At 50.7% G+C, this 56,758-nt stretch carries 59 protein-coding genes and 1 riboswitch (2 of these 60 running past the window's edge); of the genes, 22 read left to right on the forward strand and 37 right to left on the reverse strand.

The annotated features are described in order from the left end of the window. From H4F65_RS02090 to H4F65_RS02110, 5 genes are all read right to left on the reverse strand, one after another. Positions 1–238 carry the start of a fructosamine kinase family protein gene (locus tag H4F65_RS02090; RefSeq protein WP_010275577.1) on the reverse strand. It extends 623 nt beyond the left edge of the window, so only the first 238 of its 861 coding nucleotides appear in the window; its start codon is at positions 236–238; its stop codon lies beyond the left edge, outside the window. 271 nt (positions 239–509) lie between these two features. Further along, positions 510–1,367, reverse strand: coding sequence for a metal ABC transporter permease (locus H4F65_RS02095; protein ID WP_010275574.1), 858 nt, complete (start codon positions 1,365–1,367; stop codon positions 510–512). After that, entirely contained in the window at positions 1,364–2,227 is an 864-nt protein-coding gene (locus H4F65_RS02100; RefSeq protein ID WP_010275570.1) for a metal ABC transporter permease, read from the reverse strand. Before H4F65_RS02100 ends, H4F65_RS02095 begins: the two co-directional genes overlap by 4 nt. Next, positions 2,227–3,117, reverse strand: a complete 891-nt coding sequence (locus H4F65_RS02105; RefSeq protein ID WP_010275566.1) for a manganese/iron ABC transporter ATP-binding protein — start codon at positions 3,115–3,117, stop codon at positions 2,227–2,229. Before H4F65_RS02105 ends, H4F65_RS02100 begins: the two co-directional genes overlap by 1 nt. Beyond that, a complete protein-coding gene (locus H4F65_RS02110) occupies positions 3,114–4,028 on the reverse strand; it encodes a metal ABC transporter substrate-binding protein (RefSeq protein ID WP_010275562.1) in 915 nt (304 codons plus the stop codon). Before H4F65_RS02110 ends, H4F65_RS02105 begins: the two co-directional genes overlap by 4 nt. Positions 4,029–4,976: 948 nt before the next feature. Here H4F65_RS02110 and H4F65_RS02115 point away from each other — a divergent pair. From H4F65_RS02115 to rlmA, 3 genes are all read left to right on the forward strand, one after another. After that, positions 4,977–5,093 carry a DUF2627 domain-containing protein gene (locus H4F65_RS02115; RefSeq protein WP_085996916.1) on the forward strand — a complete coding sequence of 39 codons (117 nt, stop codon included), beginning with the start codon at positions 4,977–4,979 and terminating at the stop codon, positions 5,091–5,093. A gap of 41 nt (positions 5,094–5,134) precedes the next feature. Continuing rightward, complete coding sequence (cspE, locus tag H4F65_RS02120) at positions 5,135–5,344, forward strand: transcription antiterminator/RNA stability regulator CspE (RefSeq protein ID WP_005968829.1); 210 nt, start codon at positions 5,135–5,137, stop codon at positions 5,342–5,344. Positions 5,345–5,472: 128 nt separating this feature from the next. Then, a complete protein-coding gene (rlmA, locus tag H4F65_RS02125) occupies positions 5,473–6,303 on the forward strand; it encodes a 23S rRNA (guanine(745)-N(1))-methyltransferase (protein WP_010275551.1) in 831 nt (276 codons plus the stop codon). Between the two features lie 63 nt (positions 6,304–6,366). Here the strand turns inward: rlmA and mntP are convergent, their stop codons facing one another. From mntP to manX, 5 genes are all read right to left on the reverse strand, one after another. Beyond that, entirely contained in the window at positions 6,367–6,939 is a 573-nt protein-coding gene (mntP, locus tag H4F65_RS02130; protein WP_010275549.1) for a manganese efflux pump MntP, read from the reverse strand. 8 nt (positions 6,940–6,947) lie between these two features. Then, positions 6,948–7,163, reverse strand: a riboswitch (yybP-ykoY riboswitch). A gap of 197 nt (positions 7,164–7,360) precedes the next feature. Then, on the reverse strand, positions 7,361–7,819 hold the full coding sequence (locus H4F65_RS02135; protein WP_010275545.1) for a DUF986 family protein: 459 nt from the start codon (positions 7,817–7,819) through the stop codon (positions 7,361–7,363). A gap of 61 nt (positions 7,820–7,880) precedes the next feature. After that, positions 7,881–8,723 (reverse strand): PTS mannose transporter subunit IID, encoded by an 843-nt coding sequence (locus H4F65_RS02140; RefSeq protein ID WP_010275543.1) that lies wholly within the window; start codon positions 8,721–8,723, stop codon positions 7,881–7,883. 14 nt (positions 8,724–8,737) lie between these two features. Continuing rightward, the gene (locus tag H4F65_RS02145) at positions 8,738–9,535 is read right to left on the reverse strand and encodes a PTS mannose/fructose/sorbose transporter subunit IIC (RefSeq protein WP_010275540.1); all 798 of its coding nucleotides are present in this window, start codon (positions 9,533–9,535) and stop codon (positions 8,738–8,740) included. A gap of 177 nt (positions 9,536–9,712) precedes the next feature. Beyond that, the gene (gene manX / locus H4F65_RS02150; protein WP_010275537.1) at positions 9,713–10,681 is read right to left on the reverse strand and encodes a PTS mannose transporter subunit IIAB; all 969 of its coding nucleotides are present in this window, start codon (positions 10,679–10,681) and stop codon (positions 9,713–9,715) included. A gap of 568 nt (positions 10,682–11,249) precedes the next feature. On the opposite strand from manX, the gene H4F65_RS02155 reads away from it, so the two are divergent. Beyond that, entirely contained in the window at positions 11,250–12,806 is a 1,557-nt protein-coding gene (locus H4F65_RS02155) for a TerC family protein (RefSeq protein ID WP_010275534.1), read from the forward strand. A 107-nt stretch (positions 12,807–12,913) separates the two neighbouring features. On the opposite strand, the gene sdaA is transcribed toward H4F65_RS02155, so the two are convergent. From sdaA to pabB, 3 genes are all read right to left on the reverse strand, one after another. Next, complete coding sequence (sdaA, locus tag H4F65_RS02160; protein WP_010275532.1) at positions 12,914–14,278, reverse strand: L-serine ammonia-lyase; 1,365 nt, start codon at positions 14,276–14,278, stop codon at positions 12,914–12,916. Positions 14,279–14,673: 395 nt separating this feature from the next. Next, on the reverse strand, positions 14,674–15,267 hold the full coding sequence (locus H4F65_RS02165; RefSeq protein WP_010275529.1) for a CoA pyrophosphatase: 594 nt from the start codon (positions 15,265–15,267) through the stop codon (positions 14,674–14,676). Then, positions 15,264–16,706 carry an aminodeoxychorismate synthase component 1 gene (gene pabB, locus H4F65_RS02170; RefSeq protein ID WP_010275525.1) on the reverse strand — a complete coding sequence of 481 codons (1,443 nt, stop codon included), beginning with the start codon at positions 16,704–16,706 and terminating at the stop codon, positions 15,264–15,266. The genes H4F65_RS02165 and pabB overlap by 4 nt, the downstream gene beginning before the upstream one ends. Positions 16,707–16,848: 142 nt before the next feature. Here pabB and H4F65_RS02175 point away from each other — a divergent pair, with 142 nt between their 5' ends. Then, entirely contained in the window at positions 16,849–17,097 is a 249-nt protein-coding gene (locus H4F65_RS02175) for a YoaH family protein (protein ID WP_039319703.1), read from the forward strand. Between the two features lie 35 nt (positions 17,098–17,132). Here H4F65_RS02175 and H4F65_RS02180 read toward each other — a convergent pair whose 3' ends face one another. Next, positions 17,133–17,477, reverse strand: a complete 345-nt coding sequence (locus H4F65_RS02180; protein ID WP_010275518.1) for a RidA family protein — start codon at positions 17,475–17,477, stop codon at positions 17,133–17,135. 229 nt (positions 17,478–17,706) lie between these two features. On the opposite strand from H4F65_RS02180, the gene yoaA reads away from it, so the two are divergent. The 5 genes from yoaA to rnd all read left to right on the forward strand — a co-directional run bounded on the left by yoaA (position 17,707) and on the right by rnd (position 24,389). Continuing rightward, positions 17,707–19,626: a DNA repair helicase YoaA gene (gene yoaA, locus H4F65_RS02185; RefSeq protein ID WP_010275514.1), complete on the forward strand. Its 1,920-nt coding sequence runs from the start codon at positions 17,707–17,709 to the stop codon at positions 19,624–19,626. A 116-nt stretch (positions 19,627–19,742) separates the two neighbouring features. Continuing rightward, positions 19,743–20,444: a tRNA (adenosine(37)-N6)-threonylcarbamoyltransferase complex dimerization subunit type 1 TsaB gene (gene tsaB, locus H4F65_RS02190; protein ID WP_010275509.1), complete on the forward strand. Its 702-nt coding sequence runs from the start codon at positions 19,743–19,745 to the stop codon at positions 20,442–20,444. A gap of 97 nt (positions 20,445–20,541) precedes the next feature. After that, positions 20,542–21,165, forward strand: a complete 624-nt coding sequence (locus H4F65_RS02195; protein ID WP_010275504.1) for a Slp family lipoprotein — start codon at positions 20,542–20,544, stop codon at positions 21,163–21,165. A 201-nt stretch (positions 21,166–21,366) separates the two neighbouring features. Next, a complete protein-coding gene (gene fadD / locus H4F65_RS02200; protein ID WP_010275500.1) occupies positions 21,367–23,052 on the forward strand; it encodes a long-chain-fatty-acid--CoA ligase FadD in 1,686 nt (561 codons plus the stop codon). A 212-nt stretch (positions 23,053–23,264) separates the two neighbouring features. Next, positions 23,265–24,389: a ribonuclease D gene (gene rnd / locus H4F65_RS02205; RefSeq protein ID WP_010275496.1), complete on the forward strand. Its 1,125-nt coding sequence runs from the start codon at positions 23,265–23,267 to the stop codon at positions 24,387–24,389. A gap of 270 nt (positions 24,390–24,659) precedes the next feature. Here the strand turns inward: rnd and minE are convergent, their stop codons facing one another. The 3 genes from minE to minC are packed head-to-tail and all read right to left on the reverse strand — an operon-like array spanning position 24,660 to position 26,452. Beyond that, positions 24,660–24,929 carry a cell division topological specificity factor MinE gene (gene minE, locus H4F65_RS02210; protein WP_005968801.1) on the reverse strand — a complete coding sequence of 90 codons (270 nt, stop codon included), beginning with the start codon at positions 24,927–24,929 and terminating at the stop codon, positions 24,660–24,662. 3 nt (positions 24,930–24,932) lie between these two features. After that, positions 24,933–25,745: a septum site-determining protein MinD gene (minD, locus tag H4F65_RS02215; protein WP_010275490.1), complete on the reverse strand. Its 813-nt coding sequence runs from the start codon at positions 25,743–25,745 to the stop codon at positions 24,933–24,935. A 20-nt stretch (positions 25,746–25,765) separates the two neighbouring features. Next, complete coding sequence (minC, locus tag H4F65_RS02220) at positions 25,766–26,452, reverse strand: septum site-determining protein MinC (protein WP_010275486.1); 687 nt, start codon at positions 26,450–26,452, stop codon at positions 25,766–25,768. 136 nt (positions 26,453–26,588) lie between these two features. Here minC and H4F65_RS02225 point away from each other — a divergent pair, with 136 nt between their 5' ends. The 3 genes from H4F65_RS02225 (at position 26,589) to H4F65_RS02235 (ending at position 28,409) form a co-directional block, all read left to right on the forward strand. Next, a complete protein-coding gene (locus H4F65_RS02225) occupies positions 26,589–26,846 on the forward strand; it encodes a YcgL domain-containing protein (RefSeq protein WP_010275482.1) in 258 nt (85 codons plus the stop codon). Positions 26,847–27,187: 341 nt separating this feature from the next. Next, positions 27,188–27,844, forward strand: coding sequence for a fumarylacetoacetate hydrolase family protein (locus H4F65_RS02230; RefSeq protein ID WP_010275479.1), 657 nt, complete (start codon positions 27,188–27,190; stop codon positions 27,842–27,844). A 118-nt stretch (positions 27,845–27,962) separates the two neighbouring features. After that, on the forward strand, positions 27,963–28,409 hold the full coding sequence (locus tag H4F65_RS02235) for a YcgN family cysteine cluster protein (protein WP_010275477.1): 447 nt from the start codon (positions 27,963–27,965) through the stop codon (positions 28,407–28,409). A 116-nt stretch (positions 28,410–28,525) separates the two neighbouring features. Here H4F65_RS02235 and mgtS read toward each other — a convergent pair whose 3' ends face one another. Further along, the gene (mgtS, locus tag H4F65_RS02240) at positions 28,526–28,621 is read right to left on the reverse strand and encodes a protein MgtS (RefSeq protein ID WP_005968788.1); all 96 of its coding nucleotides are present in this window, start codon (positions 28,619–28,621) and stop codon (positions 28,526–28,528) included. Between the two features lie 313 nt (positions 28,622–28,934). Between mgtS and H4F65_RS02245 the strand changes: the two genes are divergently transcribed. Then, complete coding sequence (locus H4F65_RS02245; protein ID WP_010275471.1) at positions 28,935–29,132, forward strand: DNA polymerase III subunit theta; 198 nt, start codon at positions 28,935–28,937, stop codon at positions 29,130–29,132. 278 nt (positions 29,133–29,410) lie between these two features. Here H4F65_RS02245 and dsbB read toward each other — a convergent pair whose 3' ends face one another. After that, on the reverse strand, positions 29,411–29,941 hold the full coding sequence (gene dsbB, locus H4F65_RS02250; protein WP_010275458.1) for a disulfide bond formation protein DsbB: 531 nt from the start codon (positions 29,939–29,941) through the stop codon (positions 29,411–29,413). Between the two features lie 194 nt (positions 29,942–30,135). Next, complete coding sequence (gene nhaB, locus H4F65_RS02255) at positions 30,136–31,716, reverse strand: sodium/proton antiporter NhaB (protein ID WP_010275455.1); 1,581 nt, start codon at positions 31,714–31,716, stop codon at positions 30,136–30,138. A 230-nt stretch (positions 31,717–31,946) separates the two neighbouring features. On the opposite strand from nhaB, the gene fadR reads away from it, so the two are divergent. Further along, on the forward strand, positions 31,947–32,666 hold the full coding sequence (gene fadR, locus H4F65_RS02260; protein ID WP_010275449.1) for a fatty acid metabolism transcriptional regulator FadR: 720 nt from the start codon (positions 31,947–31,949) through the stop codon (positions 32,664–32,666). Positions 32,667–32,771: 105 nt separating this feature from the next. Here fadR and H4F65_RS02265 read toward each other — a convergent pair whose 3' ends face one another. The 8 genes from H4F65_RS02265 to H4F65_RS02300 form a co-directional block, all read right to left on the reverse strand. Beyond that, complete coding sequence (locus H4F65_RS02265; protein WP_039319701.1) at positions 32,772–34,313, reverse strand: SpoVR family protein; 1,542 nt, start codon at positions 34,311–34,313, stop codon at positions 32,772–32,774. A 242-nt stretch (positions 34,314–34,555) separates the two neighbouring features. Then, positions 34,556–35,455 carry a tagatose-bisphosphate aldolase gene (locus H4F65_RS02270; protein ID WP_039315163.1) on the reverse strand — a complete coding sequence of 300 codons (900 nt, stop codon included), beginning with the start codon at positions 35,453–35,455 and terminating at the stop codon, positions 34,556–34,558. 37 nt (positions 35,456–35,492) lie between these two features. Beyond that, complete coding sequence (locus H4F65_RS02275; RefSeq protein ID WP_010275436.1) at positions 35,493–36,026, reverse strand: P-loop nucleotide/nucleoside kinase family protein; 534 nt, start codon at positions 36,024–36,026, stop codon at positions 35,493–35,495. Next, on the reverse strand, positions 36,023–36,460 hold the full coding sequence (locus tag H4F65_RS02280; protein ID WP_010275432.1) for a PTS sugar transporter subunit IIA: 438 nt from the start codon (positions 36,458–36,460) through the stop codon (positions 36,023–36,025). The genes H4F65_RS02275 and H4F65_RS02280 overlap by 4 nt, the downstream gene beginning before the upstream one ends. Before the next feature lie 6 nt (positions 36,461–36,466). Continuing rightward, on the reverse strand, positions 36,467–36,745 hold the full coding sequence (locus H4F65_RS02285) for a hypothetical protein (RefSeq protein ID WP_010275428.1): 279 nt from the start codon (positions 36,743–36,745) through the stop codon (positions 36,467–36,469). Positions 36,746–36,789: 44 nt separating this feature from the next. Continuing rightward, positions 36,790–38,127 (reverse strand): PTS sugar transporter subunit IIC, encoded by a 1,338-nt coding sequence (locus H4F65_RS02290; RefSeq protein ID WP_010275425.1) that lies wholly within the window; start codon positions 38,125–38,127, stop codon positions 36,790–36,792. A 13-nt stretch (positions 38,128–38,140) separates the two neighbouring features. Then, positions 38,141–38,434: a PTS sugar transporter subunit IIB gene (locus tag H4F65_RS02295; RefSeq protein WP_039288047.1), complete on the reverse strand. Its 294-nt coding sequence runs from the start codon at positions 38,432–38,434 to the stop codon at positions 38,141–38,143. Positions 38,435–38,444: 10 nt separating this feature from the next. Then, positions 38,445–39,425 (reverse strand): 6-phosphofructokinase, encoded by a 981-nt coding sequence (locus H4F65_RS02300; RefSeq protein ID WP_039319573.1) that lies wholly within the window; start codon positions 39,423–39,425, stop codon positions 38,445–38,447. Positions 39,426–39,909: 484 nt separating this feature from the next. Between H4F65_RS02300 and H4F65_RS02305 the strand changes: the two genes are divergently transcribed. Beyond that, positions 39,910–41,163 carry a D-amino acid dehydrogenase gene (locus H4F65_RS02305; protein ID WP_010275415.1) on the forward strand — a complete coding sequence of 418 codons (1,254 nt, stop codon included), beginning with the start codon at positions 39,910–39,912 and terminating at the stop codon, positions 41,161–41,163. Positions 41,164–41,200: 37 nt separating this feature from the next. Here H4F65_RS02305 and H4F65_RS02310 read toward each other — a convergent pair whose 3' ends face one another. From H4F65_RS02310 to yeaG, 4 genes are all read right to left on the reverse strand, one after another. Next, on the reverse strand, positions 41,201–42,400 hold the full coding sequence (locus H4F65_RS02310) for a multidrug effflux MFS transporter (protein ID WP_010275412.1): 1,200 nt from the start codon (positions 42,398–42,400) through the stop codon (positions 41,201–41,203). Positions 42,401–42,589: 189 nt separating this feature from the next. Next, positions 42,590–43,000 carry a hemerythrin domain-containing protein gene (locus tag H4F65_RS02315; RefSeq protein WP_010275408.1) on the reverse strand — a complete coding sequence of 137 codons (411 nt, stop codon included), beginning with the start codon at positions 42,998–43,000 and terminating at the stop codon, positions 42,590–42,592. A gap of 139 nt (positions 43,001–43,139) precedes the next feature. Next, complete coding sequence (locus H4F65_RS02320) at positions 43,140–44,414, reverse strand: YeaH/YhbH family protein (RefSeq protein WP_010275403.1); 1,275 nt, start codon at positions 44,412–44,414, stop codon at positions 43,140–43,142. Between the two features lie 36 nt (positions 44,415–44,450). Beyond that, positions 44,451–46,385: a protein kinase YeaG gene (gene yeaG / locus H4F65_RS02325; RefSeq protein ID WP_010275400.1), complete on the reverse strand. Its 1,935-nt coding sequence runs from the start codon at positions 46,383–46,385 to the stop codon at positions 44,451–44,453. 455 nt (positions 46,386–46,840) lie between these two features. Here yeaG and H4F65_RS02330 point away from each other — a divergent pair, with 455 nt between their 5' ends. Both H4F65_RS02330 and H4F65_RS02335 read left to right on the forward strand, forming a co-directional pair. Continuing rightward, the gene (locus H4F65_RS02330) at positions 46,841–47,590 is read left to right on the forward strand and encodes a MipA/OmpV family protein (protein ID WP_039277523.1); all 750 of its coding nucleotides are present in this window, start codon (positions 46,841–46,843) and stop codon (positions 47,588–47,590) included. A gap of 135 nt (positions 47,591–47,725) precedes the next feature. Beyond that, a complete protein-coding gene (locus H4F65_RS02335) occupies positions 47,726–48,577 on the forward strand; it encodes an aldo/keto reductase (RefSeq protein ID WP_010275394.1) in 852 nt (283 codons plus the stop codon). Positions 48,578–48,639: 62 nt separating this feature from the next. Here the strand turns inward: H4F65_RS02335 and H4F65_RS02340 are convergent, their stop codons facing one another. Both H4F65_RS02340 and gapA read right to left on the reverse strand, forming a co-directional pair. Next, on the reverse strand, positions 48,640–49,509 hold the full coding sequence (locus H4F65_RS02340) for a D-hexose-6-phosphate mutarotase (protein WP_010275391.1): 870 nt from the start codon (positions 49,507–49,509) through the stop codon (positions 48,640–48,642). Between the two features lie 107 nt (positions 49,510–49,616). Further along, positions 49,617–50,612, reverse strand: a complete 996-nt coding sequence (gene gapA, locus H4F65_RS02345; RefSeq protein WP_010275387.1) for a glyceraldehyde-3-phosphate dehydrogenase — start codon at positions 50,610–50,612, stop codon at positions 49,617–49,619. Positions 50,613–50,956: 344 nt separating this feature from the next. On the opposite strand from gapA, the gene msrB reads away from it, so the two are divergent. After that, on the forward strand, positions 50,957–51,376 hold the full coding sequence (gene msrB / locus H4F65_RS02350; RefSeq protein WP_029367374.1) for a peptide-methionine (R)-S-oxide reductase MsrB: 420 nt from the start codon (positions 50,957–50,959) through the stop codon (positions 51,374–51,376). Between the two features lie 131 nt (positions 51,377–51,507). Then, positions 51,508–51,786, forward strand: coding sequence for a YeaC family protein (locus H4F65_RS02355; RefSeq protein WP_010275380.1), 279 nt, complete (start codon positions 51,508–51,510; stop codon positions 51,784–51,786). A 51-nt stretch (positions 51,787–51,837) separates the two neighbouring features. On the opposite strand, the gene pncA is transcribed toward H4F65_RS02355, so the two are convergent. The 3 genes from pncA to sppA form a co-directional block, all read right to left on the reverse strand. Beyond that, positions 51,838–52,485 (reverse strand): bifunctional nicotinamidase/pyrazinamidase, encoded by a 648-nt coding sequence (gene pncA / locus H4F65_RS02360; protein WP_010275376.1) that lies wholly within the window; start codon positions 52,483–52,485, stop codon positions 51,838–51,840. Between the two features lie 18 nt (positions 52,486–52,503). Continuing rightward, positions 52,504–53,523, reverse strand: coding sequence for an asparaginase (gene ansA, locus H4F65_RS02365; RefSeq protein ID WP_010275372.1), 1,020 nt, complete (start codon positions 53,521–53,523; stop codon positions 52,504–52,506). A gap of 233 nt (positions 53,524–53,756) precedes the next feature. Next, positions 53,757–55,607 carry a signal peptide peptidase SppA gene (gene sppA, locus H4F65_RS02370; protein WP_010275368.1) on the reverse strand — a complete coding sequence of 617 codons (1,851 nt, stop codon included), beginning with the start codon at positions 55,605–55,607 and terminating at the stop codon, positions 53,757–53,759. A 268-nt stretch (positions 55,608–55,875) separates the two neighbouring features. Here sppA and H4F65_RS02375 point away from each other — a divergent pair, with 268 nt between their 5' ends. Together H4F65_RS02375 and H4F65_RS02380 are read left to right on the forward strand one after the other, a co-directional pair. Continuing rightward, positions 55,876–56,427, forward strand: a complete 552-nt coding sequence (locus H4F65_RS02375; protein WP_010275364.1) for an NAD(P)H nitroreductase — start codon at positions 55,876–55,878, stop codon at positions 56,425–56,427. 96 nt (positions 56,428–56,523) lie between these two features. Further along, positions 56,524–56,758: the beginning of a DNA topoisomerase III gene (locus tag H4F65_RS02380; RefSeq protein WP_010275359.1), read on the forward strand. 1,691 nt of this gene lie beyond the right edge of the window; only the first 235 of its 1,926 coding nucleotides appear in the window; the start codon lies at positions 56,524–56,526; the stop codon falls past the right edge of the window.

Genomic DNA, 56,758 nt, shown 5'->3' on the forward strand with positions numbered 1-56,758 from the left:
CGACACCATAGACGGTGGGTACACGCACCGTATTACTGCGGCTCAGCAAATGAAGTTGATCGGATTCAGCCGTGAATTTGGTCAGCATTTCACGACTATCACATTTTACGAAGACGTCATGCTCGCCGTAGCGGACGTACCAGGCGGGATGTATTTCACCGCCGGATAATTCGCGACGCTCCTGAATATCCGCAGCACCGTGATGTTCTTCCAAAAGTCGGCTGATAGCTTGCCACATAAGGTCATCCTCCCGTTGATGTTGCCTGATACCCTGCTGTTCACTGGGGTGATTCGTTTACGGTAACCCATTGAGCGCAATAAAAATGGAATCTATAGCACAGTGATAACCATCGGTGGAGATAGCGCGAAACAAGTATAGTCGGAATTAAACATCACGGAGTTAGGATGGCGCTCAATCCGTTGGATGAAGAAATAAAATAGGGATAAGTGACGTAACCGGCGGTTGTTTGCCGGTTACGTCATGCTAAGGGACTTGTAGAAAGAAAGGATTACAGTGCGTCGGTGATAGCCTGAGAGGTTGCCTGACGACGCAGTTTAAGCTGGTGGTAGGTCAGTGCTAGCGTAAAGAACAGGGCCTGAACGATGACGATACAAGGGCCTGTGGCGCCATCGATGTAGAAACTGATCAGGGTGCCGGCAATACAGGAAATGACGGAAACCAGCGTGGCGACGAGAACCATCCGCTCGAAGCGCTTACAGACCATGAAGGCAATAATGCCCGGCGCAATCAGCATCGCAATCACCAGAATAACGCCGACGGCCTGTAATGATGCGACAATCGTCATCGCCAGCAGGCTCAGCAATCCGTAGTGCAGCAGCTTAACGGGCAGGCCAATGACGCGGGCATGATTGGGATCGAAGCAGTACAGCATAAAATCTCGGCGCTTTAACAAGATGATGGCCAGCGTCACCCCGGCAATCAGTAAGATTTGCGTCAGCTCTTGCTGAGTGATACCCAGCACGTTACCAAACAGAATATGGTTCAGGTGCTGATCGGTATCGATACGCGCAAACATCACGAGCCCCAGCGCAAACATGCCGGAAAAGATGATCCCCATGACCGTGTCTTCTTTGACCCGGCTGTGTTCCTTCACATAGCCCGTTGTAACCGCACAAAAAATACCGGAAACGAAAGCTCCGATAACTAATGGGATCCCCAGTAAAAACGCGACAACAATGCCTGGCAGCACAGCATGGGAAATGGCATCACCCATTAGCGACCAGCCTTTCAGCACCAGATAACACGACAGCACAGCGCAGACCGTACCGGTGACGACGGCGGCGAGTAACGCACGCTGCATGAATGGGTAGGACAGGGGATCGATGAGCCAGCTAATGAGCGTCATAATGCATCTCCTGATTGATCGCGTAACCGCAGGCGGCGCGATGCCAGCAACCCGTGCTTGGGTGCAAAGACAAACGCCAACAGGAAGACGACGGTTTGCAACGTGACAATTACGCCGCCGGTTGCACCATCAAGGAAGAAGCTTAGATACGCCCCGACGGCGCTGGTGATCGCACCCAGTGCAATAGAAATGACAACCAGACGACCAAATCGATCGGTGAGCAGGTAAGCCGTGGCACCCGGCGTAATCACCATCGCGATCACCAAAATCGCCCCGACAGTTTGCAACGCTGCGACCGTACAGGCACTGAGAAGCGTAAAGAACAGAATTTTCAGCTTCAGCGGGGAAAGGCCAATGGAACGGGCATGGTTCTCATCAAAGAACACGGCCAGCAGATCTTTCCACAGCAGGCACAGAATCACGAACGTTACGCCGATGATGATTTCAACTTGCAGAATATCTTCGTCAGCAATACCTAAAATATTGCCAAAAATGATGGATTGCACGTTAACCGATGTCGGGTTGAGCGAAATAATCAGCAGGCCGACAGCGAAAAACGTTGAGAAAATAAAGCCGATAATCGCATCTTCACGTAATCGGGTAATGTGACGAATCAGGGTCATCGCCAGCGCGGCGAGCATGCCGGTAAAAAATGCACCTGCCGCGTAGGGCAAGCCCAGCGCATAGGCTCCTGCGACACCGGGGACGACGGAGTGGGAGAGCGCATCGCCCATCAACGACCAGCCTTTCAGCATCAGATACGCCGAAAGAAAAGCACACACGCCGCCGACAATCGCGCTGACCCAGATCGCCTTGACCATGTAGTTATAGCTGAATGGCTGCAACAGGATATCGATCATCAGGGCTTTTTCTCCTCCGGTATTGCGCGTGACGCAGGAGGATCGCTCTTGGTCGATCCATAGAACACGGCAGGACGTTCATCGTCTGTTAACACCGTCACCGAACGGACATCGTCATCATCGTGAAGATGAGATCCCCCGAGGTTGATATGTCTCAGCACGCCACCGAACGTTTTCTCCAAATTGCTTTGGGTAAAGGTGCTGTGTGTCGGTCCTGCGGCTAAAACGGTGCGGTTGACCAAAATAACGTTGTCACAAAACTCGGGAACGCTACCGAGGTTATGGGTTGCCACCAAAATCAAATGCCCTTCATCGCGCAAGGTGCGAAGCAGGTCGATAATCGCGTTCTCTGTTTTAACGTCTACGCCAGTGAAAGGCTCATCCAGCAGCAATACGCTGCCTTGTTGAGCCAGCGCCCGTGCCAGAAAGACGCGCTTTTTCTGTCCACCGGACAGTTCACCGATCTGGCGATGTTGCAGCGTTGATAACCCGACGCGCTCCAGCGACTCCGCGACAATAGCGCGGTCCTGTTTACTGGGAATACGCAGGAAATTCATTCTCCCGTAGCGTCCCATCATAACCACGTCGGAAACCAGAACGGGGAAATTCCAGTCCACGTCTTCTGTTTGTGGAACATAAGCAACCAGATTCTGTTTCAGTGCCTGGTAGATCGGTTGCTGGTTGAGCAGTACCTGCCCTGAGGTTGGCTTGACCAACCCCATGATGCTTTTGAACAACGTTGATTTTCCACTGCCGTTTACGCCAACCAAGGCGCAAATCGTACCGCCAGTCAGGGAAAAAGAGGCATGGCGAATAGCCTGATGCCCGTTGCTGTAAGTAACCGAAACATCATTGACTTCTAATGACTGTACTGCTCGATCACTACTCATTGATTAAATCCTTTAGCGATAGTTTCCACCGTCACTTTTAACAGGTCGATATAGGTTGGCACTGGGCCTTTCTCTGTAGACAGGGAATCAACATACAGCACGCCGCCATATTTCGCCCCCGTTTCTTTACTGACCTGTTTTGCCGGCTTATCGGAAACGGTGCTTTCGCTGAATACGACAGGGATAGCCTTCTCACGCACCGTATCGATAACCCGACGCACCTGCTGTGGTGAACCTTGTTCGTCGGCATTGATTGGCCAGAGGTAGACTTCATTGAACTGATAATCTTTTGCCAGATAGCTGAACGCCCCTTCACTGGTGACTAACCAGCGCTGCTGTTCTGGGATACGGGCAAGACGTTCACGCAGCGGCGCGTCGAGAGCCTTAATTTTTTCCGCATAGGCTTTGGCGTTACGGTTATACGTTTCTGCATTCGCGGGATCGGCTTGCACCAGACCTTTGCGAATATTTTCAATATAGATTAATGCGTTGGAAGGCGACATCCAGGCATGTGGATTTGGATTGCCATTATAGGCACCTTCGCGGATAGGAAGCGGCGTAATGCCTTCCGTCACCACAACAGCGGGCACATTTTTCACGTTCTCGAAAAAGCGTGTAAACCAACGTTCGAGATTCATGCCGTTCCACAGCACCAACTGTGCAGACTGTGTTTTAACAATATCGCGTGGTGTTGGCTGATAATCATGAATCTCCGCACCGGGTTTGGTGATGGACTCAACCGTCGCCGCATCGCCCGCAATATTCTGTGCGATATCCTGAATGATGGTAAAGGTCGTGATGACTTTAAGCTTTTCAGCCGCCTGAGCGGAGGTACTGGATAAAAGCAGTAAAGCGCACGGCAGCGCGATGCGACGGAATAGGGCAGGTAAATGAGCGTGAAAACCAATCATGCGGATATCCTTACAAACCGTGAAAGTGTTATTTGAGAATAATTATCAATATCATTTAAGTCAAGAGGCAGAGAAGGGCGGGGAGTGAATATTTGAGGGTGTCTCATGACACAAGAAATCGCTGTTCGCAGGCACGTAGCACGCACTTGCGCGGGTAAGGAACGCATCATGCTCCTTTGATAACAGAAATGTTGCTTTAATTTAATGAATCGTACTTAAGGTTACAACGAAAGTCTAACGGTAACGGTAGTGAACTGTCGCGCAACTATACATAGCTATACACATGGTGAAATTTACGCCAAAAGAAGAGAGAAGTCTGATGCGTCCTTAAGAAAATGCCGACGACTGCCGATAAACCATAAAGAATGTGAGAGATGTCTCTATTGGATACAAAAGGACTGTAAGTGATATGAGCACAAAATCAGAACGACGTTGGAAGCTGGCAAGTTTTGTTTTATTGATTTTTTTGGTGGCATTATTAGCGCTGTTGCTTCAAAGCAGTTAATTCCTAACGTGACGAAATGTTAGGTTATAAATAATTTCTATTATGTAATGTATTAATGAAAAAGATACAGATAGCATAAAAATGACAATCGATTTTAAACATTGATATAAGCGTGCCTGTAGTCGGGCGCGCTTTTTTGTTAATGGCTAATATTCTTTCATAGCAGAGCGCCAATTATAGCTTTTTGTTATGATCGCCGATGCCTGTGTGCCAGAAATGCGACGGTTGTCGCGTATTTTTTGCATAATAGAATCTGAAGTATGTTTATTGTGTCGTATCAGACGCCGTCAGTGAATATAGGTGTCAGCGAGCATTATCGTGTATTAATGAATCAAGGATGACGCGAATTTGTGCGGCATGTCCATGACTGATAAAAAAGCCCTTGCCATCGTTTACATAGTGTGTAATAACGCTTCTGGGTAAAACGAGGTACAGTTCTGTATATGAATGGCATTTTCAGTAAAGAAGACTTAAGTACAACCTTTAGTGTTGCATGCTGCTTCTCTGCCGATCCTTATCTTAGTGCCTCAAGCAGTAACGACTTTGGTTTGTCTGTATAACGCCTTTTTGGCGGTTTAAACAATTAAAGGAAATATTTGAAATGGCAAAGATTAAAGGTCAGGTTAAGTGGTTCAACGAGTCTAAAGGCTTTGGTTTCATCACTCCTGCTGACGGCAGCAAAGATGTATTCGTACACTTCTCTGCAATTCAAGGCAACGGCTTCAAAACTCTGGCTGAAGGCCAGAACGTAGAATTCGAAATTCAGGATGGCCAGAAAGGTCCTTCTGCAGTAAACGTCACTGCGCTGTAATTTTACAGCTCTGTTGCAAAACCCGCCATGGTGCGGGTTTTTTGTTGTCTGCGTTTTATCTGCACCAGTGATACTTTTATCTACACCCGTAATGCAGTGAAGACGTTTTTAATGAGGAAAATGTGCCGATGAGTTATCAGTGTCCGCTATGCCAGTTACCTCTGGAGCGACACCCGCGGCAATGGACGTGTGGTAAACATAGCTTTGACTGTGCGAAAGAAGGGTACGTCAACCTGTTGCCGGTACAGTTTAAGCGTTCGAAGCAGCCGGGCGATAGTGCTGAAATGATGCAGGCGCGGCGCAGCTTTCTTGAAGCCGGTCACTATCAACCGCTACGCGACGCCGTTGCGCAGCACGTTGAACGTATTGTGACAGATGCTGCTGCGGCGCTGCTGGATATCGGCTGTGGCGAAGGGTATTACACTGCCGAGCTGGCTCATCGTCTCACATCGCGCAGAACGATGACGATATACGGGCTGGATGTTTCCAAAGCGGCGATTCAGCGCGCGGCAAAGCGGTATGACAACGTTGAGTTTTGCGTTGCTTCCAGCCAGCGGTTGCCTTTTCAGGATCAATCCCTTGATGCTGTAGTAAAGATCTATGCGCCGTGTAATGACGTGGAATTGCAGCGTACCGTTAAGGTTGGCGGTTGGGTGGTGACGGTGTCTCCGGGGCCACGACATCTTTATCAACTGAAAGCAGAAGTCTACGATGAGGTGTTATTACATCCGAGCAAAGATGAAATGCTTGCAGGCTTTCAGCTTATGGATCAGCAAACGCTCGCGTACCCAATGCCGTTATCTGGGAATGAGGCCGCGGCGCTATTGCAAATGACGCCCTTCGCCTGGCGAGCAACGCCAGACGTTAGCGAGCGACTGCGGGCGTCCACCGCGTTTAGCTGTGAAACGGATTTTATTATCCGCTTGCATCAGCGTGTTGATAGCGGTGCGATAGCGTAATCGAGAAGAATAAAAACGGGCAGCGCGATAGCCGGGCTGCCCGTTGATGTGAAATGTGTTTTATCAGGCGGCGTAGCCGAGGTGCTCGTACAGGATATTACAGCCGATACCAATCAGAACTAGCCCGCCCATCACTTCTGCTTTTTTGCCGAGAATCGGGCCGATATAGCGGCCAATCATCATTCCGAGCGTCACCATAATCATGGTGGCGCAGCCTATTACCATTGCAGTATGGAAAATATTGACCTGAAGGAAGGCCAGACCGACGCCGATTGCCATGGCATCCAGGCTGGTGGCGACGGCAGTACAGATCAGCAGCGCTAGACTATGATTTTTGACTTTTTCGCAGCGGCAGTCTGAAGAACCTTTGAGGCCTTCAACAATCATGCGACCACCCAGAATCAGTAACAGCGTAAAGGCAACCCAGTGATCCCATTCGAGAATATATTGGCTGGCAAAAAAGCCCAGTGCCCAGCCGATGAGCGGAGTGATAGCTTCAATAACACCAAAGATGAGGCCGGTACGAATGGCATCGCGGAAACGGGGATTATGCAGTACGGCACCTTTACCGATTGACGCGGCGAAGGCATCCATTGACATACCAAATGCTAGGATAAGAGTTGCTGACATATTCATTGTAAAATAGCCTCGGCTGGACGATTAACCATATACACGCAGATCATCCCCAACCCGATGACGATACTACGTGTCTATGGTCTCGCCTGCCAATCACGCTTGGCCGCCCGCACCACGTTTTATGCTCCGATGAAGATAAGACGAGTATGTTGATACGAGCATTTCCGATGAATTATTGTGAGTGTTAATTAATCAGAAATCGGCTACTCCCCAATGACGGCGCAACCTTACCATATTATTTATGATGCAAACAACACTAAAAGTTTTAAGTGTTAATAATGCAATTGATAATTATTTTCATTTAGTTACTGAAATAGAACGGACGTACAAAATAACGACAAGGTTAATGTGGTTAAAATACCATCTAAAGAGAAGGTGTATACTCGTGGTTATTTTAAATAATCTTCCTGATGAGTTTACCCTATTGATTCTCAACCATAAATTTATATATTTTTTCTAAATCATCAAGCTGCGTAACCTGTATCAATAAACGGCGCTTCTCCAATTCGATGACTAATACACCATCCTCAGATAAATTCATATTTTTAATTTTGGTATAAGGAATGAATATATTTGCATAAAAGAAGCCGGTTGATTTAAACACCAGTTTGGGACGACGAATATAGGCCAGGTAGCACGCCATGAAGGCCAGAGAAATCAAAAGATAGGTAGTGATAATAGCGCCATTATTCATCACGTTTTGATAAATAAGAATTCCCACTAAGCCGATAAAAATCAACGTATCGAGCCGGTTCATTCGCTTCAGTGGGACGAGAAGTTGGGTTTTTCCTTTGAGTTTATCCATGATGAACTCATCATAGATGGCATAAACCAGCGCTAATGCAATCAACACGACCAGCGTGATATCTGTCATTGTCATCCGTATTCCCCTTGTCCATCATAAAAAATGGCCGGGTGTGTTGGCACCCGGCCACTGAACATTACACGCCGAGCAGGCCGATCCAGTACCCGAAGATACCAATGGCGAAGAAGCCCATAATTAGCCACAACGCGTTTACTTTGCGCCGCAACAGCCACATACAGCCGAACGTCAGCAACAGGGGAACGAGCCCTGGCATGAGCTGGTCAAGGATGGATTGAACGGTGGTCACTGTGGTTTCCCCGTTCTGATTCGTCACTGTCGACACCACCATCGGGATGTTGACGTGAGTCCATTTATTGACCAATGCCCCCATGACGAATAAACCGAGAATAGAGGCGGCCTCCGTCATTTTTTGCAGGAAACCACCACCCATATCGCTGACGATATCGATCCCTTTGCGGTAGCCGTAGGCGACGCCATAGTAACGCACCAGCAGGCGAACCACGTTAAACAAGATGAAGAAGATAACCGGCCCCAACAGGCTACCGCTCATGGCAATCCCTGCACCGAGCGCAGCGAATACCGGACGGGCGGTGCCCCAGAATATCGGGTCACCGACGCCAGCCAGTGGCCCCATCAGCCCGACTTTCAGGCCGTTTATTGCCGCATCGTCAATAGGAGCACCGTTTGCACGTTGCTCTTCCATCGCCATCGTTACGCCGAGTATCGGCGCGGCAACAAAAGGCTGTGTATTGAAGAACTCCAGATGGCGCTTGATTGCCTGTTTACGCTCTTCCGAATTTTCAGGATAAAGACGGCGAATCACCGGCACCATGGAAAAACAGAAGCCGAGCGCCTGCATACGTTCAAAGTTCCAGGAGCCTTGAAACAGGTTGGAACGGATAAACACCGCGCGGATGTCGCTGTCAGTGAGTTTTTTAACATTCGTATTTTCGACCATTTTTCTCACTCCTGTTAATCCAGTTCGTTATCAAGGTTGTTATTGCCTGATGAAACCGGCTGGCCTTGAACCTTGTTATATTTCGGGCTGAGCTGGATATACAGCACCGCCATCACAATACCAATTACGCCCAGCGCCACCAGGTTAAACTCGGTGAACGCGGCGGTAACGAAGCCAAGATAAAAGAACGGCATCAGGTAGCCCGCGCGCATCATGTTAATGACCATCGCGTAGCCGACAACAACAATCATGCCCCCGGCGATATTTAGGCCGTTGGTCACCACTTCCGGGATGGCGTTCAACAGCGCGTGGACGGCGTCGGTACCAACGGAAACGGCAACGATTACCGCAGGAATCGCGATACGCATAGCCTGTAGCAGTAGGGCAGAAACGTGAATCCAACTGATAGCCGTTAGATTACCTCGCTCTGCCGCGCTGTCTGCCGCATGCTGGAACGCAACGGTGATGGTACGAACAATGATGGTTAATACTTGCCCAGCGGCAGCGAGCGGAATGGCCAGAGCAATCCCTGCGCCGATCCCCTGACCGCCGGCAATGACCAGAATGGTTGAGATAATGGACGCCAGCGCCGCATCTGGTGCTACGGCCGCACCGATGTTCATCCAGCCTAACGCGATCATTTCCAGCGTACCGCCGATAATGATCCCCGTTTTTAAATCACCTAACACTGCACCAATCAGCGTACAGGCGACGAGTGGACGGTGGAACTGGAATTCATCAAGAATCGAACCCATCCCCGAAACACACGCGACGAGAAATATCAGCACAATTTGAAGTGTGGTAATCTCCATCGTACTTCTCCTATAAAATGTGTCTGAGTAAAAATAAATCGCCATCCCCGTTGATTTCCCATGTCGACATAAAGCTTTTCAATATCGACATAAATGCATATCTTGAAAATCGTCAGGTCTATAAAGCTATTATTGATGGTGACATTCGCGTTAATAACCGTCGTAGCACGATAGGTATCAACGCGGCATTTTGTTAATTAAGTCCATCATTTTAATTCGGGAATCGGTTGATACTTTCCGAACCTCCAATTCAATACCGCGTTTATCTAATTCACGGAACGCCGCAATATCCTTCTCATCGATAGAGACGGCATTATTGACCTGCGTTTTCCCCTGTTTGAATGCCATCCCGCCAATATTGACCGAGGTGATATTTACGCCATTTTCGATCAGCGTTAATACATCCGTCGGATTGGTGAACAGCAGCATCACGCGGTCGGCGGCATATTTCGGATTGTCATAAACACGAACGGCTTTTGCCACATCCACCACGTGCGCGGTAACGCCCGGTGGCGCAACCTGAGTCAGCAACGTTTTACGCACGTGATCGGCGGCGACTTCATCGCTGACAACAATAATGCGCGAAACATTGGTTTCTTTCGTCCAGCGGGTGGCTACCTGACCATGAATCAGGCGGTCGTCGATACGAGCCAGCCCAATCTTCATGTGTTCGCCGGGTCCTGCCGGTGTGGGTACAGCGTTGGCCTTTGGGGTTGGTGGAGGAGAAGGGGGCGCGACGTTGGATTTTTCCTGATGTTTCAGGGCTTTTACGCCATCTCTGCCAGTTTCCAACGCGATAGAAACCAGATCGGAGAAGGACGGATTATCATCTCGGGCCATAAAGGTTTCCGCTAGCATGGGAATATTCACGCCGGCGATAACATCATGGTTTTCTTTGTCGGTGACGAGGCGGCTGGCGGCGTTGAATGGGCTGCCGCCCCAGGTATCAACGAGAAACAGCACGCCTTGTGATGTGTCTAACTGCGTGAGTTTTTCCTGATATTTTTCTATCAATGTTTCGGCGTTTTCTCCAGGAACGAAATCAATCCAGGCGACATTACTTTGCTCGCCAAGAATCATTTCTGCTGTCTTTAACAGCGGTCCCGCAGTGGCGCCGTGAGTGCATAACATGATTGCAATACTCACTTGCTACCTCCTCACGTTCACGATCAAAAAAGAGTCAATGTGTCAGGAAACCGGGTTCGCGTTCACGAGCTGAACGTTAACCGTCGCGGTATTAGTATGGCTGCAAGAAAAAATTTTACCGTGGATTCATGACATTCACTGTGTTCCTCCAGGTTGTCAGGCTAGAAATCGTGACTGACAGATTTATTTTACTTATCGAAAAAATAAATAGTGTGATGATGCTCTAATGCTGACCAGTTAAACCACGGGCTAAAAGGGCGCTGAATAGGAAATTTAGACGCGTTATCAATGCGAAGCCGACCGGAAGAAATTCTTTGTGAAAATTGGTAACAACCTGTTAGAGTAAACATCCCTTAAATTGCTTAGGAGCACCGGGCATCAGCCCTTCCCATGGACTGTCACCGACAAAACGTTCTCTGTTTCCCCGCTAATGCTGGCGGTTTTCTGTACTCAGTTGGTCACTCAGACCACATTCAGAATCTCTCTGATTCACACCAACTCTTTTTATTACCATTCAATGCGGCTCATGCATTGATGTCATCTGCTCGTTCATTTTCTGGAGTCTGACATGGAATTTTTGCTAGATCCTTCAATCTGGGCAGGCCTATTGACGCTGGTGGTACTGGAAATTGTTCTGGGTATCGACAATTTGGTGTTTATCGCCATTTTGGCGGATAAATTACCTCCCAAACAGCGAGATAAAGCCCGCATTATCGGTTTAAGCCTGGCGCTGTTAATGCGTCTGGGGCTGTTGTCTTTGATTTCCTGGATGGTCACACTGACGCGTCCACTGTTTAGCCTTGGCGATTTCAGCTTCTCGGGTCGTGACCTGATTTTGCTGTTCGGTGGCGTGTTCCTCTTGTTTAAAGCCACGATGGAACTGCATGAACGGCTAGAGAATAAAACGCACGACGGCAATGGCAATCGCGCCCACGCGAGCTTCTGGGCTGTGGTGGCACAGATCGTCGTGCTGGATGCCGTGTTCTCGCTGGATGCCGTGATTACTGCTGTGGGCATGGTGGATCACCTGGGCGTCATGATGACGGCGGTGATCATTGCGATGGGCGTCATGCTGATTGCTTCTAAACCGTTGACCCGATTCGTCAACGCGCATCCAACGGTGGTTGTCCTGTGTCTCAGCTTCTTGCTGATGATTGGTTTGAGCTTGATGGCGGAAGGTCTTGGCTTCCACATTCCGAAAGGTTATCTGTATGCGGCGATTGGCTTCTCAATCCTGATCGAAATGTTTAACCAAATTGCCCGTCATAACTTTATGAAGCATCAGTCGCACCGTCCTTTGCGTGAACGTACCGCAGAGGCCATTCTGCGCCTGATGGGGTCACGGAAAAATACGGACGACGTGGATGCGGATGAACCGCAGAAGAAACTCACAACCGAGGAATTCGCCGAAGAAGAGCGCAATATGATCAGCGGTGTGCTGACGTTAGCCTCGCGTTCGCTGCGCAGCGTGATGACGCCGCGTACTGAAATTTCCTGGGTGGATAGCGCAAGTTCTGTCGAACAGATCCGTATGCAATTGCTGGATACGCCTCACAGCCTGTTCCCAATCTGTCGTGGCTCGCTGGATGAGCTTATCGGTGTCGTCCGCGCCAAGGATCTGCTGGTGGCGCTGGAAACGCAGACCGATGTGGAAAGCTTTGCTGCGGCTAACCCGCCAATCGTCGTGCCGGAAACGCTGGATGTGATTAACCTGCTGCCCGTTCTGCGTCGTGCGAAAGGTAGCCTGGTCATCATCACCAACGAGTTTGGTGTGGTGCAAGGGCTGGTCACGCCGCTGGACGTACTGGAAGCGATTGCGGGTGAGTTCCCGGATGAAGACGAAACGCTGGATATCATCCCAGACGGCGAAGGCTGGCTGGTGAAAGGCGGAACCGATCTACACGCTTTACAACAGGTGGTGGATAGCAGCGAGCTGGTTGACCCGAAGGAAGAGTATGCTTCACTGGCAGGAATGCTGTTGGCGCATAGTGATGAGTTCCCGAAAGTCGGTGCCATCATCGAGTTGTACAACCTGCGTTTCCACATCATCGATGTGTCCGAATACCGAATTGAACTGGTGCGTGTAGAACGCATCATCGATCGGGAAGAGGATGAAGAGGCGTAAGCCGTTCTGCGTGAGTAGATGACAAAATGAAGCCCCGCCAATTGGCGGGGCTTTTTAATCTGTAGAAAGAAAAACAGAAGTGGGGTGCGGGCTAATCACTCAGCTTTTTAATCACACTGTACTTTAATCGCCAGTCCGCCCCGTGAGGTTTCGCGGTATTTAGCGTTCATGTCTTTACCCGTTTCGTACATGGTTTCAATCACCTTATCCAGCGAGACGCGTGCTTCGCTGGTGCGGCGGGTTGCCATGCGGGCGGCGTTAATCGCCTTAACGGAAGCAATCGCGTTGCGCTCGATGCACGGAACCTGTACTTGGCCAGCGACCGGATCGCAGGTTAAGCCCAGATTGTGTTCCATGCCGATCTCGGCGGCGACGCAAACCTGTTCCGGGCTCGCACCCATCAGCTCTGCCAGTCCAGCGGCGGCCATGGAGCAGGCGACGCCCACTTCACCCTGACAGCCTACTTCAGCGCCGGAGATGGAAGCGTTCATTTTGTACAGAATGCCGACCGCGCCTGCCGCGAGGAAGTAACGAATATAAATGGTCGGGCTAACCGGCTCGATGAAGTGGTCGTAATAAGCGAGAACGGCAGGGACGATGCCGCACGCGCCGTTCGTTGGCGCGGTAACCACACGGCCACCTGCGGCGTTCTCTTCATTCACCGCCAGCGCGAACATATTGACCCAATCCACTACGTTCATCGGATCGTTAGACAGCTTATCGGAAGACACCAGCATACGGCGCAGCGCAGAAGCACGACGTGGTACGCGCAGCGGGCCGGGTAAAACACCTTCTGTGTTCATGCCGCGATCGATACAGGCACGCATCGTCTGCCAGATATCGGCAAAGTAAGCGTCAATGTCCTGACGACTGTGCAGTGCCAGCTCGTTACGCATCACCATCCCAGAAAGCGACAGGCCACTTTGTTTGCAGTGATCCAGCATCTCTTTGGCGGAATTGAACGTATAGGGAACGGATACATCCGTGGCGCTGTCTTTGCCAAAATTCTCTGCATCGACGATGAAGCCACCGCCGATGGAGTAATAGGTTTTGCTATAAATTTCTTTATTGCCAGCAAAGGCGGTGATGGTCATGCCGTTTTCGTGCAGCGGCAGGTTTTCACTGCGGAAAACCATGCCACCTTCGCGTGGGAAATCGACCTCGTGCTGCCCGTTAGCCAACAGCAGGCGTTCGCGTTGCTCAACATCGCGGATGAAACCGGGAATGGCATCAATATCAACGGTATCCGGCATGTTGCCCGCCAGCCCCATAATGATAGCGATATCCGTATGGTGGCCTTTACCCGTCAGCGACAGCGAGCCATACACATCGACGGCAATGCGCGTGGTGGCGGTCAGTCGATCCTGGTTGATCAATTCATCGACAAATTGCTTACCGGCTTTCATCGGTCCAACCGTATGAGAGCTAGAGGGGCCAATACCGATCTTAAACATGTCGAAAACGCTTATCACGCGAAACTCCTCAAAGACTCAGGGTCGTACCCACTCTTTATTATCCGATCGCCTGCATCCGGTTCCTTCATCATAATCAGATAGTTATGCTGCGAATTATCTGATGATTTCGGTTCCAGCGAGACATGACCTGAATTTTAGTGGATATATACCCAAAGATTAGAATAAAACTCGTCAAATCGCGCTATTGTAGTGTGGAATATGTTGTGTGGCTTTCTTTTTCGCATGAAATAAACTTATGTCATCACATAATTTAACTTATCCTAAATGTGAGTTAAGTCATTGTAAATTCTATAACTGAATGCTTTTTGATCGCAAAGGCCGCTTTTTAAATAAGGATATTTGGCGAGGGAAAAGAAGTGGTGAGCCAAAAGCCGCTGAACGCGGCCTTGAGCTTAGGGCCTGTCGGAAGTCTGTAAGGCGAGCTGGTGGATGATGGCGGCGGTTAACCCCCAGACAAACTGCTGCTGATACCAGGAAAGATAAACCCGATGGCGCTGTTGCTTGCGCTCGATATCCAGTGGGTAATAGCGTGTCAATGCGAAGGCTTCGTCCAGCGGCATTTCAAACAGTTCAGCGACTTCGTCTTCATTGGGATGAAAGCGAGTCTGTGGGGCGATCAACCCGACAACCGGTGTGACCTGAAATCCACTGACGCTGTCCAGCGGCGGTAATACGCCCAGCACCTGTACGTTTTCCGGTGGGATAGCCACTTCTTCCTGCGCTTCACGCAGTGCTGTTTCGATGATGGAACGATCTTCTTTATCAGCCGCCCCGCCGGGGAATGCCACTTGCCCAGCATGCTTACGCAGTTCGGCAGAACGTCGGGTCAATAACAGCGTGGGCGTAGGGTGACAAATAATCGGCACCAGAACCGCAGCCTGACGCTGCTGGTGCACAGGCTGCAGCGATGGTGGAAGCTGTAACTGAAAGCGCGTAATAAAGTCGTTCAGCGCAAAAGCCGTTGGCGGCAAGGCGATCTCACTCATTTATTCGGTACCTGAATTGTCTGGGAGCCATCCAACAGGGGAAGAATGCGGCCCACTTTATCAAATGTTTCCTGATATTCAGCCTGTTCCTGACTGTCGGCGACGATGCCACCGCCCGCCCAGCAGTAGATTCTTCCGCGTTCGGTGAGTAACGTCCTGATGGTGATATTAGTATCCATAGTGCCGCACAGGCTGATATAGCCGACGCTGCCGCAGTAGGCATTGCGGCGCTGAGGTTCCAGTTCTTCAATAATCTGCATCGCGCGGATTTTGGGCGCGCCGGTAATCGATCCTCCGGGGAAACAGGCGCGTAGCAGCGTGGTTGCAGGGCAATCTTCCGGTAGCTGTGCTTCAATCGTGCTGACCAGATGGTGCACTGCGGGGAAAGGTTCGACGACGAACAACTCCGGCACGCGGACGCTGCCCGGCACCGCGACGCGACCGATGTCGTTACGCAGCAGATCGACAATCATCAGGTTTTCTGAGCGATCTTTATTCGAATTAGCGAGCTGTACCGCCTGTTGTTTATCGGCTGCCGGGTCTGCGAGGCGCGGCAGAGTGCCTTTAATCGGGCGGGTTTGAATTCGGTGATTTTCCAGCCAGAGAAAACGCTCCGGCGATACGCTGATGACGGTATTTTCTGGCAGACGCATGAAGGCGGAAAAGGGCGCCTTATTGCCTGCTGACAGTCGTAAAAATGCCTGCCATTCATCACCATCGTAAGCCGCAGAAAAGCGCTGCGCCAGATTGACCTGATAACAATCGCCCGCCAGAAGGTAGTCCTGTATTTTGCGGAATTTTTCGCCGTACGTCTCGCGTGACATGTTCGGCTGCCAATTGCTGGTGAGGCTGAAATCGGTTTTCGGGGTATCAATGGGCGGATTGGCTAGCCAGTCGAGCCGAGCCTGAAGGGAATGATGTACGATCAGCGTTAACGTCTGCCGATGGTGATCGGCAACCAGCGCCCAATCATATAGACCCACCGCCATATCAGGCAAATCGATATCTTGCTCGGCTTGTGCGGGCAGTGTTTCAATCTGTCGTCCCAGATCGTAGCCGAACAGGCCAAGTACGCCCCCCTGAAAAGGGAAATCAGGATGTGTTTCTGTGGACAACGCGAGTGAATCAAGCTGCTCTTGCAGTAGAGAAAATGGATCGCCGTCTACGATGTTCGTTACACCGTCACGCATAATTTCCGTTTTGCCTCCGCGCGTGCAAAGTGTGACTCGCGGATCGGCAACCATAATATCGAAGCGATTATGCGGATGATCGGCAAACCCAGAATGCAGCAACATCGCCCACGGCTGTTGGGAAAAGGGCGCAAAGCGATCGAGCAGCACGGTCGGGTAGTAAGGCAACGAGTGATAGAGAGCGGCGGAGCCCGTCGCGTTAGTCGAATCGCTGGTATTGGTTACGTGAGTCGTATTGGCGGCAGTCATGTTTTCGTGTTGTGTCTACAGTGTGGCTATGTTGATAGCGCGTCGATTTTCCTGCCCACAGCGTACCACAAAGCAGAAATGCTGGTGTATGCCGAAGCGGGCATGCGATGATACGTGCGAATTTACCAACCAGGAAATTATCATGATTGCAGGTATGCCCGCGCTGACGCACAAGCAGCAGCAAGAGGCCGTTGAGCGTATTCAGGAACTCATGTCTGAGGGTATGAGCAGCGGCCAGGCGATAGCACAGGTTGCCGCGGAGATCCGTCAGAATCATCAGGGTGACAACGTCGCGGTGATGTTTGACGAAGATGATGACGCATTTAATGAAAGTAATGACAGTGACGAAGAACACCATTTTGACGATGGTGAAGAAGAGGAAGAGCAGTAACCATTCTTCCTCTTCAGATTATCTAAGACGATAGCTTATATCGCTGCAATCGCTTTGATTTCGACTTTGAATTTCGGGTGCATCAGCTTAGCCTGCACGGTGCAGCGTACCGGTGCACTGCCCGCCACGACCCAGGCATCCCACGCGGCGTTCATTGCAGAAAAATCATCCGCATCGACGAGAAAAATCGTCACGTCCAACAGTTTGCTCTTATCCGTTCCCGCCTGTTGCAGGATCGCATCTAACGCGGCCAGCGCGTTTTCCGTTTGCGCCTGTGCGTCATCATCCAGATTCTCCGGCACGCTGGTGTAATAGAGCGTATTGTTGTGGATGACGGCGTCTGACCAGCGGGCTTCAGGATTAATTCGTGTGATCGCCATGAGGTGGGGTTTCTCCATTGTGGTGATAATTAAAAATTGTGGGGATAGTTAAAATAGTGACATCAATCAATACCAGCCGCCAAGCCTAACACAGCAGATTGCGGCACGCTTTCCTGATTTAAGGTGGTAGCGTAGGGTGACTCTTGGCATAATCAGCGCGATATTTTGCCACGACCTGAAACGGTTAGCGGCTTACAGAGACAGCATTCCCTTGAACAAGAGAGCAGGCGTGACGAACGATCGTGTAATTGATGATTTTGCTAATGACGGCGTGCTGGCCAAAGCGATCACCGGCTTCAAACCGCGTGAACCACAGCGGCAGATGGCGCAGGCCGTCATGCGGGCCATCGACGATAAAACAGCGCTGGTGGTGGAAGCGGGAACCGGAACCGGTAAAACCTATGCCTACCTTGCGCCCGCCCTACGTTCAGATAAAAAAGTCATCATTTCAACCGGCTCGAAAGCGCTACAGGATCAGCTCTATAGCCGCGATTTACCGACGATTGCGGAGGCGCTGAAGTACAAAGGCAAACTAGCGCTGTTGAAAGGTCGCTCGAATTACCTCTGTCTGGAACGGCTCGAACAGCAATCGCTGGGGGGCGGTGATTTACCCGGCGAAACGCTGAGCGAACTGGTCCGGCTGCGCGGCTGGTCGTCGGAAACGACGGAAGGCGATGTCACGACCTGTTCAGGCGTCGCGGAAGACAGCGCGATCTGGCCGTTAGTGACCAGCACCAACGATAACTGTCTGGGCAGCGACTGCCCGCACTATAAAGAGTGCTTCGTGGTGAAAGCGCGGCGCAAGGCGATGGATGCCGATATCGTGGTGGTTAACCATCATCTCTATCTGGCCGATATGGTGGTGAAGGAGAGCGGTTTTGCGGAGCTAATCCCAGAAAGCGACGTTGTCATTTTCGATGAAGCCCACCAGATTCCCGATATCGCCAGCCAATATTTTGGCCAACAGCTTTCCAGCCGCCAACTGCTGGATCTGGCGAAAGACATCATCATTGCTTACCGCACCGAAGTGCGCGACGCCTCTCAACTGCAAAAAAGTGCCGATCGCCTGACGCAAAGTACGCAGGATTTTCGGCTGGCACTGGGCGATCCGGGGTTTCGCGGTAATCTGCGTGATGTGCTCGAACAGCCGTCGCTTCAGCGTGCGTTGGTGCTGCTGGATGATGCGCTGGAGCTGTGTTACGACGTCGCGAAACTGTCGCTCGGGCGTTCAGCGTTGCTGGATGCCGCTTTTGAGCGCGCCACGCTCTATCGCAACCGCCTGAAACGGTTGAAAGACGTGCAGTTACCGGGCTACAGCTACTGGTATGAATGTAATTCACGTCATTTCGTGTTGGCGCTGACGCCGTTGTCCGTCTCCGATCGCTTTCGTGAACTGATAAAAGAGAAGCCTGCGGCCTGGGTGTTTACCTCCGCGACCCTGTCTGTTAACGATCAACTTTTCCACTTCACCGATAGGCTGGGGCTGGATAACGCGAATACGCTCCTGTTGCCCAGCCCATTTGATTATGCCAATCAGGCGCTGCTCTGCGTCCCTCGTCATTTACCGGAAACCAATCGTCCCGGTGCGGCGAAAAGGCTGGCGGCAATGCTGCGGCCGTTGATTGAGGCGAATCAGGGGCGTTGCTTTATGCTGTGTACCTCGCATCAGATGATGCGCGATCTGGCGGCTGAATTCCGCGCCACGTTGACGCTACCAGTGCTGTTACAGGGTGAAACTGGCAAGGCGCAATTGCTGTCGCAGTTTGTGTCGGCAGGTAATGCCTTGCTGGTGGCGACCAGCAGCTTCTGGGAAGGTGTGGATGTGCGTGGCGATACGCTCTCCTGCGTCATTATCGATAAACTGCCGTTTACCTCACCGGACGATCCACTGCTGAAGGCGCGTATTGAAGACTGCCGCCTGCGCGGTGGTGAGCCTTTCGACGATGTGCAGGTTCCTGATGCGGTGATTACCTTGAAGCAAGGCGTGGGCCGCCTCATCCGTGACGTTGAGGATCGCGGTGTGATTGTGATTTGCGATAATCGACTGGTGATGCGTCCGTATGGTGCCGTATTCCTTAACAGCCTGCCGCCGACGCCGCGAACTCGCGATATTGGGCAGGCGATTAATTTCCTGACGCGTAACACATAATTCCCACCTGGTGATTGCCGCATGGGTCTGACCGATGGCGGGAAGGGCTGCGGCACGACAGGGGCTTATGCTATGATACGGGCCATTAAGATTTATTTATCCTGCCTGAGGTTGGCATGTCTACGCGAATTCTAGCGCTTGATACCGCAACGGAAGCCTGTTCCGTCGCACTCTGGAATGAAGGTGAAATTCATTCTCTGTTCGAAATTTGTCCCCGTGAACACACACAACGTATTCTGCCGATGGTTCAGCAGGTGTTGGCCGATAGCGGCCTGACACTCAAGGATCTTGATGCGCTGGCCTTTGGTCAGGGGCCGGGAAGTTTTACTGGCGTGCGAATTGGCATTGGTATTGCCCAAGGGCTAGCGTTAGGAGCGGATTTACCGCTGCTTGGCATCTCATCACTGGCGACCATGGCACAGGGTGTTTTCCGCCAGACGCAGGCTACGCGAGTGCTGGCGGCCATTGATGCGCGGATGGGAGAAGTCTACTGGGGTTGCTATCAGCGTGATGCTGACGGCGGCTGGCAGGGTGAATCTGAGGAAGCCGTATTGAAACCTGAACAGGTGCAGGCGTTAACTGCCGATCTGTCAGGCGAATGGGCTACGGTAGGAACCGGGTGGGAAACCTATCCTGAACTGGTCAGCCATGCTTCTCTGGTGTTAGCAAAGGGTGACGTGCTGCTGCCGCAGGCGCAGGACATGTTGCCGCTGGCCTGTCAGCTATGGCAGGCAGGCAAAGCGGTCAGCGTCGAGAATGCACAGCCACGCTACCTGCGCAATGAAGTGACCTGGAAAAAGCTGCCCGGCCGCGAATAACAGAATGCACATTCGGCGTGAAGTATGCCCGTCATAAACAGCAACTTATTCGATGCTGAGCAGTCTAACTATCAGATATCTGAAGAGGGGTTGTGCCATGCGTGTACAGATAAAAAGTATGCAAATGAAAAGTCTGTATCTGAATCAGAAAAAAGCACGCCTCGGTATAGTGGCGGCTACAGCGCTGCTGCTGTCAGGCTGTGTCACGGTGCCGGATGCGATTAAAGGCACGTCGCCAACGCCGCAGGACGATTTGGTGCGTGTGATGAATGCGCCGCAGATTTATGTCGGTCAGGAATCACGCTTTGGCGGACGGGTGGTCAGCATCCGCAATGAAGCGAATAAAACGCGGTTAGAAATTGCTAGCATGCCGCTGGATAGCGGCGCTAAACCGCTGTTGGATATGCCGTCAGAAGGGCGCTTTATTGCCTATGTGAATCGCTTTCTGGAACCTGTCGATTTTAAAGATCAACTGGTCACCGTTGTCGGGCCGATTGTCGGCACCGAACAGGGCGCTATCGGGGATAAACCCTATCGCTACGTCGTGATCGACGCACAAGGCTACAAACGCTGGAATGTCGTGCAGCGCCTGATGGTGCCACCCGGCGGCTATGGCCCGTGGGGATGGCGTGCGGGTTACGGTTATGGCTGGGGCCCTGGATGGGGATTTGACGGTGGGTGGTCTGGGCCGGCGCGAATTGAGAATGTCGTGACAGAATAAGAATCGACTCAGCAGGACTATTGAGATCAGGCGACGCAGGTTGCCTGATTTTTTTTGAATAAAGAATAAATTAGTGATCGATCTCGCAACCTTAACATTGTTTGTTAGCTAACTGGTAGGCTGAGTTAAAATAATGTTAATAACAATAAGCCTCTGAGGGCGACGACGATGCCACTAAAAAAATATCTCGGGAGTGACGTCTTGGAAAAAATTTGGTTATCACGCTATCCGGCGGATGTGCCGGCGGAAATCGATCCGGATCGCTATTCGTCGTTGATTGAAATGTTCGAAAGTAGCGTGAAGCGTTATGCCGACAGACCTGCATTCGTCAACATGGGTGAAGTGATGACGTTTCGTAAGCTGGAAGAGCGGAGTCGGGCGTTTGCGGCCTATTTGCAAAACCAGCTTAAATTGCAAAAGGGCGATCGTGTCGCGTTGATGATGCCCAACCTGCTGCAATATCCCGTTGCACTGTTTGGCGTGTTGCGCGCGGGTCTGGTGGTCGTTAACGTTAACCCATTGTATACACCGCGTGAACTGGAACATCAGCTAAAAGACAGCGGTGCCAGCACGATTGTTATTGTGTCTAACTTTGCGCATACGCTGGAAAAAGTCGTTCATAACACGGCGGTGAGGCACGTAATCCTGACCCGTATGGGAGATCAGCTCTCCACGGCGAAAGGAACGCTGGTCAACTTCGTGGTGAAGTACATTAAGCGGCTAGTGCCTAAATACCATCTGCCGGATGCGATATCGTTCCGTCGTGTTTTGCAGGAAGGACGGCGTCAGCAGTATATTCGTCCTGATATCATCAATACCGATCTGGCATTTCTGCAATATACCGGCGGCACCACGGGTGTAGCTAAAGGTGCCATGCTCACGCACCGCAATATGCTGGCGAATCTCGAGCAGTGTAAAGGGGCATACGGCGCGATTCTGCAAGAAGGGAACGAGTTGGTGATCACGGCGTTACCGCTCTATCATATTTTCGCGCTCACGGTGAACGGCCTTTTGTTCCTTGAATTGGGTGGTAAGAATCTGCTCATCACTAACCCTCGCGATATCCCGGCGGTCGTGAAAGAAATGAAGCAATACCCGTTCACGGCTATCACCGGCGTCAATACGTTATTTAATGCGCTGCTCAACAACAAAGAATTCCACGAGCTGGATTTCTCAACGCTGCGTTTAGCGGTGGGCGGTGGAGCATCGGTGCAGCAAGCGGTGGCCGAGCGTTGGGAAAAACTAACGGGTAAACATTTGCTTGAGGGATATGGGCTAACGGAAAGTTCACCTCTGGTGGCCGTAAATCCCTACGATCTCAAACATTACAGCGGCAGTATTGGGTTACCGGTGTCATCAACGGACGTCAAAATCATTGACGATGACGGTAACGACGCCGGGCCGGGAGAATCCGGTGAGCTATGGGTGCGCGGGCCGCAGGTGATGTTAGGGTACTGGCAGCAGCCTGCTGCGACGGATGAGGTATTAAAAGACGGTTGGCTGGCAACGGGTGACATTGTCACGTCTGATGATGAAGGATTCCTGCGGGTCATCGACCGTAAGAAAGATATGATTCTGGTTTCCGGCTTTAACGTCTATCCGACGGAAATTGAAGATGTGATCAGCCGTCATCCCAAAGTATCCGAATCGGCGGTGGTCGGTGTGGACAGTGAGGTCTCCGGCGAGGCAGTCAAAGCCTTTGTCGTCAGACGCGATCAGTCGTTAACGAAAGAGGAACTCACTACCCACTGTCGCCGTAATCTTACCGGCTACAAAGTGCCGAAAGAGATCGAATTCTGCGACGATTTGCCAAAATCTAACGTGGGGAAAATCCTGCGCCGCGAATTACGTGGCGATAAGAAGGCGAAGAAAGACGCTGCCGCCTGACGATTTTCCACGAAAACGACTGCCAGAGAGAGGCAGGACGCGATATGATGTTTTCACGCCGGTTTATCCGGCGTTCTTTTTTTATGGCGAGCTTGTACTCGTCACCCTATGGGCCGTCGCTTGCGACGTTAAAAATGTCCGCCGGGAATTTTTTACGGCGATACGGATTTGACCCAGAACCGTAAAGTAAAAACAACCAAGAGAATGACGTTTTGAATTATCAGTTGATCACTTCCGACATCGGGTTACAACAGGTTTGCACTCAGGCGCGACGCTTTCCGCAGGTGGCATTGGACACGGAGTTCGTCAGAACCCGCACGTATTACCCGCAATTAGGGTTGATTCAATTGTATGACGGCGAACAGCTTTCACTTATCGATCCGTTAACGATTACTGACTGGGCACCCTTTCAGGCGTTACTGCGTGACGAACAGGTCACTAAATTCCTGCATGCGGGCAGCGAAGATCTGGAAGTGTTTCTCAATGCGTTTGGCACGCTGCCGGTGCCGTTCATCGATACACAGATTCTGGCCGCATTTTTAGGCAAGCCGCTTTCTTATGGATTTGCTGCGCTGGTGGCCGACTACATGGGCGTGACGCTGGATAAAAGCGAGTCGAGAACGGACTGGCTTGCTCGTCCGCTGAGCGAAAAACAGTGCGATTACGCCGCTGCCGATGTGTTCTATCTGCTGCCGATGGCCATTCAACTGGTGGCGGATACGGAAGCTGCAGGGTGGATGAACGCGGCGCTGGATGAGTGTCTCCTGCTGTGTCAGCGTAAACAGGATATTTTGGCACCGGCGCTGGCCTATCGCGAATTTGGCAACGCTTGGCAGCTGCGTGGCCGACATCTGGCTTGCCTTCAGCGTCTGGCTGAGTGGCGCTTGCGTAAAGCGCGTGAGCGAGACAGCGCGGTGAATTTTGTCGTACGTGAAGAGAACCTGTTGCAGGTGGCGCGTTGTTTGCCGACGTCGCTGGGAGAACTGAGCTCGCTGGGGCTGAGCGGCCCGGAAATTCGCTACCACGGCAAAACGCTGCTGGACTGTGTTGCACAGACGGACGGCCTTGCTGACGCGGATTGTCCACCGCCGGTGATTAATTTGATCGACTATCCCGGCTATAAAAAAGCGTTTAAAGATATCAAAGCGCTGGTGCAGCGAGTGAGCGAACAGAGTGGATTATCCGCCGAGCTATTGGCTTCACGTCGCCAAATTAATCGTCTGCTGAACTGGCACTGGAAATTAAGCGGACAAGATGCGGGAATGCCGGAAATGTTGTCTGGCTGGCGCGGCCAGTTATATGGCAATGAACTGCGTGAAATTGTGCAGGGTTATTAATCACCGATAAACACGTCTTATCAATACGCCTTATTTGCTGTGATGATGCAATCATGAAAAAAAGCAGCAAATAGGGTGATAAGAATACGGTGAAAAACAAAAGTAAGAAATAAAAGACTGGCTAAATATACAGTCTAATGTGAATCATTCAGGTATTATGCAGGTGGAACGGAGATCCAGAAATACCGATGATTGACTGACGTCAGTCATTTGAATGTATGCTGAATAGATATCCCCTGCGTAAAAGCAGGGGATACTAAAGCAGAAAAATCATTTAGGCGTTTCTTCCGCTTCCGGTAATGTAACGTTCAACTCAAGCACGGAAATATCATCTCCTTTTTGCTCAAGCTGAACCGTCACCATCTCAGGATCAATCTGTACATATCTACAGATAACCTCAAGAATGTCTCGCTTTAATTGCGGCAGATAATGGGGCTCGCTATCTCCCCGGCGTCGCTCCGCGACAATAATTTGCAGCCGTTCCTTGGCAATATTGGCTGTCGTTTTTTTGCGGGACAGAAAGAAGTCCAGTAAAGCCATAATTTATCCCCCAAAAAGTCGTTTAAGGAAACCCTTCTTCTCTTCTTCAACAAAACGGAAAGGACGCTCTTCGCCAAGCAGACGTTCAACGGTATCCGCGTAGGCTTTACCTGCATCGGCTTCCGCATCCAGAATGACGGGTTCGCCCTGGTTAGAGGCGCGGAGTACGGATTGGTCTTCTGGGATCACGCCAACCAGCGGAATTCGCAGAATTTCAAGAACGTCTTCCATGCTCAGCATGTCGCCACGGCTTACCCGGCCTGGGTTGTAGCGCGTCAACAGCAAATGCTCTTTGATAGGATCTTCAGAACGCTCCGCACGACGTGATTTCGAAGACAGAATGCCCAGAATACGGTCGGAGTCACGAACGGAAGAAACTTCCGGGTTGGTGGTGATAATCGCTTCGTCAGCGAAATAGAGCGCCATCAACGCACCCGTTTCAATCCCGGCGGGTGAATCACACACGATAAAATCAAATTCCATGTTGCCCAGATCGTTGAGCACTTTCTCTACGCCTTCATGCGTTAACGCATCTTTATCACGCGTTTGTGACGCTGGCAGAATGTAGAGATTATCCGTTCTCTTATCTTTGATCAGCGCCTGATTCAGCGTGGCATCACCCTGAATAACGTTGACGAAGTCGTACACCACGCGACGCTCACATCCCATGATCAGGTCGAGGTTACGCAGACCAATGTCAAAATCGATGACAACCGTCTTTTTTCCTTTTTGGGCTAAACCGGTAGCAATGGCCGCGCTTGATGTGGTCTTGCCAACGCCCCCTTTACCCGATGTAACAACAATGATGCGTGCCATAAATGTTTCCTTGGGAGATTCTAGTCTAGAGGTTTTATCGTTAAAACATTGTCCAGCTGGTTCAGATTGATCCGTGCTGGCTGCCCAAAATACGGTTCAGGAATCTGATCGCTCAGCCAGTAGCGGCCAGCAATCGAGACCAGTTCTGCGGCCAGATGCGTACAGAATATCTGGCTCTGAACATCGCCAGAAACGCCTGCAAGGGCTCGGCCGCGCATCATGCCGTAAATATGAATATTGCCATCGGCAATCACCTCAGCACCCGCGCTAACGCTGCTTGTGACGATTAAGTCACAGTTCCGGGCGTAAATCTGTTGGCCAGAGCGAACGGGGGTGTTGATGACTTTCGTTTTCACCGCAGCAGGAACGGCGGCGACGGGCTCAACTACCCGGCGTTGTGCTTTCCCCTCGCTCAGAAGGGGAAGCCCCGCCTGCGCAATGGTTTTCTTTAGTGCGTCGTCGGTACATCCGCTGACGCCAACAACATGCAGGCCGGTTGACGAAATGGCCTGCTGTAATTTTATCCAGTCGGTTTCCGCTGTTAATGCAGCAACATTAATGACAACGGGGGCATTTTTCAGGAAAGCAGGCGCTTGCTCTATTTTTTCCTGTAGTGCCTGGTAAATTACCTCGGGTTGGGAATCATGCAAATGAACAACCGATAAGGTAAAGCTGCTGCCTTTTAGCTCTATTGGCGTTTGTGACATCTATCCTGACTCAGTTTCAGCATCTTTTAATCCCTAGAGTAACATTTAAGGCATGATATTCCAGAGCGTTGTAAGCATGTTATAGTCACAATTATATACAGGCAAGATGGCATTCCCATCAAATAGAGTAAAAAAAATGTTTTGTGTGATCTATCGAAGTGCTAAACGCGATCAGACCTATCTTTATGTTGAAAAAAAAGACGATTTCTCACGCGTGCCGGAAGAATTAATGAGAAGTTTCGGCACGCCGCAGTTAGCCATGGTTTTACCGCTGGATGGGCGTAAAAAACTGGCGAATGCCGATATAGAAAAAGTGAAACTTGCGCTACAGGAACAGGGCTTTTATCTGCAAGTTCCTCCGCCGGTCGAGAGCTTATTAAACACGCCGGTATAAGTGTAAAAAAATAATACCAAGGCGTACTTTCAGATAAAGCCGCAAACATAATTTAGCGTGGAATATCTCAGCCGTTTGCAGGATATTCCGTGCGATAAATATTCATCTTTTGAGTTTTACCTCGCCACAATTTAATTGTTTCCCTTTTTGATGGGATAGCGCTTCGTTCTCCCTCATAGGATCCCCAGCCTTGCTCACCTGAAATCTGTTGGGGTAACCCCCGCTGCGATGATATAACGATGGTTTTGCACCATCGTGTTCTTATATAGCTGTTTTCCTTTTGGTCGTGTTCTGTGCCACGAAAGCAGCGATAATCCAACAGACAGGGCAGGAGAATACCCATGTATCAACACAGAGACTGGCAGGGCGCGCTGCTTGATTTCCCAGTAAACAAAGTCGTTTGCGTCGGGAGCAACTACTCAGAACACATCAAAGAAATGGGCAGTGCGACCCCGAGCGAGCCCGTTTTATTCATCAAGCCTGAAACCGCACTGTGTGACTTACGCCAGCCCGTTGCCATCCCTAAAAATCTGGGTTCGGTTCACCACGAAGTCGAACTGGCTGTGCTGATCGGTACGCCGTTAAAGCAGGCGAATGAAGAACGCGTCGCCCGGGCGATTGCGGGTTACGGTGTGGCGCTGGATCTGACGCTGCGTGATTTGCAGTCCGACTTTAAAAAGGCGGGTCAGCCGTGGGAAAAAGCCAAAGCGTTTGACGGTTCCTGCCCGATCTCCGGTTTTATTCCGGTTGCCGAGTTTGGCGATCCGCAGCAAACCGATCTGGGTGTAAAAGTGAATGATGAAGTGCGCCAGCAGGGCAACACGCGTGATATGATTACGCCGATTCTGCCGCTGATTGCTTACATGAGCCGTTTCTTTACGCTGCGCGCGGGCGATATTATTTTAACGGGTACGCCAAAAGGGGTCGGTCCGATCCTGTCTGGCGATATGCTGACGATTACGGTCAATGACCGGACGTTAAGCACGCGTATTATTTAACGCTCCCCTGGCTGCCCGTATTGAAGACGGGCAGCACATTTCCCTGCCGCGCCCGCCAGAATCACGCATCTTTATTTACAACGCTATCGATTTAACAACTAAGGTAACTGGAAGAGACATGACTGAACGCCCTTTTTGGCAGCAAAAAACGTTGTCTGAGATGTCTGACGATGAATGGGAGTCGCTGTGCGATGGCTGCGGTCAGTGCTGTTTGCATAAACTGATTGATGAGGATACAGAGGAAATCTACTTTACCAACGTCGCCTGTAATCAACTGAATATTAAAAGCTGTCAGTGCCGTAACTATGAGAAACGCTTCGAATACGAGCCGGACTGCATCAAGCTAACACGCGAAAATCTGCTGACGTTTAACTGGCTACCCGCGACCTGTGCTTATCGCCTGATTCATGAGCGTGAAGATTTACCACAGTGGCATCCGCTGGTCTGTGGTACTAAAACGGCGATGCACCGCGAGCGTATCTCCGTGCGTCATATCGCTGTACGTGAGAGTGAAGTGGTGGACTGGCAGGACCATATTTTAAACAAACCAGAATGGGCTCGGTAGTGATGGTTTGGTGTGGTTAGTTGCTCGGTTGAAACTGTTTACTAGTGAAAATAAGAAGCCCCTCAGCTGAATTACTCAGAAGAGGGGCTTTTTATCGGGGGGAGAGTCAGTGTTCATTAGTCATCCCATTTGGGGCTTAGGTACGCCGCCAGGAAACTGAGAAAAAGAATGCCGCCCAATACGGCGATGAAGATATTGATATTGCCTAACATGGTTGTTTCTCCTGAATAAATCAATTGCGATAGAAATACCTCATGGGGTGAAAAGTCATCGTTGACCTGTGGTAGGTACTATAGTCTTGGGGGGTATGTTAATGAAGAAAAAACGCGCAGAAAGAGGTTGGTGGTTTATATATCGTTGAGGTGAAACACCGCACTTCACTGCCGGAACTGGAACGCTCATCTGCTTTTTGCCCGCCACTTCACATTTCTCTTTTTCATTGTGCGAATCATGCTGTCATCTCCGGCACAAATCGTGACGTGTTGTATAATTTTAAAGCAGTTAAACCAGAAGGAGGGAGAGCATGTGATTAACTTTGAGAAAATCATTCTTGAGTACAGCGAGCAATACACCGACTTTGCTGCCTCCACCATCGCTTTTATGGAAAGTCAGGAAAAAAAGATCGACGCAGATGAAATATCACGAAGAATCCCGCAGGAAAAAAGACCTTTTTTTAACGAAAGATTAGGTCACTATCGCGATATCTACCGACCACAGCAGTGAGGGGTAGTACAAGCCTGTGAAGCGTAGAAACAGTTACCAGAAGCCCGACAGATTGTCGGGCTTTTCGGCCTATCCCCGTCATACTTCAAGTTGCATGTGCGTTGGCTACGTTACTCGATGCACTGGCGTGCACCTCGCCCCGTTGGGGCCGCTGCAAGCAGCGTTCAAATCTGCCAAGGCAGATTTGTCAGTCACCCGAATCACTTACTTGAGTAAGCTCATCGGGATTCCTTCGCTTGCCGCCTTCCTGAAACTCGAATTATTTAGGGTATATATAATTAACGGCTGAAGAGGTCGCGACGCTTGGGGCGGAAAGGCTGAGCGATCAAGACCAGCACGGCAATCAACAGATAAGCTACGAAGATGCCAAGCAGCCATTGTGGCATTTCCATGGAAAGGAATTCCCACTGACGTACTGAGCAATCACCTGTCGCATTGAAAATGGCCGGAAGCCATTTGTCCAAAGGCAACCATGACGGGAAGCTGACAAAGAAATCACAGGTGGTAAACGGCGACGGATTTAACAAAATATCCGTGTGTTTCCATGCCAGTCGGACCCCTTCGTAAGAACTGTATATCCATAGCGCGATGGCTGGGTAACGCAACGCCGTTGATGGCGCGATGGCACCTACAATACCTGCCGCGAACACGCCCCACAGCGCACAGCGCTGATAAATACACAGCACGCACGGTTTTAATAACATCACATGCTGAAAATAGAGCGCGGTCAATTCCAACGCTAAAGCAGTAAACGCCAGCAGCAGCCACGCACTACGCCCGCGTGAGCAACGATTAAGAAATCGCAACATAAAAATATTCCATGCTAAACATGATTAAAGCAGCAGTGTAAACCGTTCTGGCTTCACTGCCATCATTTCACTGTGCAAAACGTAACGATATGTTTATTTAATGCTTTTCTGTCATTCTGCGGCAGCGAAAATCGTATTGATAACATCATCAAGGCCGAAATTGTCGCTGCCGCGATTACTATACACGATCGTGATTATGAGTGACTGCCCGGTATGGTCAAATCTGGCAAAGAAATCCAGTGATTATTCATCAGAAAGTCAGTAAACGGCACTAGCGTAAACTCAACACAAAGCAACCCGACGAGAGTCATCACAATGGTGTAAGGCAGTGCCATGATCACCATACGCCCGTAAGATAAACGGATAAGCGGAGCCAGCGCTGAGGTCAGCAAGAACAGAAACGCGGCTTGCCCATTCGGTGTGGCGACAGAAGGCAGGTTGGTACCGGTATTGATCGCGACAGCGAGCAGCTCGAACTGAGAGAGCGAGATGTGACCGTTCTCAAAGGCGTTGCGCGCTTCGTTAATATAAACCGAGCCAACGAAGACATTATCCGATATCGAGGAGAGCAGGCCATTGAACAGATAAAATTGCGTCAGCTGCGCGCTCTCAGAAGATTGCAGGACGTAGTGGATAATCGGTGAAAACAGCTGCTGGTCGATAATAACCGCAACGATCGCAAAGAAGACGGTCAGCAGCGCGGTAAACGGCATGGCATCCTGAAACGCTTTACCAATGGCATGTTCTTCGGTCACGCCACAGAACGTCGTCGCCATAATAATCACGGAAAGGCCAATCAACCCGACCTCAGCCAGATGAAACGCCAGCGCGACGATGAGCCAGACGCCAATCACCGCCTGCACGAGTAAACGCGCTTTATCCTGCGGCGTGCGCTTTTCTGTCATATCCCGATCGTAATCCTCAAGCACGCGGCGCACGTTGTCTGGCAGGTTTACGCCGTAGCCGAAGAGTTTAAAACGCTCAACCAGCACGCAGGTCAGGATACCGCAAATAAACACCGGGACGGTTACCGGTGACATGCGCAGGAAGAAACTGACGAAATCCCAGCCTGCGCTTTTCGCGATAATCAGGTTCTGAGGTTCACCCACCATCGTCATCACGCCACCGAGAGCCGTACCGACGCCAGCGTGCATGAGCAGGCTGCGCAGGAATGCCCGGAATTGCTCCAGCGTACGATGATGCTCCTCGCTGCTTAGCGCGCTGTCATCGCTGATATCGGCCTCGCTTTCACCCTGTTGGGAAGCGAAGCGGTGATAAATACCATAAAACCCGATAGCGACGCTGATGATGACGGCAATCACGGTCAGCGCATCAAGGAACGCTGAAAGAAAGGCCGCGGCGATACAGAAAGCAAGTGAAAGCAGCGTCTTGGAATGAATGCGCAGCAGCAGTTTGGTAAATACAAAGAGCAGCAGTTGCTTCATGAAGTAGATGCCAGTCACCATAAATACCAGCAGCATGAGGACTTCAATATTCCCCGTGACTTCATGCCACACCTGCTGCGGGCTGGTCATACCGATGAGGATGGCCTGTAGTGCCAACAGGCCGCCAGGCTGTAACGGGTAACATTTCAGCGCCATACCTAGCGTAAAAATAAACTCCACGACGAGTAACCAACCGGCCCAAAACGGGCTGACAAAATAGAACAGCAGCGGATTAATCAGCAAGAAGCAAAAAATAGTCAGTTTGTACCAGTCTGGCGCGTATCCCAGAAAATTTTTTAACAGCGCGCGGTGAAGGGGCATGCCGATCATAATGGGAGGGGAATCCTTATTCGTTAGAATAGTTTGATGGTTTTTATCATATCGTAAAAACTTTACAAACGGGCAGAAGTCTACCGTTCTACGCCGCGAGAGGGCGGTTTGCAGTCACAATTTTTCATTGAAATGGTTCGGTGCCCGAGTGCGGCGCTATATCATGATTCTTTCGTCTGGTATTATGATTTGGCTTTTTTCGGCAATCACCGCTACGGATTATCAAACACATGGTTATAAAGGCGCAAAGTCCGGCTGGATTCGCGGAAGAATACATTATCGAAAGTATATGGAATAACCGCTTTCCTCCTGGCTCTATTTTGCCCGCGGAAAGAGAGCTTTCCGAACTGATTGGCGTGACCCGTACTACCCTGCGTGAAGTCCTTCAGCGCCTGGCCCGCGATGGCTGGCTGACGATACAGCACGGGAAACCCACCAAAATTAACAACTTTTGGGAAACCTCCGGGCTCAATATTCTGGAAACGCTGGCGCGACTCGATCACGATAGCGTGCCGCAACTGATCGATAACCTGCTGGCCGTGCGCACCAACATCGCCGCTATTTTTATTCGGACGGCGCTACGCCATAACCCGGAAAAAGTGCGTGATGTATTAACTCAGGCAAGCGCGGTAGACGATAGCGCAGAAGCCTTTGCGCAGCTTGACTACAACGTGTTCCGTGGTTTGGCTTTTGCCTCTGGCAATCCGATTTATGGTCTGATCCTGAACGGCCTGAAAGGGCTGTATATTCGCGTAGGGCGTTACTATTTTTCCAATCCGGAAGCCCGCAAACTGGCGGTGAATTTTTACGGTCGGTTGGAAACGTTGCGCAGCGAAGAGCTTTACGATCAGGTGATGGATGTCGTCAGGCATTACGGTAAAGAAAGTGGGGCGATCTGGCACAGTATGCAGAGCGCGATTCCACGGGACATCGCGGAAGTACGCCGCTAAGACTCGTACCGCAGCGTCATTGCGAAATATGAAAAGGGGATTCAGGTTGCTGCCTGAATCCCCTTTTTTCTTGCGTTGTATCGCTGACTTGTGAACCGAGTTTCGTTATGTGGCTGCCGTCCCGTTACGCGGCGGACAGCGTTCAATCAGCTCAATGCTGCCATCCGTATTCGCCTGCTCCAGATAGACGTCAAATCCCCACAGGCGGTGGACGTGCTTTAACACTTCCTGACTACTTTTATCCAGCGGTGCGCGATTATGCGGAACATAGCGTAGCGTCAGCGCCCGATTACCGCGTAAATCCACGTTCCAGACCTGAATGTTCGGTTCCAGATGGCTCAGGTTGTACTGTGCGGAGAGTTCCTGCCGGATCAAACGATAGCCTTCTTCGTCGTGAATCGCGGCAATTTCCAGATAATTATTGCGATCGTCGTCCAGAACCGTAAACAGCCGGAAGTCGCGCATCAATTTAGGCGACAGGAATTGGCTGATGAAACTCTCATCCTTGAAGTTCTGCATCGCAAAATGCAGCGTATCGAGCCAGTCTTTACCCGCGATATCGGGGAACCAGTAGCGATCTTCGTCGGTCGGTGACTGACAAATACGCTTGATGTCCTGAAACATCGCGAAGCCCAGCGCATACGGATTAATCCCGTTGTAATAAGGACTATTGTACGGCGGCTGATAGATCACGTTGGTATGGCTGTGCAGGAACTCCAGCATGAAGCGCTCGGTGACCCGGCCTTCATCGTAGAGATGATTCAGAATGGTGTAGTGCCAGAACGTCGCCCAGCCTTCATTCATCACCTGAGTCTGCTTCTGCGGATAAAAATACTGGCTGACTTTTCGTACGATACGCAGAACTTCACGTTGCCAGGGCTCCAGCAGCGGCGCGTTTTTCTCCATAAAATAGAGCAGATTTTCCTGCGGTTCTTGCGGAAAACGTCGGGCTTGCTCTGGTGCGGCACCTTGTTCACGACGCGGTAAGGTTTTCCAGAGATCGTTAACCTGGCTTTGCAGGTAGGCTTCACGGCTTTTCTGGCGTGACTTTTCCTCTTCGAGCGAAATCTTCTGCGGGCGCTTATAGCGGTCAACGCCGTAATTCATGAGCGCATGGCAGGAATCTAACAGGCGCTCCACTTCATCCACGCCATAACGCTCTTCGCATTGCGCGATATACTGTCGGGCAAACAGCAGGTAATCGACGATGGAACTGGCGTCGGTCCAACTGCGGAATAGGTAATTGCCTTTGAAGAACGAGTTGTGTCCGTAGCAGGCATGTGCCATCACCAGCGCCTGCATCGGCAGCGTGTTCTCTTCCATCAAATACGCGATACAGGGATCGGAGTTAATGACGATTTCGTAGGCCAGCCCCTGCTGCCCGTGCTTGTAGCGCTGTTCGGTTTCGATAAATTTCTTCCCGAACGACCAGTGGGCATAGTTGATCGGCATGCCTATACTGGAGTAGGCGTCCATCATTTGTTCTGAAGTGATGACTTCAATCTGATGAGGGTAGGTTGCCAAGCGATACAGCTTCGCCACCCGATCAATCTCATCAAGGTAAACCTGCAATAACTCAAACGTCCAGTCCGGTCCATCACTCAGGCGAAGTGTTTTTTTTACCTGATTATCCGTCGATATAGCCATCAGCGCGCCCCCTAACATAGCAACTCTGTACGTGAGATCTCGTTTACTGCCTTCCCGCTGGCTCCTGTCAAAAAATCATCGTTGTTCATTTAGTTATAGCTGAGCTTTGGAAACGCGGCAATTGACGAATTGAGTGTGTTTGAGGGAGAAAGGTCGCTGAGGGGGTAAAAAAGAAACCGGCCTTACGCTGTCGATTGATAGGGAAATGCGCTCCCCGCAGAGAGCGCGAAATGCCACCTGAACTAGCGGTGTTGATACCGTTTTAACAGCGCTTGAATATCGTTGAGGCGGGAAACGGCAATGGTAGACAGCTTCTCTTTAGAAACGTCTCGATCGAGCGAGATGCAATCCTTCCACAGAGAGCGTCCGGCAATCACGCCAGAGGCTCCATTTTTCAACGCGCTCTCTACCTGAGGGAGAAACGTCGCGTGATCGACACCGGCAGACAGGACGGCCCAGGGAATGTCACCGCAGAGTGCCGTCACGCGAGCACAGGCTTCATCAGATCCCGGGTAAGGGATTTTTAAGACCTTTGCGCCTTGGTCGATACAGGCCTGACAGCCTGCGGGAATGAGTTCGGGCAGGAGGCGGGTATAGGCTTCGCGAGATTCATTTTCCAGAGGATAGGTCAGAAATTCAACGACAAGCAGTAAATCTTCCTGCGCAAAATCCTGAATCACGGTACGGAGTGTGGCAAGGTTCTGGGTATTGGCGTCTGGTCTATCCGGGCGAAGGTAGATCATGATTTTTCCACCAGTGGCACCCCACTCACGCACTTTACGTGCCGTGACGCCTTCAACCATCGTGGAGATACGGTAGCCTTCTGGCGTTGTTTCCCACCCTGACGCGTCAAGCCCGATTAGCAGTCCCGTATCACGGGGCAGAATGTCTTCGTCTATCAGGCCTGGTATAGCGCAGATCGGATCAACCAGCACACAACCTGCCTCCGCCGCCAGATAGCGAGTGATGTCATATTTTGTTTTGCCTAATGTTTCATTGGTAATTGCGGCCTGTGCTTCTGATGTCGGTGCTAATAATGTTCGCATACCGCCACGTTGATCGCAGGCAATAACCATCATAGCGCCTGTCGCGTTACAAATTAATTGATATCCTCGGTGTTCAGCTGTTGTCATGGTGTTCATAATAATTACCCTCATAAAAAGTAATATAAATAAGCGATTAATCCAGGTGTGTTTTGATCCATTGAATTAATTCCTGATGATTAATTTCCTTATCCTGATCAACCGTGTAACACTTTCCAATACACATCGGTTTCGCCTGATGTGCGAGTGAAATTAATTCCGGGAGATACTCGTTGCCGGGATGGCCTTTTATTCTTTCATTAACTCTGGCTTGATATCGTGCCGCTACCCGATCGGATGAGATGGCATTCCATATTTCAAGCGTATGGTGGATGCCACATGAAGCCAGGTAGTCCTGTAATACGGATCTCTCGCGAAATCCAAACCAGGCGTCGAGAATCAGAATGCTATTTTCAGGTGTCTGTCTAACAATATTAAACATGGCCTGATAGGCGGCATATCCCAGTTTTCTGTTTAACGTTCTATCAATGGCATCGCAGAGCTGCATCATGAACGGCTCTTTTATTTCATCAAGGCTTAACCGTGGGAAATTCAATTCATCCGCAATAATACGTGCTACCGTGCTTTTCCCTGATGCGGGAATACCATTTACTAAAATAAGCTTTTTCATAACACCCCGACAATATCATCTGCCGTAGTGGCATTTCGAATACGAGAGAGCATGTCGTCCTTTTCCAATAGATTGATGATTGAGGCGATGCCTTCTGTAATATGCGCATCGCTGTTAATGCCGCCGAACATAATTAAAATATCCACCGGTTCACTGCCCTGAATAGAGAGCGGTGTCTGGAGCGTCAGTAAACTAAAACAATTCTCCTGAACTCCACACTCAGGGCGCGCATGGGGAATAGCGATGCCTTCATCAAAAACATAATAAGGCCCGTACTCCTTCGTGCTTTCTATTACCGCGATGGGATAGTGCTTTGTGATACATCCTGCGCGAATTAACGGTTGCGCGGCGCAATAAATAGCCTCTTCCCATGTCTCACATATTACGCCGAGTTGAATGCAATCATGCTGCAAAAGGAAATTTTTTATGCTCATAAATCCTCATATATTTTTCCGAATGGTATTTCTGAGTTCATCTATCTGAATGAAAATACGATCAACGCGATCCCGATAGTCAGGATGCGCAGAAAATATCTGAATGGCCTGGTTGTATTTAATCATTAGCGTTTTTTGCGTTTCACTATGGGCCGGATCTTGAACTAAGCGAGACTCAAGCTCCGCTAATTCTTCCTCAATTTCCCTGATGCGATTGTCATCCTTATTATCGCGCGGGTCGGAAGCGGGGCCTGGGGATAAAAAACGTTTGAGTAGAGAAAACATAGTGACTCCTTAAGCTATTTGCATCATGACGGCAGGCCAGTACGCTATTGCGATAGTTTACGATTCGCAAGAAAGGCAATGAAGGCAACGAACGCGACAAAGGCGGCGACAAATAACCAGTCCTGCTGGAAGGCATGTCCTAATATCAGGCCAGTGCCGATGACATCGGAATCACTGAAGGTGACGCCGGTAAATCCGAAGACTTCCAGTAATGGCACCAGAATAGCGGGCAATAGCGTAATAAAAAGACCATGAACCACGCCGCCGATGACTGCGCCACGCCGTCCTCCCATGGCATTACCGAAAATACCGGCTGTGCCGCCCGCAAAGAAGTTGGTCAATAAACCTGGCAAAATCATTGCTAGCCCAAACATCGGGAAGATCAGCATCCCGAGAATAGAACCGACGGTGGTGGCGAGGAACCCGACAATGACGGCGTTGGGCGCATAGGGGAAGAGCACCGGACAATCCAACGCGGGTTTGGCGTTAGGAACCAGCCGCATGGCGATACCTCGAAATGCGGGAACCAGCTCATTAAGCAGCAGACGGACACCGCTGTAGAGAACGAAAACGCCTGCGACAAACTGCATGGACTGCATGAAGGAATACATCAGATAATTGACGCCGTTGGCGTACTGCGCGATGTAGGCCGGTCCCGCCGCCACGGCAGGGATGAGGTACATCGGCACCATGACGACGGCCATCGACAGGTAGGTATCCTGTAAGAATTTGAAATTATCAGGCAGCGTTAAATCTTCCGTGGATTTGGAGTTTTTACCGACTAACCGCGCGACGGCGGCCTGCACCAGATAGCCGATGGTACAAAAATGCCCGAGTGCAACATCATCGGAATTCGTGATTTTGCGGACAATCGGCTGTGCTAGTGCAGGCATCAGCACGGCCATAATGCCGCCAAATATGCCTCCGGTTAAGATCAGTGTCGCGCCGGTCAAGCCCGATTTATAGCCGATCACGGTGCCGATAGTTGCCATCCACAGCAGTGCCTGTCCCGTTAGGAAGATATATTTAAAGGAAGTAATGCGTGCAATAAGGATGTTGACGGCAAAGATCACCATGAGCGTCAACGCGACTTCTGACCCAAGTTCACGGTTTGCCAACCCGGCGATGGCGGCGACATCGGTGATGTAGCCTTTCATGCCAAAGCCTTGGGTAAATATGTTGTTCAAATAAGTCAGGGTATCAACGATGATGTTAATCCCAGCCATCATGATGAGGAAACCCAGCAGCGTCTTGAAGGTTCCCTCTGCAATTTTTCCTACTGATTTCTTCTGCAGAATCAACCCGATCATGGCGATCAGTGCGATTAATATGGATGCCTGGCCTAATAAATCTTTCACAATGAAATTGATAACGGTGTTCATTTTTCACCTCATGCTATTGATGAGCCTGGATATAAGTTAAAATTTTTTCTTCTATTTCATCTTTATCAGTCAATTTATTAAGAATGATGACTCTTTTTTTCTCATCTTCACTGGCATCGCTATTCAGGATGTCAGCAAATATCTTCTGGGTTAGAATAACGTCATAATTAAAGGCAGAGGCCTCTGAAATCGTGGTGTGATTTATCTCTGCATCAATACCTAATTTTTTTAGTACGGATTTGGCTGTCATTTCGATAGCGAAACTGGAACCTAATCCACAACCGCAAACGCAAAGTACTTTCAACATAATCATGGCCTCATATAAGGTGATGGGCTTTCGCGAGCTTATAAAAATGACTTTCGACATCAACCAAGCGTCGTTCGGAATCCTCCAGGTCGATAGGAATAGCCTTGTTGTTATTATTGATAATGATAATTTTATTGGTTAGTCCGGCGTTAATACACCGAACCACTTCTTCTGCTAATAGAGTGCCCTGAATAATTTCTTCCCCGGTGGGCGCGCCATTTCGTAAACCATATCCCAAAATGGTTTTTCGGATACGGATGCCAATCTTATGCTCTAGTTTCTTGATAATGGTATCGATAGCGCCCTGAAAACCAGGCGTATACTCATGGGTATAGCCTTCAGAGCATAAAATTATCACGCTGTTTTGTTCTGCGATTTTATCCCGAATACATTGTGATAATTTATCAATATCCCACGGTGCTTCTGGAATGAGTGCGATGTCTGCGTTGCTCTTTAATGCCGCCTGCAAGGTTAATTCGCCACAATAACCACCGAGTAATTCAATCATGAACACCCGGCCTTGTAATCCCCGGCCTGTATTTCGCAATTTTTCTACTTCGCTCATTACCTGTTCGCAGGCGGTAGAAAAACCGATCGTATAGCTATTCCCTGAAATGTCATTATCAATCGTCATGCCGACGCCATAGCAATGAACGCCATAGTGACTGAGTTTTTTTAGAAATTGGAATGAGCCATCTCCGCCAGCCATAATGAGCGCGTCGAGTTTTTGTTTTTGAATGTTTTTGACGATTTGCTCATAGTCTGTTTTTCTACATTTTCCGGTTTTTCTCCCTGAAGTAATCAGGGGCATTGCCGAGAGGGAATAATCCACTAAATCGCGTCGAGTGAGGACTTTACAGCAGTTATCGATAAGGCCATTAATTCCACCATCGAAAATGACGATGTCAGAGGCAGTCATTCTATTCACCTGAAAGATGAAGTTATTTATTCCGCTAACGTCGCCACCGCTAATGACTAATCCAATTTTCATCGTCGCCCTCTGGAAATATGAATAACCACCGTGTGAACACAATGTTATTAAACTGATAAGGCGTTTTTTTGATGAATGTCGCAAATTTGTATTTAATTACGGGACTGAGTGTCTTGACAGTGATGTTGGTTATTCGATTGTTGTGATTATTATCACGATTTAAAAATAAGCAATATAACTAACTTATTAATTAACCTGGATTTTAACATTTTCCCCTTTTTTACTTTTATTTAGCTTTTTAGCTAAAAAACGAATACGTATTTTGTGAATGATTTCACAGTTATTTCGTTACGATCCCAATGGAGAAGCAACGGATCGAAGAGATAACAATAGATAAATGTTATCGTCGAGATTGGTGACAATTCCTTCCCAAATGCTAGAGTAGTCTTCAGTTTTACCTTTTAACTAGTGTTTTATTCCATTAAATAAGCATTTTTCCAGTAGATTAGACGGTCTTTAACGGAGAGAAAGGGAGAGCGGTAGCATGCGGGTTGTGATTCTGGGAAGTGGCGTCGTTGGCGTAAGTACCGCCTGGTATCTTGCGCAGGAAGGGCATGATGTTACCGTGATCGATAGGCAGCCGGAGCCCGCGTTGGAAACCAGTGCCGGGAATGCCGGACAGATTTCCCCCGGCTATGCCGCGCCTTGGGCTGCGCCGGGAATACCGCTGAAAGCGATAAAGTGGATGTTTCAGCGTCATGCTCCGCTGGCCATTCGGCCGGACTTCACGGCAGCACAACTGTGCTGGATGTGGCAAATGTTGCTCAACTGCGACGCGCGCCACTATAAGACGAATAAAGCGCGGATGGTGCGGCTGGCGGAATACAGTCGCGACTGTCTGCAAGCGCTGCGGCGAGATACTGGTATCCAATACGAAGGTCGAGAAGGTGGAACGCTGCAACTGTTCCGCACTGAGCAGCAGTACGAAAACGCGACACGCGATATCGCCGTGCTGGAAGAGGCTGGCGTACCGTATCAACTGCTGACGCGTCATGAGCTGGCCTCGGTTGAACCTGCGCTGGCGCACGTGGCGGGAAAGCTGACCGGTGGGCTGCGTTTACCGCATGATGAGACCGGCGACTGCCAACTGTTCACTCGCCAACTGGCGGCGATGGCTGCCGATGCCGGTGTCACCTTTAAGCTGGGGCGTAACGTTCGCCAGTTGCGGGTGGAAGGGCAAAGCGTTACGGGCGTCCAGTGCGACGATGAAATGATCGTGGCAGATGCCTATGTCATGGCATGTGGCTCCTATTCCACCGGATTACTGCGTCAGTGGTTCGATATTCCGGTTTACCCGCTGAAAGGCTATTCACTGACGATTCCGCTGGCGGATGACGCTTTTGCACCGGTTTCTACCGTACTGGATGAAACCTATAAAATAGCGATTACTCGCTTTGATCGTCGCATTCGCGTCGGAGGTATGGCAGAGGTCGTGGGGTTCAACACCGAGCTGAATCCCAAACGCCGTGAAACGCTGGAAATGGTGGTGCGCGATCTCTATCCTCACTGCGGCCCGATTGAGCAAGCAACCTTCTGGACGGGATTGCGTCCGATGACGCCAGACGGCACGCCGCTGGTGGGGCGCTCACCGCTGAAAAATCTGTACCTGAATACGGGACATGGCACGTTGGGCTGGACGATGGCCTGTGGATCGGGGAAATTGCTGGCGGATATTCTGTCGAACAAATCACCGGAGATTGAGTCCGATGATTTGTCCGTGGAAAGGTATGCTCGTTAGGTTTGAACTACTTAGTTTTTAACTACTTGGTTTTGAACTACGTACGGGGCAGCGATGTAATGCTGCTCTTATGGTGCCGCGTAAGCAGGCGGGCGCGTATCGCCAGCAGCGCGGCACAGAGCATGACCAGCGCCAGTGATACTTTTGACGGCAGAGGAATGGCCATAGCCATCAGGCCCAGCGCCGCGCCGCCCGCCATCTGCACAAACCCTACCATCGCCGACGCAATCCCTGCCTCATTGGAATAAGGCTCCAGCGCATAGCTGGTGGACGGCCCGATCAAAAATGCCAGACCAGCACAGGCCAGCGCGACGGGCAGCATGTAGGTTGGCCAGGTGTTTTGCATCGCTTCGGGTAAGAGAACGACGCCGCTAAGCAGCGAAAGAAACCCAGCCCCCATCAGCAGGCTACCGATAGCCAGGCAGCGCGGTCGGCCGACTTTGCGGATAATGCGATTTGCAAAGAAGCTGACCAGCATGATCCAAAAACCGTTTACGCCAAAGGCAATGGAAAACTCAAGCGGCGTGAGCCGAGCCTCATTCATCAGCACCACGGGAGAGAAGGTGACATAGGTCAATGCCATCCCCATGGCACCCGCGTTGACTGAGGCGAATCCCAGAAACTGGCGGTCGGATAACAGACGTGCGTATTGGCGCAGCGGCAAGCCGTGTACGGGCAGCGTTGAGTCCGGGCGCGTTTCAGGCAGGAAGCGAATGACGAGTGCCAGAACCAGAATGCTGTAACCTGCGAGGAACCAGAAGGGCGCACGCCAGCCGAAGGCTTCAGCCAAGAGCCCACCCAAGAGCGGTGCCAGCGCCGGCACAATGTTCAGCGTGCCGTTAAGAAAGCCATAGGTTCTGGCGGCATCGTCGCCGTTCAGTTTGTCACGCACGCTGCTGAAAATGGCGACGGCGGTACAACAGACGGCCAGTCCCTGAAAAAGACGTGAGAGGACGAATAGCGTGGCGCTGGTGGCTAGGGCGGCCATGATCGCACCGATGAGATAGATAATCACGCCAGCCAGCGCCATAGGGCGTCGACCATACTTATCGACCAGCGGCCCTGCTAGCAGTTGGCCTAATCCCATGATCAGAATAAACAGTGCGACAGTGGATTGAATCAGCGATTCAGGGCTGTTCAGCGCCACGGCGATGGCGGGAATAAGCGGTAAATAGATGTCGATGCCCAGAGGGCCGAGTAGAACCAGAGTCAGTAAAATCAGAACAAATCGTTGCATAACAAAAACAGAAATCTATGTTTTATGGGTTCGACAGGGTAATGCGCACACTGGCGGAAAGAAAGCGTTATCTTTGTGACAATGTCACGATGATGTGAAGGGAAATAGCGTGGCGAGGTTGCATGAAGGCGCTAATCAGCAGGGCGGAGCAGAGATTGTCCGCCCTTTAGTCAAACGTGCTTAATCCACTCAGACTGTTTCAATACGGGGATAAAAATCGTGATTCTCCCGCTGCATACGTTCATAGACCTTACGCAACACGTTATTGGCATCAGCCCGGAAATCCCTATCGTGCCCCATCAGTTGTGAAGCCGTATTCCAGCGACGGGAAAACGCATCGTAATCTGCGGCAATGGTTTGCATTTCATTCTGATAATGCTGACTCATCTTCGTTAACTGCTCGTCACCGCTGCGCTGAAGCGAAGGGTAAAGCACGCGATCTTCCGCAGAAAGGTGCAGTTTGATAGTTGAACTCATGGCAACAATGGCGCGGGCGATGTCAGTGGCGTTCTCCGTCACGCCTTCTCGTGATAGCCGACGCAGGGTATCAATGCTTTCGAGTATTTCGTTGTGCTGGTGTTTGAATTTATCAATGTTCATAAGCGATTCTCTGTGCAGGTATAATGCTATTTATAATACATGTATTTTAAATGCATGTTTATAGAAAAATGCCCGGAAAGAGGAAATCAGCCAGCTAACGATTAATCATTAACAGGTAACTGGCTGATTGAGAGGTGGGTCAATGCCCTACAGTTTGTTTACGGAAGAGTTCACGGAAGACAGGGTAGATGTCATCCTGATCGCGGATATGCTGCATGGCGAAATTGTCGAACGTATCGCGCAGCGTTTCATATTCGCGCCAGAGCGTCTGGTGTGAACGCCGGGTGATTTCAATATAGCTATAGTACCGCACCATCGGCAGAAGCTGATTCGCCAGAATCTGGTGACACAGTGGTGAGTCATCAGCCCAGTTATCGCCATCCGATGCCTGTGCTGCGTAGATATTCCACTGTGACGGATCGTAACGCTCGCGAACCACTTCCTCCATCAGCTTTAACGCACTGGAGACAATGGTGCCGCCGGTTTCCTGAGAGTAGAAAAACTCCTGTTCATCCACCTCTTTGGCCTGCGTATGGTGGCGAATGTAGACGACGTCGACGTTTTTATAATTTCGGCTTAGGAACAGATACAGCAGAATATAAAAGCGCTTCGCCATGTCTTTCGTCGCCTGATCCATCGAACCGGACACGTCCATCAAACAGAACATCACCGCCTGGCTAGACGGCTCGGCCCGACGCTCGTAGTTTCTGTAGCGCAGGTCAAACGTATCGATAAACGGCACGCGGGCGATTTTCTGGCGCAGCTCGTTAATTTCCTGCCGCAGCCGTTCCTCTTCCAGCAATTGTGCAGGTTCGGTATGCGCAAGCTGTTCCAGCGTCTCTTCCAGCTCATGCAGCGTACGCCGTTTACCCGCTGTCATCGCCATACGGCGTGCCAGCGAGTTTTGCAGCGAACGTACCACGCTAATATTGGCAGGAACGCCGTTAGCGGTGTACCCGGCGCGGTGCGTTTTGTACTCGGTCATCTGCCGATGCTGGGTCTTCTTCAGATTCGGCAGCGCCAGATCTTCAAACAGCAGGTCCAGATATTCGTCTTTGGAGATCTGAAAGACAAATTCATCTTCGCCTTCGCCATCTTTACTGGCATCCCCCTGACCGGAACCACCGCCGCCACCTCCTTGTGGCCGCTCAATTTTGTCGTTCTGTACAAAGTGATCGTTACCCGGGTGGACGCGGTGGCGGCGTCCTCCACGGCCTTGATGGAACATCGGTTCGTTGATGTCTGCATTGGGGATCGAGACTGACTCCCCGCTTTCGATGTCGGTCACCGAACGCTTATTAATGGCCTCGGAAATCGACTGTTTTATTTGCGACTTATAGCGGCGCAGAAAGCGTTGGCGGTTCACCGTGCTTTTGTTTTTGCCGTTCAGTCGTCGGTCAATAAAATAGGCCATGTTTCCCCCAAACGCTGTTGCCAGCATCGTGCGTCATTATGATGATTTCCTCACCCGCAGATACCATTCGCACAGCAAACGAACCTGTTTCCGGGTGTAGCCTTTCTCCATCATGCGATCGACGAAGTCATCATGTTTTTTCTGTTCATCCGTTGAGGTTTTGGTATTAAACGAAATCACAGGCAACAGCTCTTCCGTATTGGAGAACATCTTCTTTTCAATGACCGTACGCAGCTTCTCGTAACTGGTCCAGTTTGGATTCCGGCCGCTATTGTTGGCACGGGCGCGCAGGACAAAGTTGACGATCTCGTTACGGAAGTCTTTAGGGTTGCTGATACCCGCAGGCTTCTCGATCTTTTCCAGCTCGGCGTTTAACGATTCGCGGTCAAACAGCTGGCCAGTATCTGGGTCACGGTACTCCTGATCCTGAATCCAGAAATCCGCATAGGTAACATAACGGTCAAAAATGTTCTGGCCGTATTCGGAATAGGATTCCAGATAGGCGGTCTGGATCTCTTTACCGATAAATTCGGCGTATTTCGGCGTCAGATAGCCTTTCAGGTGCTCTAAATACTTCTCTGCCAGCTCCTGCGGGAACTGTTCGCGCTCGATCTGCTGCTCCAGCACGTAGAACAGGTGTACTGGGTTGGCCGCGACTTCGCTGTGATCGAAGTTAAAGACGCGCGACAGAATCTTGAACGCGAAGCGGGTCGACAGACCGTTCATTCCTTCATCTACGCCTGCATAGTCGCGATACTCCTGATAGGACTTCGCCTTCGGATCGGTATCTTTCAGGCTTTCGCCGTCGTAAACCCGCATCTTGGAGTAGATGCTGGAGTTTTCAGGGTCTTTCAGACGCGACAGAATGGAGAAACGGGCCAGCGTTTCCAGCGTGCCGGGCGCGCAAGGGGCATGCGTCAGTTCGCTGTGATCCAGCAGCTTGTCGTAGATCTTGACCTCTTCAGACACGCGCAGGCAGTACGGCACCTTCACGATATACACGCGATCAAGAAACGCTTCATTGTTCTTGTTGTTACGGAACTGTACCCACTCGGATTCATTGGAGTGCGCCAGAATAATTCCGTTGAACGGCAGGGCGGCAATGCCTTCCGTCCCGTTATAGTTGCCTTCTTGTGTCGCAGTCAGCAGCGGGTGAAGCACCTTGATTGGCGCTTTGAACATTTCGACGAATTCCATAATGCCCTGGTTCGCCCGGCACAATGCGCCGGAGTAGCCGTAGGCATCGGGATCGTTCTGAGCATAGTGCTCCAGCTTGCGGATATCGACTTTACCGACCAACGCTGAAATGTCCTGATTGTTCTCATCACCCGGCTCGGTTTTCGCGATCCCGATTTGCGCCAGAATCGATGGCCACACTTTGACGACTTTGAACTTGGTAATGTCGCCGCCAAATTCCTGAAGGCGCTTGGCAGCCCACGGTGACATGATGGTGCCGAGGTAGCGCCGTGGGATGGCATACTCTTTCTCAAGTATTGCGGCATCTTCCTGCGGGTTGAACAGGCAGAGAGGATGATCATTCACCGGGCTGCGTTCGCCGTTGGCGCTGAGGATGTAAATCGGTACGCGCTGCATTAGCGCCTTCAGGCGTTCGGCAAGAGACGATTTCCCGCCGCCGACTGGCCCCAACAGATACAGAATCTGTTTCTTCTCTTCTAATCCCTGCGCGGCATGTTTCAGGTAAGAGACGATCTGTTCGATGGCCTCTTCCATGCCGTAAAATTCTTCAAAAGCAGGGTAGCGAGCAATCACCCGGTTTGAGAATAGGCGCGACATTCGTGATTCTTGGGCGGTATCCACCATTACAGGCTCACCGATAGCCGTTAACAATCGTTCAGCCGCGTTCGCATAAGCGTTGCGATCCTGCTGACAGATGGTAAGGAATTCCTGCAGAGTGAACTCTTCGTCCTTGGCAGCGTCGTAGCGCTGGCGGTAGTGATCAAATATGTTCATAGCGATGCCCGTCCTTCGTCGATTAGCACAGATTAAGAGAGCGTGTGGAATATATGCCTATTAATGTATTGCCCTCCGAAAGAAGAAATCTCCTGAGTCCAGCAACCCTTATGCCAACTTGTCGCGTCAGGGCGTCGTGATTTTATTCATTCCTGCTGGTCAGGAAGACGTCACCTTCTGTATTAAAGCGTAGTTTGCATCCGTAAAATTTCCTCTAGTCCACAGACGTATTTTTAAGATATTTCAAGGACTCACTTTCAGGAAAATCCGTGTAACATTATAGAGAATGGGCGTTGAGCCTTAAGGACACGGCCTATTACCGACGTTAGCGCACGTAAAACCTATCGAATATATAGGTTATTCGTTAATGTTATTTTTATATAACCTGAACGCGAACGTGTGTAATTGGCTTATCATGTTTCATGATATTTATCTGTGATAGGAAATAGAAAACTGTGAAAAAACCTCAACTATGTATGCTGGCCGCACTGGTTTCCGGTGCTGTGCTCCTGCCTTCAGCCTATGCCGCAGATGTCTCTCTGGGCCTTGGCGCTGCGGGTTCAACGTCCGTGTACCGTGGTGTTGATAATGACGTTTATCCGCTTCCTGTACTGAATTATGAAAGTGAAAATTTTTATTTCCGCGGGCTGGGTGGTGGATACTACCTGTGGAATGACGGCGCAAATCGTTTCTCTTTAACGGCGTACTACCTGCCTTTAGGGTTTAAGCCGGGAGATAGCGACGATCTGCGTATGAAGCAGTTGGACAAACGCCGCGGTACGCTGATGGCGGGTGCGGCTTATCGTCATACTGCAGACTGGGGTGAAATTCGTACCGTGCTGGCAGGGGATACGCTGGATTACAGCAACGGTTTCGCGTGGGATACCGCTTATCTTTACCGTTTCTCAATGGGCGATCTGAGCATCACCCCAGGTATTGGTGCGACCTGGTTTAGTGAAAACATGAACCAGTATTACTACGGCGTGAGTGCGCAAGAATCTGCGCGTTCTGGCTTTAACCAATACAGCCCTGGTGATGGCTGGGCTCCGTATCTTGAACTGAGTGCAGGTTATCAGATTAACGAAAGCTGGAGCGCCTGGGCCGTGGGCCGTTACACGCGTCTGTCTGACGAAATGAAAGACAGCCCGATTGTTGACAGTAACCACAGCATCCTAATGAGCGCAGGCGTCAGCTATCGCTTCTGATGCTTTTCGTGAGCATGGTGCATCTGCCGTACAATAATGGGGTGATATCACCCCATTTGCACATTTATGGTGCGCCAAACGCCATGTTAGGTTGACGGCAAACCCGTTACGTTGACGGCAGGCAAGGAGGAACGCGTGACAAAAGCGATTCGTTTTCCAGATGACACTCGCGTACCGGCGATCGGTCAGGGAACGTGGTACATGGGCGAAGATGCCCGAATGAAAGCGCAGGAAGTGACGGCGCTGCAAACGGGTATTGACCTTGGACTAACGCTGATTGATACGGCCGAAATGTATGCGGAAGGCAGGGCGGAGGACGTCGTCGGTGAAGCGATACGTGGCCGCCGCGATAGCGTTTATCTGGTGTCGAAAGTCTATCCGCACAATGCGGGAGGCGAAAAGGCGATACAGGCGTGTGAACGCAGTCTGAAGCGACTGCAAACCGAGCGCATTGACCTGTATCTGCTGCATTGGCGCGGTGGTATCCCGTTAGTGGATACACTTGCGGCGATGGAGCGATTACAGCAGGCGGGAAAAATCGGCCAGTGGGGTGTCTCCAATCTCGATCTTGAGGATATGCAGGAGCTCTGGTCGCTAAACGGTGGACAGCGCTGCATGACCAATCAGGTGCTTTACCATTTGGCGTCACGTGGTATTGAGTTTGATTTGTTACCGTGGTGTCAGCAACAGCAGCTTCCGGTAATGGCGTATTGTCCGCTGGCGCAGGCCGGACGCTTACGTGATGGGTTATTCTCGCATCCGGTAGTGAACCGCATTGCACGCGAACATAGCATCACGCCTGCTCAACTGTTACTGGCGTGGGCAATTCGTCAACCGGGCGTGATCGCGATTCCTAAAGCCAGCTCTGTGAAACATGTTCAGGAAAATGCGAAAGCGCTGGACGTGGTGCTATCGAAGGAAGATATCTCACAGCTCGATCAGGCCTTTCCACCGCCGACGCGTAAACAGCATCTGGATGTGGTGTAACGGAAGCGAAAGGATTTACAGAAGAGGGTGTATGGCTAGGCCGCCATACACCTATCGCGTGATTATTTCTTGATGCGGATAACCGTTGCCAGACGCGCTGGTGCGTTGGCGGATGCGACAAACGGTTGATTAATGCGCGCAGTTTCCACACATACGAACGTTTTATATCCCTCATCGGTCATATCACTAATCGTACGAGAGAGCTCAGCACCGGGGTTCCATGACACGACATCGCTATGGTGCGTATGGTGCACTTCGATAGCACGTTTCAGCACTGCGTCATGTACCACACTGGTGTCCTGCGGCTGGGTATAAATGCGGTCTGTACGCTCGGTAAAGACCAGATCGCCTTGCTGCGTTGCCAGCTTGCCCTGATCCACCTTATCAATGAAAGACTCGCCCAGGCCAGCAATGCGGATATTGCTGATATCGCCGATATTGAAATAGGTGTGCAGCGCGCTGGTAATGCTGTAATCGCCATGCGCTTCCAACTCAATGCCACATTCCTTGCCCAGCTTGAAGCGGGCGATGAGCGTGAACGCATGCGGCCAGCTCTTGCGCGTTTCTTCATTGTCCCGCAGCGTGAACGTGAGCTGTACGCCGTGTTCATCTTCGCTGTGGGCGGTAAATTCCCACGGCAGCAGACGGGCAAAACCGTGATTAGGATCGGCGAAAGGGCCAAACCAAGGGAAACAGATCGGGACACCGCCACGAATAGCAACGTGATGAGTAAAAGGCGTATTGTCGCTCAGCCAGAGCACCGGCTCTTCGTTTGTTGGCTGCCAACTGAGCAGATGCGCACCTTGTAATGCGACTGCTGCGCGAACTTCAGGGTGATCAACGACGATGATAGGTAATTGGTCCAACTGACGCTGGGTGAGGGTGGCGCTAATTTGCTTCGTGACGGGGAGTGAGAACATTGTGTTATGCATGATAGTGCCTTTTTTTGATTGTTTTTCGTGGTAAAAAGAAATCTGCAATAAACAATAAAAAAGGGCGACATCACGTCGCCCTTTTTTCACAGAATCATCGCTGACGCTTATTTAGAGATGTGAGCGATCAGATCCAGAACTTTATTTGAGTAACCAGTTTCGTTGTCGTACCAGGAAACCAGTTTCACAAAGTTGTCGCTCAGAGCGATACCGGCTTTAGCATCGAATACGGAAGTCAGTTTTTCACCGTTGAAATCGGTAGAAACCACTTCGTCTTCGGTGTAGCCCAGAACGCCTTTCAGCTCGCCTTCAGAAGCGGCTTTGATTGCTGCACAAATTTCTTTGTAAGAAGCAGGTTTTTCCAGACGTGCAGTCAGGTCAACAACAGAAACGTTCGGGGTAGGAACGCGGAACGCCATACCAGTCAGTTTGCCGTTCAGCTCAGGAATCACTTTACCTACTGCTTTAGCAGCACCGGTAGAAGATGGGATGATGTTCTGTGCTGCGCCGCGACCGCCGCGCCAGTCTTTGTGAGACGGGCCATCAACCGTTTTCTGCGTTGCAGTGGTTGCGTGAACGGTGGTCATCAGTGCTTCAACGATACCGAATTTGTCGTTGATGACTTTTGCCAGCGGAGCCAGACAGTTGGTGGTGCAAGATGCGTTAGAAACGATTTCCTGACCTGCGTAAGTTTTGTGGTTTACGCCCATAACGAACATCGGGGTGTCATCTTTAGATGGACCAGTCAGAACGACTTTCTTCGCACCAGCAGCGATGTGTTTACGTGCAGTGTCGTCAGTCAGGAACAGGCCAGTTGCTTCAGCAACAACGTCCACGTTGACTTCGTTCCACTTCAGGTTTGCAGGATCGCGCTCTGCGGTAACACGAATGGTTTTGCCGTTAACAACCAGGTGGCCATCTTTAACTTCAACGGTGCCGTTGAAACGACCATGAGTTGAGTCGTACTTCAGCATGTACGCCATGTAATCAGCATCTAACAGGTCGTTGATTGCAACGATCTCGATGTCAGAACGCTCTTGCGCAGCGCGGAAAACAATACGGCCGATACGGCCAAAACCGTTGATACCTACTTTGATAGTCATATATTCCACCAGCTATTGGTTTGTGAATAAAAGGTTGGTTGTAAAATTACAAAAACCTTGCTGAGCGTCAAGCGGAATCGTGTCAATAGTTGCTGTAAGTCAAACCTATGACCAAACTTTGTGCGAAAACCGCTCGACCCTGTAACTAAGTAACATCTAAGCCTGATATGAGGGTGAAATGCATCATATAAAGCCTGTGTGATCTCAATATGTGATGTGTATCACAATTAAATATTGATGCTAATAACATTCCTAATATTAGGCCAGAACAGCCTGTTAGGTTGTTAATTTTTTGTTATAATCAACGATTAATTGAATTGATAACACCCGCCGTGAGACTTCCTATGACTAACGACTCTGCTTCGCGTACCCCATCCGACAATACTGAATTGACAGAGATGCAGCGCTATGTCACCCAGCAACGCGGTACGGAACCTGCGTTTTCAGGCAAATTGCTGCATAACAAGCGCACTGGCGCTTATCACTGTCTGTGCTGCCAGGCTCCGCTGTTTTATTCCGACAGCAAATACGACTCCGGCTGTGGCTGGCCGAGCTTCGATCAACCGGTCTCCTCAGAGGCGATTCGCTATCTGGAAGATGATTCACACAATATGCGCCGTATCGAGATCCGCTGTGGGCAGTGTGATGCGCACTTGGGGCACGTGTTCCCTGATGGCCCGAAAACCACGGGCGAACGTTACTGCGTGAATTCTGCTTCACTGAGTTTCATCGACGACGTTGATGGCGAACGCGTTGACGGGTAATCTGTTTGCGATAGGTGCGACGGCGATAAGCTAGATGATAGCTTGCTTTAAACGATTCAGCTACTAAAAACGCTGTTAGCACAGGAACCCAGTAAGAATAAATCTGACCTTTCTCGGAGCAGAAACCGGATATGGAACTCAATGATCTGATCGACGCCATGACGCCAGAAATTTACCAACGGCTAGTCACGGCGGTGGAGTTGGGCAAATGGCCAGACGGTGTCGCGTTGACGGCTGAACAGAAAGAAAACTGCCTGCAAATGGTGATGATGTGGCAGGCTCGCCATAACGAACAGGCTGAGCACATGACGATTGGCACTGATGGCGAAATCGTGATGAAGAGCAAGCAGGAGCTGAAGCGTGAGTTTAACATCGCTGACGCTATTATTACGCTAAAACCCGATGCGTGAAATGTAAGCAGGCAGCCGCAACGGCTGCCGCTATTTCGGTTGTCAATAGCGCTAGTGAGCGGCTGACAATGTAGTAAGAAACTGCGTCATATCTGTCAGTATCGCCCCACGCTGTGCCATTTCCCGTAACGCCGATTCGCTGTCATCAGGCGAAAGATTCACGCCACGACAGCCATCCACCAAGACTTCGGTGTGATAGCCCAGCGCAATCGCATCCAGCACGCTGAACTTGACGCAATAATCGGTCGCCAACCCCAGAATAATCAAATGGGTAATGTGATTGGCGTGTAGCCACGCATCCAATTCGGTTTTCACCCGATGTCCGTTATCGAAAAAAGCGCTATAGCTATCGATCTCCGGCTGAGTCCCTTTTTGCACTACCCACTGAATAGCTGACTGATGCAGTGCTGGATGAAAATCAGCGCCCGCGGTTCCCTGCACGCAGTGAACGGGCCACCAGATCTGCGGCCATCCGTTTAACTCACCGAGTTCTCCGACTTTGGTATTCGCATTAACAGCAAAACTGCCGTGATTAGCGGGATGCCAATCCTGACTGGCAATCACTTGAACGCCAGCGGCTACGCAGGCTTCAATAGCGCGGTTAGCCACCTCAATGACGCGGTCGCCTTCGTTAACAGCCAATGCACCGTCGGGACAAAAATCATTTTGCAGATCAACTAATAGCAATGCTTTCTTCATGACGACTCCGTGATTAACTCAATCTTTATCGCTCAATTCTCCATGCAGGTTTTGCTGCATCAATTGGCGAATGTCATTGGCGCTTAAGTCTTGCTGGCTCAGTAAGTAATGCAGTTTGGTCAATGCGGCTTCGACGGTCATATCAAAGCCACTGATAACGCCCGCATGCGCCAACGCATTGCCCGTCGCATAGCCGCCCATGTTTACGCGTCCAGAAATGCACTGCGTCAGGTTGACGACCACAATACCGCGTGCGGAGGCTTCACGTAATTCGTGCAGCAGCCCGGGGCTTTGCGGCGCATTGCCAACGCCGTAGGAGCGTAGGATAAGCGCTTTCACCGGCTGACGGAGGAAATTGCTGATGACATCGGCAGAAATGCCGGGGTAAATCGTAATCACCCCGATAGGCTGTGGCGTAATGTGATGCACTTTCAGCGGCGGGCAGTTGCTACATTCCACGGTCGGTGCCAGCCGACGAATATGGATACCGGCTTCGAGCAGCGGCGGATAGTTGGGGGAGGCGAAGGCATCAAAGCCATCCGCGTGGGCTTTGGTGGTGCGGTTGCCGCGCAGCAGTTTGTTATTGAAGAAGAGGGCGACTTCATTAATCGGATGATTAGCCGCAACGTACAGCGCGTTCAGCAGGTTGGTCTGACCGTCCGAGCGCAATTCTGCTAACGGAATTTGTGACCCTGTCACGATAACCGGCTTGGCAAGATTTTCCAGCATAAACGAGAGCGCGGAGGCGGTGAATGCCATCGTGTCAGTACCATGCAGAATCACGAAACCATCGTAGTCATCGTAATGGTTTTGAATATCGTCCGCGATGGATTGCCAATCCGCTGGCGTCATATCAGACGAGTCGATCAGCGGATCATATTCATGAATCGTGAACGACGGCATCTCTTCGCGATGGAATTCCGGCATTTTTGCCAACTGCTGTTGTAAATGACCGGATACCGGAACATAGCCATTAGCAGAGCGCTGCATGCCGATGGTGCCGCCCGTATAGGCGACATAAATGGATTTCTTTCGCATGGTGGTGTGAGTCAGGATTAAACCGAGAATTATAGAGGGAAAAGCAGCCCGGTAATACTATCATAAGCAATGACTATTACCGGGCTAGACCCGTCATACTTCAAGCTGCTTGTGCGTTGGCTTCTCTTACTCACCCCAGTCACTTACTGGTGTAAGCTCCTGGGGATTCGTTCGGTCGCCGCCTTCAAGCAACTCGAATTATTTAGGGTACATATGGGCTGCTACTGTAAACGCTACCGGACTTCTCCGCAGGTGAGGCAAAATGCATACCGGTTCTGCGGGTCGTTCAGGTTATTCATGATGGACGGCTGTGACCGCATCGCTTCAGCCAGCTGTGCGACCGGAGCAGGAAGCATAGACTGGACGGCAACGGGCAGCAGGGCATAAACGGAAGCGTTCACCTGATTCAGCATCGTGTCGAGCAAACCTGGCTGTTCGGCATACCAGTTCAACTGATACTGTCCCAGTTTTGCCAGCTCAGCCGCTTTTTTCACGGCATCATCAAAATCGCCGATCTGATCGACCAAACCATTCTCTTTCGCGTCGCTACCGACCCAGACGTGACCTTGCGCGATCTGATCGATTTGCTCCGGCGTTTTCTTACGCGCCTGCGCCACGATATCAATGAAGTTCTTATATCCGCGTTCGATACTTAACTGCATCATCTGCGAGAATTCAGGCGGCAGTGATTTGGTGATCGACAGATCGGCCAGTGGCGAGGTGGCTACGCCATCCGTGTGGACGCCAAGGTTTTCCAGCGAATCTTCGAACGTGGTAATCACGCCAAAAATACCGATAGAACCTGTCAGCGTACTGGCGCTGGAGATGATTGCGTTAGCCGGCGTTGAGATCCAGTAGCCGCCCGATGCCGCCATACCGCCCATGGATACCACGATCGGTTTACCCGCCAAACGGAGCGCCATCAGTTCTGAACGAATCAGCTCCGACGCGGTGACGCTACCGCCAGGGCTATTGACGCGCAGTACCAGCGCTTTGACTTTAGGATCGAGGCGCGCGGCGCGGATTTGTGCCGCCGTGGTATCGCCACCGACCATTCCCGGTGTTTCCGGGCCATCAATGATGGCGCCATTGGCAAACACAACCGCGATCTGGTTGTTGTTTTGTGCCGGTGGTTTGATGGTGTAGTCGTAAATGCTGATGAAATTAAAGTTGTTCTTCTGACTATTCCAGCCGAACGCTTTAACCAGCGATTGCTCAGTCACGGAACGTGATGCCACTTCATCGACCAGCTTGTTATCCAGCGCATAGCGTGCGGTGTCGCCCTGAACGGCCTGCAAGCCTGCAATGATGTTGGTTGCACCCGGGAAGAGTTGCTGAGGCGTAATCTGGCGGTTAGCAGAAACGGTATTTAAATACTGTTGCCACAGAGCATTGATCCAACGGCCATCGGCATCGCGCGCAGCAGGCGACATATCGTCACGCAGATACGGCTCAACAGCTGACTTATAGGTTCCCACGCGGAAGATATTGGTGGTCACTTTCAGCTTGTCCAGCATGGACTTGAAGTAGAGATTGTTGGTCGCGAAACCGTGTAGATCAACACTGCCTTGTGGCGTCAATGACACCGTATTGGCAAAGCTGGCCAAATAGTATTGAGACTGGTTGTAGCTGTCGCCGACTGCATAAATAGGCTTACCGCTATCGCGAAATTCGCGCAGTGCTTTACCGATATATTGCAGAGACGGCTGGTCGGCACCGGTAAAGTCGCTGAGATCCAGCACCATACCCGTGATGTTGTCGTCATTCTTTGCCTGACGAATACTGTCGACAATATCGAACAGTGAGTTCTCCTGGCGACGGTTGTTCGATGCGCCGAAGAATTCACGTCCTAATTGACGCAGCTTGTTGTTAACGGTGGGTTGATCAACGACCACGCCCGTCAGATCGACCAGCAGCGCACCCTTCGTGGCCTCTTCCGGCGTCGTTTTTACCTGTGAGTAGATCCCAACACCAACTAAAATCAGAGCAATAAGGAAAATATTGAGAATAAATTCTCTGATAAAATTAAGTAGACGCCATGTCCACTTAAAAAATCCGCTAAAAATTCGCCACAATGTGCGCATGATATCTCCATGAACGGGTAAACAGCGTGTGCCCTACGTCCTTCAACTCGCCCTCTGGCAAGTGATGAAGCACAAGGAGTGATAGTATCCTAATGAGCGGACAGTAAAAAGTCAGCATTAAATCACCGCAGAAGCGCGCCCTGTCGGGGTTATCTTGTAACAAAACTTCTACTTGTGCTAACGTGGCGCGCAACGTTGCCGTACAGTCGTTTCTACCGTAGAAGTGGGTTGTACCGCAGAAATTATATTGCCAGACAGGAGATGTGCGATGGATGCTCTTGAATTGCTATTGAATCGTCGTTCGGCCTCGCGCCTGACCGCGCCAGCACCGACAGGTGACGCATTGAATAACATTATCCACGCCGGTATGCGTGCGCCGGATCATGGTGCGATGCAGCCGTGGCGCTTTTTTATGATCGAAAATGACGGCTTGGATCGTTTTAGTTCGCTACTGACTCGTGCGGCGCAGCAGGAAGGGTTGGACGAAGCCGGTATCGATAAAGCGCGTCAGGCACCTTATCGTGCACCGCTAATTATCACCGTTGTTGCGCATTGCGAAGAGAACCCGAAAGTTCCGCTTTGGGAGCAAATTGTCTCCGCTGGCTGTGCGGTTCAGGCCATGCAGATGGCGGCCTTGGCGCAGGGTTTTAACGGTATCTGGCGTAGCGGTGCCTGGACGCACAATTCGCTGGTGCGTGAAGCGTTCAACTGCCGTGAACAGGATGAAATTGTCGGTTTCCTCTATCTGGGGACGCCACAGCTCAAAGCATCGACGACGGTCACGCCGCTTGATACCGACGCGTTTGTTCACTACTTCTGATCGTCATCTCTTGAATAATATCGATTTCCACCCCGTTTTACAGCGTGCTTTCCCGCGAGTTACGCGGGAAATGCCCAGTCTGCTTGATGGTGAATAATGCGACTTTTTATTGCCGAAAAGCCCAGCCTTGCGCGGGCGATTGCAGACGTGTTACCCAAACCGCATCGACGCGGCGATGGCTTTATTGCCTGCGGCCAGAATGATGTTGTGACGTGGTGCGTGGGGCACCTACTGGAGCAGGCGCAGCCGGATGTTTATGATGCGCGCTATGCTCGCTGGTCGCTTGCCGATCTTCCTATCATTCCCCAGAAATGGCTGTTGCAGCCGCGGC

Origin of the sequence: Pectobacterium brasiliense, from assembly GCF_016950255.1 — a bacterium.
Classification (GTDB): domain Bacteria; phylum Pseudomonadota; class Gammaproteobacteria; order Enterobacterales; family Enterobacteriaceae; genus Pectobacterium; species Pectobacterium brasiliense.

What these genes read in the sequence shown, in the direction of transcription:
- H4F65_RS02225 (WP_010275482.1), top strand. Translation starts at nt 26,589, where the DNA reads ATGTTTTGTGTGATCTATCGAAGTGCTAAACGCGATCAGACCTATCTT.
- mgtS (WP_005968788.1), bottom strand. Translation starts at nt 28,621, where the DNA reads ATGTTAGGCAATATCAATATCTTCATCGCCGTATTGGGCGGCATTCTT.
- H4F65_RS02115 (WP_085996916.1), top strand. Translation starts at nt 4,977, where the DNA reads ATGAATGGCATTTTCAGTAAAGAAGACTTAAGTACAACCTTTAGTGTT.
- minD (WP_010275490.1), bottom strand. Translation starts at nt 25,745, where the DNA reads ATGGCACGCATCATTGTTGTTACATCGGGTAAAGGGGGCGTTGGCAAG.
- msrB (WP_029367374.1), top strand. Translation starts at nt 50,957, where the DNA reads ATGACTAACGACTCTGCTTCGCGTACCCCATCCGACAATACTGAATTG.
- H4F65_RS02230 (WP_010275479.1), top strand. Translation starts at nt 27,188, where the DNA reads ATGTATCAACACAGAGACTGGCAGGGCGCGCTGCTTGATTTCCCAGTA.
- H4F65_RS02305 (WP_010275415.1), top strand. Translation starts at nt 39,910, where the DNA reads ATGCGGGTTGTGATTCTGGGAAGTGGCGTCGTTGGCGTAAGTACCGCC.
- H4F65_RS02180 (WP_010275518.1), bottom strand. Translation starts at nt 17,477, where the DNA reads ATGGCGATCACACGAATTAATCCTGAAGCCCGCTGGTCAGACGCCGTC.
- rlmA (WP_010275551.1), top strand. Translation starts at nt 5,473, where the DNA reads ATGAGTTATCAGTGTCCGCTATGCCAGTTACCTCTGGAGCGACACCCG.
- H4F65_RS02095 (WP_010275574.1), bottom strand. Translation starts at nt 1,367, where the DNA reads ATGACGCTCATTAGCTGGCTCATCGATCCCCTGTCCTACCCATTCATG.
- dsbB (WP_010275458.1), bottom strand. Translation starts at nt 29,941, where the DNA reads ATGTTGCGATTTCTTAATCGTTGCTCACGCGGGCGTAGTGCGTGGCTG.
- pabB (WP_010275525.1), bottom strand. Translation starts at nt 16,706, where the DNA reads ATGACTGCCGCCAATACGACTCACGTAACCAATACCAGCGATTCGACT.
- H4F65_RS02270 (WP_039315163.1), bottom strand. Translation starts at nt 35,455, where the DNA reads ATGAACACCATGACAACAGCTGAACACCGAGGATATCAATTAATTTGT.
- tsaB (WP_010275509.1), top strand. Translation starts at nt 19,743, where the DNA reads ATGTCTACGCGAATTCTAGCGCTTGATACCGCAACGGAAGCCTGTTCC.
- fadR (WP_010275449.1), top strand. Translation starts at nt 31,947, where the DNA reads ATGGTTATAAAGGCGCAAAGTCCGGCTGGATTCGCGGAAGAATACATT.
- minE (WP_005968801.1), bottom strand. Translation starts at nt 24,929, where the DNA reads ATGGCTTTACTGGACTTCTTTCTGTCCCGCAAAAAAACGACAGCCAAT.
- sppA (WP_010275368.1), bottom strand. Translation starts at nt 55,607, where the DNA reads ATGCGCACATTGTGGCGAATTTTTAGCGGATTTTTTAAGTGGACATGG.
- H4F65_RS02310 (WP_010275412.1), bottom strand. Translation starts at nt 42,400, where the DNA reads ATGCAACGATTTGTTCTGATTTTACTGACTCTGGTTCTACTCGGCCCT.
- H4F65_RS02110 (WP_010275562.1), bottom strand. Translation starts at nt 4,028, where the DNA reads ATGATTGGTTTTCACGCTCATTTACCTGCCCTATTCCGTCGCATCGCG.
- H4F65_RS02145 (WP_010275540.1), bottom strand. Translation starts at nt 9,535, where the DNA reads ATGGAGATTACCACACTTCAAATTGTGCTGATATTTCTCGTCGCGTGT.
- mntP (WP_010275549.1), bottom strand. Translation starts at nt 6,939, where the DNA reads ATGAATATGTCAGCAACTCTTATCCTAGCATTTGGTATGTCAATGGAT.
- H4F65_RS02295 (WP_039288047.1), bottom strand. Translation starts at nt 38,434, where the DNA reads ATGTTGAAAGTACTTTGCGTTTGCGGTTGTGGATTAGGTTCCAGTTTC.
- H4F65_RS02135 (WP_010275545.1), bottom strand. Translation starts at nt 7,819, where the DNA reads ATGACAATGACAGATATCACGCTGGTCGTGTTGATTGCATTAGCGCTG.
- H4F65_RS02140 (WP_010275543.1), bottom strand. Translation starts at nt 8,723, where the DNA reads ATGGTCGAAAATACGAATGTTAAAAAACTCACTGACAGCGACATCCGC.
- ansA (WP_010275372.1), bottom strand. Translation starts at nt 53,523, where the DNA reads ATGCGAAAGAAATCCATTTATGTCGCCTATACGGGCGGCACCATCGGC.
- cspE (WP_005968829.1), top strand. Translation starts at nt 5,135, where the DNA reads ATGGCAAAGATTAAAGGTCAGGTTAAGTGGTTCAACGAGTCTAAAGGC.
- yeaG (WP_010275400.1), bottom strand. Translation starts at nt 46,385, where the DNA reads ATGAACATATTTGATCACTACCGCCAGCGCTACGACGCTGCCAAGGAC.
- minC (WP_010275486.1), bottom strand. Translation starts at nt 26,452, where the DNA reads ATGTCACAAACGCCAATAGAGCTAAAAGGCAGCAGCTTTACCTTATCG.
- H4F65_RS02175 (WP_039319703.1), top strand. Translation starts at nt 16,849, where the DNA reads ATGATTGCAGGTATGCCCGCGCTGACGCACAAGCAGCAGCAAGAGGCC.
- H4F65_RS02375 (WP_010275364.1), top strand. Translation starts at nt 55,876, where the DNA reads ATGGATGCTCTTGAATTGCTATTGAATCGTCGTTCGGCCTCGCGCCTG.
- H4F65_RS02100 (WP_010275570.1), bottom strand. Translation starts at nt 2,227, where the DNA reads ATGATCGATATCCTGTTGCAGCCATTCAGCTATAACTACATGGTCAAG.
- gapA (WP_010275387.1), bottom strand. Translation starts at nt 50,612, where the DNA reads ATGACTATCAAAGTAGGTATCAACGGTTTTGGCCGTATCGGCCGTATT.
- nhaB (WP_010275455.1), bottom strand. Translation starts at nt 31,716, where the DNA reads ATGATCGGCATGCCCCTTCACCGCGCGCTGTTAAAAAATTTTCTGGGA.
- H4F65_RS02195 (WP_010275504.1), top strand. Translation starts at nt 20,542, where the DNA reads ATGCGTGTACAGATAAAAAGTATGCAAATGAAAAGTCTGTATCTGAAT.
- H4F65_RS02320 (WP_010275403.1), bottom strand. Translation starts at nt 44,414, where the DNA reads ATGGCCTATTTTATTGACCGACGACTGAACGGCAAAAACAAAAGCACG.
- pncA (WP_010275376.1), bottom strand. Translation starts at nt 52,485, where the DNA reads ATGAAGAAAGCATTGCTATTAGTTGATCTGCAAAATGATTTTTGTCCC.
- H4F65_RS02285 (WP_010275428.1), bottom strand. Translation starts at nt 36,745, where the DNA reads ATGTTTTCTCTACTCAAACGTTTTTTATCCCCAGGCCCCGCTTCCGAC.
- H4F65_RS02275 (WP_010275436.1), bottom strand. Translation starts at nt 36,026, where the DNA reads ATGAAAAAGCTTATTTTAGTAAATGGTATTCCCGCATCAGGGAAAAGC.
- H4F65_RS02315 (WP_010275408.1), bottom strand. Translation starts at nt 43,000, where the DNA reads ATGAACATTGATAAATTCAAACACCAGCACAACGAAATACTCGAAAGC.
- H4F65_RS02155 (WP_010275534.1), top strand. Translation starts at nt 11,250, where the DNA reads ATGGAATTTTTGCTAGATCCTTCAATCTGGGCAGGCCTATTGACGCTG.
- H4F65_RS02300 (WP_039319573.1), bottom strand. Translation starts at nt 39,425, where the DNA reads ATGAAAATTGGATTAGTCATTAGCGGTGGCGACGTTAGCGGAATAAAT.
- H4F65_RS02235 (WP_010275477.1), top strand. Translation starts at nt 27,963, where the DNA reads ATGACTGAACGCCCTTTTTGGCAGCAAAAAACGTTGTCTGAGATGTCT.
- H4F65_RS02105 (WP_010275566.1), bottom strand. Translation starts at nt 3,117, where the DNA reads ATGAGTAGTGATCGAGCAGTACAGTCATTAGAAGTCAATGATGTTTCG.
- H4F65_RS02290 (WP_010275425.1), bottom strand. Translation starts at nt 38,127, where the DNA reads ATGAACACCGTTATCAATTTCATTGTGAAAGATTTATTAGGCCAGGCA.
- H4F65_RS02265 (WP_039319701.1), bottom strand. Translation starts at nt 34,313, where the DNA reads ATGGCTATATCGACGGATAATCAGGTAAAAAAAACACTTCGCCTGAGT.
- H4F65_RS02280 (WP_010275432.1), bottom strand. Translation starts at nt 36,460, where the DNA reads ATGAGCATAAAAAATTTCCTTTTGCAGCATGATTGCATTCAACTCGGC.
- H4F65_RS02165 (WP_010275529.1), bottom strand. Translation starts at nt 15,267, where the DNA reads ATGAGTGAGATCGCCTTGCCGCCAACGGCTTTTGCGCTGAACGACTTT.
- H4F65_RS02355 (WP_010275380.1), top strand. Translation starts at nt 51,508, where the DNA reads ATGGAACTCAATGATCTGATCGACGCCATGACGCCAGAAATTTACCAA.
- H4F65_RS02340 (WP_010275391.1), bottom strand. Translation starts at nt 49,509, where the DNA reads ATGCATAACACAATGTTCTCACTCCCCGTCACGAAGCAAATTAGCGCC.